The sequence below is a fragment of the Glutamicibacter sp. V16R2B1 genome (assembly GCF_005774635.1).
Taxonomy (GTDB): Bacteria; Actinomycetota; Actinomycetes; order Actinomycetales; family Micrococcaceae; genus Glutamicibacter; species Glutamicibacter creatinolyticus.
In genome coordinates this window covers 452,354-509,554 of sequence record NZ_VATX01000015.1, presented here as the reverse complement: position 1 = coordinate 509,554, position 57,201 = coordinate 452,354, and the positions used below count along the sequence as shown (strand labels likewise).

The following is a 57,201-nucleotide window of genomic DNA, read 5'->3' as shown; positions in this document are numbered from 1 at the left end:
AGAAGACGACGGTGATCAGGATGAACACGGTCGGGAAGATCAGCAAAAAGCGGGTGATCAGATAGCGCAGGAAGCCGCCGCCGGCGCCCTTGGACTTTTTCTTGGTCGGTGTACTGGATGTGGGTTCTTCCACAGGCAGGGTGATGGACATGGTGGTGTTCCTCTTAGGTGTTTGGTCTGCCGGCCCACGCCCCGGTGGGGGGTTGGGCATGCCAAAGGGGCCTGCGGCGGATTCTCCCTGCAACGGGCCCGCAGGCCCCCTTTGGCTCATCTCAGGCCGCCTGGGCCGGGGCCTACTTGCTCAAGACGCCCATGCGGAACTTGAAGGAGGCATCCAGGGTCTTGTCAACGCCCTGCACGTCCTTGCCGGCGACCGCGACCTGGGCGCCCTGCAGCAGCGGCAGGGTGGAGAGGTCATCGGCCACCATGTCCTGCAGCTGGCCGATCATTTCGCTGCGCTTGCCTTCATCGGTTTCACCGCGCTGCTCGGAGATCAGCGAGTCAACTTCCTGGTTGTCGTACCCGTTGGACAGGAAGTTGTCCTTGGCGAAGAACGGCGCGAGGTAGTTATCGGCATCCGAGTAGTCCGGGAACCAGCCCAGCTGGTAGGCCGGGTAGTCGGTGACGCGCTGCTTCTGGTACGTGACCCATTCGGTGGACTTCAGGTCCACTTCGAACAACCCGTCGGCCTCCAGCTGGCTCTTGACCATCGCGTACTCGTCCCCGGAGCTTGGACCGTAGTGGTCGGGATTGTACTGCAGCGCCAGCTTGACCGGGGTCTGCACCCCGGCGTCCTCCAGCACCTTCTTGGCCGCCTCGGCATCCGGGCCGCCGTCCTTGCCGTACTTTTCCTTCAGCGGCTCGGTGGCTCCGGTGAATCCCTGCGGGACGAAGGAGTAGGCCGGGGTGTAGGTGTCCTTGTAGACCTGGGTGGCGATCGCCTGGCGGTCCACCAGGTTGGCGGCGGCCTGGCGCACGGCCAGGGCCTTGGCCGGGTCGGCGTCGGCGGTTTCCTTGCCGTAGGGCATGGAGTCGAAGTTGAACACGATGTAGCGCAGTTCCCCGCCCGGGCCCTTGTGGACGGTCAGGTTATCCTGGCCCTCCAGGTCCTCGATGTCGGTGGGGGTCAGCGAACGCCAGGCCACGTCGATCTTGCCCTGCTGGATTTCCAGCTTCATGTTGTTCGCGTCCGCGTAGTACTTGATGGCCGCCTGGGAGTTGGCAGGTTCACCCAGCACGCCCTGGTATTCATCGTTCTTGCTCAGCGAGACCAGGGTGTTCTTGTTGTAGGAGTCGATCACGTATTGTCCGCCAAAGGCCTTGGCGTCCACGATTTCCTTGTCGTCGATGACCTTGTCGGCCGGGAAGACCTCGTCATCGACGATCGGGCCCACCGGGGAGGAGAGCACCTGGGCGAAGGTCTGGTCGTTGGGGACCTTCAGGGTGAACACCACGGTGGTGGCATCCGGGGCCTCAACCTTGTCCAGGTTGCCCAGCAGCGAGCTTGGGCCGTTCGGGTCGGCGATCTTCAGCTGGCGGTCGAAGCTGTGCTTGACGTCCTTGGAATCCAGGTCATGGCCGTTGGCCCACTTCAGCCCCTCCTTGAGCTTGACCGTGTACTCGGTCGGCGAAGTGAAGTCCGCGCTGGCCGCGATGGCGGGCACCGGGTCCGGGGAGCCGGGCTCGTTGTTCAGCAGGAACGGATAGATCTGGTTCATGACCATGAACGAACCGTTGTCGTAGGACGCGGCCGGGTCCAGTGAGGTGACCTTGTCGGTGGTGCCCAGCGTGATAACCGCGCTGCCGCTGCCCTGCTCCCCGGACTGGCCCTCCTCCTGGGAACCGGAAGGGCCGGTGCAGGCACTCAATGCCAGCGCACTGGCCGAGAGGATGACCGCGGCCCGCGAGAGGCGCGAAAACTTTGATGACATTTCTTATCCTTCGCATAGTGATGCAAGTGACCCCATTGGGTGTTCAGGGTCACACCCAAGTCAACTATACGACACTTCTTTCACGTTTTTGTGTCGCGCATCACGCCGATTGTGTGAAGGATCCGGGCCGAAGCAAGGGACGCCCGGGCGCGGGGACTACATCGCCAGCAGCACCGAAATGATGTTGCTCAGCGCCCAGGCGCCCAGCAGCGACCACCCGATGGCGCCCAGCATCCGGGCGTGGGACACCGGCTCGGTGGTCTGGGGGTGCTGCTCGTGTCCGATGCGGTAGTACACGACGCTGGGCGCGGCGGTGTCGGTGAGCGCGTGCTCGTGCAGGGTGCTGCGCCGGGTGCCGTCGGCGGTGCTCCACACCAGGCAGGGCTGGCCCTCCAGGACCATCAGCTCGCACTCGGCCCGCCGCCATTTGCGCATCGAGCGCCTGGAGACCTGGGCGGCAAAGAGGAAGCCGAAGCAGGCGGCCAGCAGCAGCCAGCCGATCAACTCCAGTGCAGGTTGCAAGCTGCCCGACGCGTCGCCCATCACCCCATGATAAGGGCAGCACCCGCCGGCCGGGGTGCGCCCGGTGATCGCCCAGCCCAGATGCAGCTAGCGGTTCTCCCCGGTGATCTCGAACAGGCCGTGGGCGCCGCGCTCACCGTCGGACATGTAGTGGGTGACAAACGGGTAGTGCCCGGCCTCCGGGAAGACCAGCTCGACAAAGCCGCCCTGGGCCGGGGCCAGGGCCAGCGCCTGGCTTCCGCCCTGCGGGTCCTGCCGGTGATCCAGCCGGTAGCCGCCTTCGAACCAGACGGTGTCGAACTGACCGCCGATGACATGGAAGGAGGAGGGACGGTTGGGACCGGCATCCAGCAACCAGATCCGCACCCGTTCCCCGGCCCGGGCCCTGAGCGGCTGATGCAGGTACTGGTTGGCGTAGCCGTTGAAGGCCACGATGTCCGGGGTGCCGGCCAGCAGCTTGTCCATGTCCACTTCCCCGCCCTGGGCGCCCAGGTAGAAGTCCGACTGGGTGAGCACAAAGCTCTTGTCCACCTGCGGCAGGTCATCGGGTTCGATGATCACCGTGCCAAACATGCCGTTGGCGATGTGGGCGCTCATTGGCGCGGTGCCGCAGTGGTACATCCAGATTCCCGCCTTGGTGGCGGTAAACCGGTAGGTCAGGCTCTGGCCGGGCGCGATGGTGCGCATCGGCTCATCCGGGGCCAGGGCACCGGCATGGAAGTCGATGGAATGGCCCATGCTGCCGTCGTTGTACAGGGTGATTTCAAACTTGTCCCCCACCCTGCCGTGCAGCACCGGGCCGGGCGCGGTGCCGTTGAAGGTCCACAGTTTTTGGGTGACCCCGGGGGCGACGGCGGCCTGCAGCTCACTGACGGTGAACCGGTGTCGGTGGGTGACCGGTTCGCCGGCGTCCTTCGCCAGCGGCTCCAGTTCGGCCTCGCGCGCGGTGAACCCGTCCTGCGGGGCGGCGTTGAAGTCCAGCTCGCTGGCCGCGTCGGGTGCTGCCGGGCCCTGCTCCTGAGGTTCGCGGCCCATCATGTGGTGGGAGCCGTCCTGGGCGGGCGCCTCGCCCTCGCCCGGGTCCTGCTGCTGCCCGGGGCCGGCGGAGGACTGCCCGGTGGCCACAATCTCCAGGACCATTCCCATCTGCTTGTGCCCGACAATTGAGCACCAGCCGTCCACCGAAGCGCCAACGACCCCGGCATCGATTTCCGCGCTTTGGCCCGGGGCCAGCCGCCCGCTGTCCTGCCCGGTGCCCAGCACCAGGTCGTGGGTCTGCTCGGCGTCGGTGTTCGTCAGCTCAATGATCAGGTGGGTGCCGGCCTGCACGTCGATGCGAGTCGGGAAGAAGCGCATGTCCTGGGCGGTGACCTGAACACGCTGCACCGGGGCGTCCACTTCCGCCGCGGACTGCTGCTGCCCGGCGGCCGGGGCCGGTTCGCGCAGCCCGGCCGCGGCCGGATCCAGGGCCACCCCCAGGGCGATGGCCACCACCACGGCCATGAACCCGGCCACCGCCTGGCCGGCGCGTTGCCCGGCCGGGCGTTCGCCTTCCGGGGCCCGCGGCCCGCGCGGACGCCCGGCGACCGGCAGCGTCTTGGCCTGCTGCACCTGGGCCTTCACCTTCCGGTGGGTGCGCAGCGCGGCAAACAGCAGGGGCAGGAAGCTGGCCATGGCCACCAGGTAGAGCACCGAACAAACCACACGCACCAGGGAGGAAACCGGCAGGGCGCACACCAGCAGGGCGGTGTTGGCCATCGACACCCGCCACGCCGCTCCCCGGTCAAACACCGTCGCGGTTTCCCGCACCGGCCGCGGCCCGCCGCCCAACGCCACCGGAATCAGGTAGGACAACGCCCCGAGCAGGACCTGGGCGGCAAAACCGGCCACCAGGTAGGGCGCCAGGGTGTCAAAGGCGCGCCCCATGACCCGCCAGTCCGAGGTGGTCACGAGCCCCACCAGCATCCACACCAGCATGCCCACCCACCAGCAGACCGCGGCGAGCACCGAGAGCGTGGCGAAACTGCGCGGCGGCTTGTTACGGGCCGCGTAGATGAACGGGGAAGCCAGCAGGCCCAGCCCCACCAGGTACCCGGCCACCCCGGCGGCGGCCACCGGAAGCACACCGAACCCGGCCCCGGCCGCCGCGATCAGCACCGCCGCCAGCAGCACCGGCAGGCTGTGCCGCAGCCGGGCGGCGGCCTGCGGGGCGATGCGGGTGCGCAGCATGGTGGGCCACAAGGTGATCAGGGTGCCGGCCACGGTCAGCCCGACCCAGCCGAGCAGGTTCACCAGCGCGTGCGCCAGGGTCAACCGCTCATGCAGCGGGGAGGGCAGGCCGGTGGAGATCCAGGTGCCCAGCGCTGCGCCGATCGGCAAAAGCGCCGCGGCGGCCACATAGTAGCGCACACTGGCCCCATAGGGTGAGGGCAGCGCGCCGCGCAGCCGTCGGTACAGCCACACCCCGTGCCACAGTGCGGCCGCGGCGACCAGGCCCGCCCCACAGGCAGTGACCGGCCACCAGGCGCCAAGCACGCCGGTCATCACCACCACGGCCCCGGCGTTCAGCAGCAGCAGGCGCCGGGACTGCTGCCGCCGGGAGTCCTGGGTGACCGGCAGCTTGAGCAGGGCGGTGGCAAAATACTGGGACCAGACCAGGATGGCGTGGGACAGGGCGCCGAGCAGCAGCAGGTGAATCATCAGCCAGCGTGGGGCCGGCAGCTGGCGGTGGATCAGCGTGCTGAGCACCAGCAGGATCAGCCAGATCGCGGTGGGAAGATCCCGCAACGGCCAGAAACCCCGCCCCGGAACCTTGGCCGATGCCTCACTCATCACGTTTCCCTTCATGTTCTTCTCGGTTCCCGGCCCCGGCCCGGCCGGTCGAAGGGGCCGGAGCCATCCCGGGACGCAAGCCAATGGAATGCCCAGGCCTACCGGTAGGCACCGGCACGCTGCGTTTGGGCGCGTGCGCGGCGCCGCCACCCGGCGACCATGGCAGGGCACGCTCCCCCAGCAGCGCACTGGCCAGCGCCACCAGAACGAACAGCACCACGGCCACCACGTTCAACACCCCGCCAGCCTGCCACAGCAGCTCGTACCCCAGGCCGTCACCCAGCCACAGACGCAGCACCAGTCCGGCGTGCAGCAGCACCGCGGGGACCCACATCAGTGCCCGATACGGCAGCTTGATGGCCAGTACCGCCGGCAGGATCGTGGGGGCGTGGGCCATGATCATGGACATCACGAAGCCCAGGAACACTCCGTGCACCACCGTGTCGTACGCCGCAACACTCACCGGGTACCCGAAACACCAGGTCACTGCGGCAACCAGCAACCAGAAGTATCCCGCCAGCAGGCACGCGGCCATGAAGCGCGGTGCCCCCTGGGCGTGTATGGTGCGCCGGGCAACGTCCTGGCGCACCAGCCACAGCACCAGCAACGCCAGCGCCGCACCGAACAGGACGGTGCCGGCCCAGACCCACAAGACGGAGGCCGCCGCGCAGCCCACCACGGCGCAGCACAACACCAGGGCCACCATCTCCAAGCGTGGGCCCAGATGCAGCCGGGCCAATTCCACGCGCTCGCCGGCGATGGTGATCACCAGAAAGCTGCACAGCCAGGGCAGGATCAGGGAGGTTTGCACGCCCGCCAGCCACAGCAGCGCCGCGGCCACCCCGGCCCCCGCCCCGAGCATTTGGATCAGCACCGCCACCGCCCGTTGGCGTCGCCACAGCGGAACGTAGAGCGCCACGGTGGCCACCATGCCGGCCAGCAGCAGCGTCCCGGCAAGGATCCGGGGCAGGGAAACCAGCAGGCCCAGCCCGCCCAGGGCGAGCAGCAAGGGGGCCAGGTAGCCCCAGGCCCTGCCCAGTGCCACGGCCCGCTCCAGGGCAATGAGGGCGCCGACGAATCCAAAGACCAAGACCATTCCGTGGGCCTGGCCCCAACTGGCGACGGGCAGCGGCGCATGCACATCCAGCAGGATCAACCCCGCATCCAATCCGGCCAGCAGGCACAGGCCCGCAGGGATCATCAGCAGCAGACGCCAGCGCCCGCTGCGGCGGACCGGGCCGGGCTTGCGCAACGGGTGGCTCATGAGTCACGGTCCTGCGCATCATCCAGGCGCAGCAGGCAGTACCCCGGGCCGGCAAACGGCGTGATCGCGGTGCTCTCGGCCGGGCGGGGGTCAGCCTCCTGGCCCAGCACCCCGCGCACGATGCCCAGGTGCACGTTGCACACCACCTCGGGGTGTTCGCGGGCGGCGCCCAGCAGCGGACAGGCCTGCAGCCTGATCTGTCCGTCCGCCACCTGGCTGGGGTCAAATCCCATGCGCCGCAGGACGGGCAGGACCCGCTGGGCCGCGCTGGCCTGAGGGTTCAGGTCCTGGGTCGAGTCTGCGTGTTGTTCCCGGGCCAGTTCCCGGCCCCAGCTGGTGCCGGCCTCCAGACCGGCACTGACCGGGTCGGCGCTGCTGGCAGCGATCTGCCGGGCCAGCACCCTGGCCAGGGTGGCATAGGGGCTCTCGGGAGTCGGGGCGGGCGACCAGATCCAGGGCGGACGGCCGCGGCCGGTGACGGCGGCGGGTGTGCGCCGCACGTAGCCATCGCGCAACAGCGCCTCCAGCTGGGCGCGCACCGTGTTTTCATGCATGCCGGCAGCTTGTGCCAGCTGCGGGATGCTCAGTGCCTCGTTTGCCTCCTGGAGCAGGTGCAGGATGAGTTCGCGGGAGGGGGAATGCATTCGGCCGGCGCCGCTGCGCCGGTTTTCCCGCGGACTGCGTGGCCGAGTCGTCAATGCTTTCCCCTCACCGTGACGGTCTCCGTTGCCGAAACCACTATTTTCCACTGAGTTAATTGTAATAAAATAGTGGCGGGCATGCCATGTGGCATCCCCGCCACCTGGCGGATCAGAGTGAAGGAGTCGGTGATGGCCGAGAACATTGAAATCTCAGCAACCCGGGAAGAGGCGCTGAAGCAGACGACGGCAGGCACCTGCGCCTGCGGTGGGCATGACGAGCAGCTGCCTGTCCTGGATGTGCAGACGATTCCGCATGCGGTGCGCCACGCGGCAATTTTTGGCGCCCTGGGTTCACTGCGCAGCGGGTCGGGGCTGGTGCTCAGCGCAACACACAACCCGTTGCCGCTGCTCAGGCAGCTCGATGAGCGCCATCCGGGCGAATTCGAGGTCAGCTACCTGCAGCAGGGCCCGGAGGTTTTCAAGCTCAAGCTGGTGCGCAACTAGCGCCCCCGGGGCGGTCCCGCCAGCGGCTACGTCAGCTGACCTTGGCCGGGTCCCAGGCCGTGGAGCGGGCCGAGTCGATGGTGGCCTGGCCCAGCACCCGGCTGTCCTGGTAGATGACCATGGTCTGGCCCGGTGCCACCCCGCGCATCGGCTCCACCAGCCGGGTCACCAGCTGGCACACCCCATCGGCCTGCTGCTCGACGTGGGCCACCGCCGCCACCGGATCCCCGTGGGCGCGCACCTGGACCATGCAGTCGAACTCGGTGCCGAGCCCAACCTCGCTGATGGGCCGCCCCGCCCAGGAGACGCGGATGCCGCGCAGCTCATCCACGGCCAGCAGCGCCTCGGGGCCAACGATCACCTTGTTGTCCTTGGGCCGGATTTCCAACACGAAACGGGGCTTGCCGTCCGCTGCCGGGCGGCCCAGGCGCAACCCCTTGCGCTGTCCCACGGTGAAGGCCTGGGAGCCGGTGTGCTCGCCCAGTTCGTTGCCGTCCTGGTCCACGATCTTCCCCGGCGTCATTTCGATCCGTTCGGCCAGCCAGCCGCGGGTGTCCCCGTCCGGGATGAAGCAGATGTCATGGCTGTCGGGCTTGTTCGCCACGGTCAGCCCGCGCTCGGCGGCCTCGGCCCGCACCTGCGCCTTGGACGGGGTCTCCGCCAGCGGGAACATGCAGTGCTCCAGCTGCTGGTGGGTCAGCACGCCCAGCACATAGGACTGGTCCTTGGCCCAGTCCGCCGCGCGGTGCAGTTCTGGGTTGCCGGCCTCATCGCGGATGACCTTGGCATAGTGCCCGGTGCACACCGCGTCGAAGCCCAGCGCCAGCGCCTTTTCCAGCAGTGCGGCAAACTTGATCTTCTCATTGCAGCGCATGCACGGGTTCGGGGTACGTCCGGCCTCGTATTCGCTGATGAAGTCATCGACCACGTCCTCGGCGAAGCGGTCCGAGAAGTCCCAGACGTAGAACGGGATGCCCAACTTGTCGCAGGCGCGCCAGGCGTCCGAGGAGTCCTCGATGGTGCAGCAGCCGCGCGAGCCGGTGCGCAGGGTGCCCGGCATCCGGGACAGGGCCAGGTGCACCCCGACCACGTCGTGCCCGGCCTCGACGGCTCGGGCGGCGGCCACCGCCGAGTCAACGCCGCCGGACATCGCTGCTAAGACCTTCATCGTGTAAATCCTGTTCCCGCAGTATGGATACTGCTCTCGTCGGCCGCCATTCCGGCCTTCTTCGCCCGGGCGTAGGCCTCGGGCAGTGCTTCCAATAGTCTGTCAACGTCGGCCCGGGTGGTGCTATGCCCAAATGTGAAGCGTTGCACACTGCGCGCGCTGCGCGCATCGCGGCCCATGGCCAGCAGCACGTGGGAGGGCTGGGGCACCCCGGCGGTGCAGGCCGAGCCGGTGGAGGAGCAGATGCCCAGCATGTCCAGCACGAACAGCAGCGAATCCCCCTCGCAGCCGGGGAAGGTGTAGTGCAGGTTTCCCGGCAGCCGGGCCTGGGTGTGCCCGGCATCGGCCGGGCCGTTCAGCTGCGCCTCGGGGATGCTGCGCGAAATCTCGGCGACCGCGTAGTCGCGCAGGCCGGCCAGCCGCTCGTATTCGGCCTCGCGCTGCGCGGCCGCTTCCTGGGCGGCGGCGGCGAACCCGGCGGCCAGGGCAGCGTTCAGCGTGCCCGAGCGCAGCTTGCGTTCGTGTCCCCCACCATGCTGCACCGGGGTGAGCACCACGTCGCGGCGCACCAGCAGCGCGCCAATGCCCACCGGCCCGCCGATCTTGTGGGCGCTGATGGCCATGGTGGCCACCTGGCTGGCGGCGAAGTCGGTGGCCACGGCCGTGAAGGCCTGGACCGCGTCGGTGTGTACCGGGATCTGGTAGCCGGCGGCGTGCCGCGCCAGTTCGCTCACCGGCTGCACGGCCCCGACCTCGTTGTTCGCCCACATCAGGGTCGCCAGGGCGATCCGTTCGTGGTGCTCATCCAGCAGGGCGGTGGCGGCGGGCAAATCCAGCACGCCGTCCCGGTCCACCGGCATCCACACCAGCTCGGCGCCCTCGTGTGCGGCCAGCCACTCGGCGGTATCCAGCACCGCGTGGTGTTCAATGCCCGAGAGCAGGATCTTGGTGGCCTGCGGGTTGGCGGCCACCCGGTTCCAGTACAGCCCCTTCAGGGCCAGGTTGTCCGACTCGGTGCCCCCGGAGGTGAAGATCACCTCGGAAGGGTGAGCGCCGGCTGCCCGGGCGATCTGCTGGCGGGCCTCATCCACCACCCGGTTCGCGGCGCGCCCGGCCCCGTGCAGGGAGGAAGGGTTGCCGGTGCGCGCGAACTGGGCGGTGACCGCCTGCAGGGCGGCACCGCTCAGCTGCGTCGTCGCGGCGTGATCCAGGTATACGGCCGAAGTGTTCATCCCTTCAATGGTACGAGTTCGCCGCCCCTAGGCTGAATGGCCGATTCGTGTGAGTTCTCCTACCTCCAGCGCCTCCAGCGCGTCGCTGCCCAGCACCGCATCGATCAGTGCCCGGCTGCCGCCGAGGATGGTGGAGTCATCGTAGGGTTCGGTGGACAGCATCCAGGAATGGTCATGGGGGAAGGCCAGGGAGGGACGCTGGCGCTGCTCTCCGGCGGTGGTGCTCGCCCACAGCGGGTTGGCCAGCTGCTCCCGGTTAAGGGCGAAGAGCAGGTAGTTGCGGTAGCCGCCGCCCAAATCCAGGCGGGGCGCGGTGCGGACCGCTGCGGGCAGTCCCGGGCGCTGGGCCTCGGCGAGCGCCCGCGCATGGGCCTGGCGGTTGTGTTCCGCGTCGGCGTTGGGGTCCGGCTCGAAGTCGATCTGGATGCGTTCGCCTCCCTCGATGAAGGCGTACCCGCCCCACAGCCCGGCCACATAGGGGGCTGCGGCGGGTCCTGGTTCAGTGTGCCCGGACAACAGCTCCACCAGGGCGCCCCACTGGTCGATGGGCAGTTCGTAGGCCGGTACGTCCCCGTCCACCCAGGCATCCTCCTGCTGCGGGTCGCCGTGCTCGTCCAGCCCGGAGACGTCCTCGAACAGGTCGGCGCCCTGCAACCGGTGCCCGCGCAGGGCCGCGATGCCGCCCCAGCTGACCGGGGCCCCGTCCTCGTCCATGGCCGGGTGCAGGATTCGGGCGTAGGCGGCATAGCCTGCGGGGACCTGGGCGGCAATGGTCCCGGGGGCGGCGCTGTCGATGGCCTGGCGGATCCAGGTCCCGGTCTGGGCGGGAAGATGTGGCATGTCCATGTCACCAGCCTACTGTTTGCGCGGCGACGGCTGTGGGGCCGCCGGCTCGGGGCACCGGTTCCGGCTGGGGGTTCAGTGGTATGTATTAAGTGAGAGTTGTCCCCGAAAAATCTGCAGTAAGGGTTTAGATAGCGATGTTCCTGCCGGATCTGAAATACCCCGTACACGATTTTTCGCACCGGAGCATCGATTTTTCGCAGCGCATCGCGGTGATGGCGGTCGTGAACCGCACCCCGGATTCCTTCTTTGACGCCGGCTCAACCTTCGGATTGGATCAGGCCATCGCCGCGGCGATGCAGGCCGTGCAGGACGGGGCGGATTGGGTGGATATTGGCGGGGTGCCCTTCTCCCCCGGCCCGGCACTGTCCTGGCAGGAGGAGGCCGAACGCGTGGTTCCGGTGATCCGGGCCGTGCGTGAGCGCAGCGATGTGCTGATCTCCGCGGATACGTTCCTGCCGCAGGTGGCGCAGGCCGCGATCCAGGCCGGGGCCGATGTCATCAACGACACCACGGGCCTGTCACAACCCGGCATGGCCCAGGTCGTGGCGGACAGCGGCGCCCACCTGGTGCTTACCCATTCACTGGCCAAGCCGCGTACGGTGTACCCGCGCCCGCATTATGCGGACGTGGTCGGTGAGGTGCGTGACTACCTGGCGCGCAAGGTCGAGCTGGCGGTGCAGGCCGGGATCGGTGAGCAGAAGCTGATCATTGACCCGGGGCATGACCTGAACAAGAACACCCGCCATACACTGGAGCTGACCGGCAACTTCTCCCCCATCGCCGAGCTCGGCTACCCGGCGCTGGCCGCGGTGTCGAACAAGGACTTCATCGGCGAAACCCTCAACCTGCCCAAATCGGAGCGGATGGTCGGGTCGATGGTCTCGGCCACCATGTGCATCATGGGAGGGGCGCGGATCATCAGGATGCACAATGTTCCCGAGGCGGTGCAGACCGTGCACCTGATCGAAGCGGCCGCCGGTTGGCGCGCGCCGGCCTACCAGGTCCACAACATGTCGGACATCAATCCCCCGGCCCACCCCGAACACAGCCGCAACTAGGAGCTATCTGCATGCACGGAATCTTCCCGGAACCCACGCCCGAACTGAGCGACACCCAGCTGCTGGAGCGCTACGCCATCGATCGCCGGCCCTATGTCCGGTTCAACTTTGTCTCCAGCCTGGACGGCAGCGCCCAAGTCGGCGGGGTCTCGGCCGCCTTGGGCAGTGCGGCGGACCAGCGCCTGTTCAAGTTGCTGCGCCGGCAGGCCTCGGTGGTGTTGGTGGGGGCCGGAACCGTGCGCGCCGAAGGGTATGACGGACCGCTGGTGGACCCCGAATCCCAGATTTGGCGCGAGGCCAACGGCCTTGGCCGCCACCCGGTGCTGGCGATCCTGAGCAACGGGCTGAACATCTCCCCCACCTCCGCGGTGGTGCGCAACAGCCCGGCCCCGATCCTGCTGTTCACCGCAGTGAGCGTGGACCCGCAGACCGCCCGGCACTACCCGCAGCATGTCCAGCTGATCCAGGTCCCACAGTTCAATGGGCTGATCAGCGCCACGCACGTGGTCCAGGAACTGACCGAACGGGGCCTGGAGTGCATCCACGCCGAGGGCGGTCCCACGATCTTTGGCCAGTTCATCGACCAGCAGATGGTTGATTCACTGTGCCTGAGCATCAGCCCGCAGCTCATTGGCGGGCAGGGGGCGCGCATTGCCTCCGGCACCGGGGAACACCCCCAGGCGCTGCAGCTGCATTCGGTGCTGCACGAGGAAGGGATGCTGCTCACCGAATACCGGCGCTCACGTCCATCAGCGACAGACACCCCGGACGCACCGTAACCCTGAAGTCCCCGGTGCCTAGCTGCTCCCCGTCCCCGTAGCTGGTTCCGGCAAATTCCACCCGGGCGGTACTGAACACCCCGGCACGCCGATAGCGGTGTTCACGCCCGGTCAGGATCTGCACGATCCGGGGCAGCACCCGGTACAGCGGGGCGGCGGTGACCATCATGGCGTCCATGCGCCCGTCATCGTCCCGGGCTGCGGGAAACAGACCGATGCCGCCGCCCAGGGTGCGGATGTTGGCCAGGCTGGCCAGGTACACGCCGCCGCGGAAGGAGAACCCGTCGGCGCTGATGCTCAGCTGCCGGGGTTTGATCCGGGGCAGGCACAGCAGCAGCGCCAACCCGTAGCGGGTGGCCCCCAGCCAGCGCGGCAGGGCGTTGGCCGCCTCGTTGACCAGCGCTTCAAAACCGCAGGAGACCGCCCCGAGCACGAAGCGCGTGCGCTGCGGCTCGTTGGCGAAGCTGACCTCCAACACGTCGCTGGTGCGGATCCTGCCGTGACCGGCCAGGAACCCGAGGATCGCCTCCCGGGTGGAGCGCACCGAGGAGGCCCGGCCCATCCGCCACGCGTCGTTGCCGCTGCCGGCCGGAAGAATCCCCATCGGGATGCCCAGGTCGATCAGGGCGGGCAGGCAGGAGTGCACCAGCCCGTCACCTCCCACAATGACCACGGCGTCACTGCCGCGCAGCCGGATGGGCAAGTCACTGCGCGGCACCTGCGAGGTGTCCACCAGCTGCGGGTTCCGTCCGGCGTCCTGCAGGGTGGCGTGCAGCGCCCGGGCCCGGGACAGGCCGCGGCCGTGACCGGAGGCGGGGTGGAAGACAATGGAAACGCGGTGATACCCGCGCGGGGTGTTCATAGCCTCACAGCCTACCCATGGGCGGGCGGTGGGCGGAAAAGCGCCGGGGGCATTTATGCTTGTTACACCGCAGCTTCACTCGCGCCCTGCCCCACATCGTTGAAAGGACTTGCTCCTGACCATGAGCTCGCCAAGTCCCTATGAAGTCCTTGGCATTGCGCGCACCGCCTCCCAGGCCGAGATCAAGATGGCTTACCGCAAGGCCGCCCGCGAGTCCCACCCGGACCTGGGCGGCTCCGCCGAACGGTTCCGTGCCGTGCAGCGGGCCTACCAGCTGCTCTCGGATGAGGCGGACCGGTCGCGCTATGACCGCTCCTTCCAGGCCCCCGACACCCGCTCCACTGGATCCGCCGCCTCCGCCGGCACCGGCTCGCGTCCCTTTGACGAGCGCGTGCGCACCTCCACCCAGCCCAAGGCGCAGATGCAGGTGCAGTACGTTCCGCCGCTGGAGGATACCGGTTTTACCGACCTTTCCGCCCAGCTCTCGCGCCACCAGGTCCACGGCGAGCCGCGCAAGCGGGGGCTGTTCACCTCCCGCTCGCGGCTTGAACGGGAGGCAGCCACCATTTCGCTGCTTGAGCGCAACGTCCTGTCGGTGCTGCCCGCGGCGCGGCTGATCAATGGAGTGCACTCCCCCGGCGGCGGACACTATGACCACGTGCTGTTGGCCGGGTACCGGATGGCGGTCATTGGCACCATGACCCTGCCCGAAGGGTACTACATGTTTGACGGGCAGGTCCTGCGCCACGGCAATCGGATGACCCAGCCCCCGGTCCTGCAGATCTCCGGCCTGCAGCGCGCCTTCATGAACCTGAACGTGGTGCCCTACACGCTGGTGCTCACCGGACGGGACAATCCCCATGAGCCGGTCATTGAATACGGCCGCAAGGGCGCCCCGGCATTGGCCGCCTCCCCCAACGTGCTGAACGCCGCAGGGCTGGTGCGCGAGCTGAAACTGTTCCTGGGCTCCGGCCCGCAGCCCAACCTGGTGGACCGTCCCACCCTGGCGCGCCTACTGGCCGGCATGTACTGAGCACCAGATCCATGCCCACAAATCACCGTTGCGCAGGGTCTGAAGCACTACAATTGGGTGAGTGTTTCGAATCCTGTTTAACGCCCCCGAAATTCCGGGCAACACCGGTAATGCCATTCGTCTCGCCGCGGTAACCGGCGCCGAGCTGCACCTGGTCAAACCACTGGGTTTTGACTTTGATGACGCGAAACTGCGCCGTGCCGGGTTGGATTACCATGACCTGGCGGTGGTGAGCATCCATGAGGATTTGGATGCCGCATTCCAGGCGTTGGGTGAGGGCCGGGTTTTCGCCTACACCAGTGAGGGAACGACCCTCTACACCGATATCGACTACCTCCCCACCGACATCCTGCTCTTCGGCAAGGAGTCGGTCGGGCTCTCCGCGCAGGACAAGTCCCACCCGCGGGTCAGCGACCTGGTGCGCCTGCCAATGCTGCCGGCGCGCCGGTCCATGAACCTGGCCAACTGCGCCTCCATTGTGTTGTTTGAGGCATGGCGGCAGCACGGTTTCGCCACCGTATAGGACATTCAGCCTCGACACCCTTCAGTCACAGGTTGATAACAACTTTGTGCAGTAGGCTCAGTTAACGCGGTGCAGCGGAATTCCGGCTGGACCAGACACAACCGACGAAACTCTCGGGAGACTCCATCACCATGAACGGTAGCTTCGATCAGCGCCGCAACGAACAGCACGATGACGACCTGGGACTGGGAATCGTTGACGAACTTGCCAGCACCTCCCGGGCCGAGAAGTCCCATAAACCGCGCGGCTGGATCTTTGCCGTGGTGGGTGTCGTGGTGTTGGCGGTCCTGGCGCTGGTGCTGTTCTCCCTGCTGAACTCCGGGGCGACGAACGACACCTCCGCGCTGAAGGCCAAGGACTCCGTGTCCAACACCCTGGAACTGCGCAGCGGCGGCAAGGCGACGGTGACCACCTCCGAATCCGATCGAGCGGTCGCCGTGGAACTCTCGGGTCTGCCGGCCCTGGACGAGTCCGAGCGCTACGTGGTGTGGGGCATCGATGACGAGGGCAACACGATGGTGCTGTTGGAAACCGCCAAGAGCGCGGACCAGGCCGGGGTGAAGGACAAGCCGGCCCTGGCTTCCATCCTGGTCACCGTCGAGACCACGCCCACCCCGGAAACGCCAACCAGCGAATCCGAGGCCTCGGTGGATCTGCCCCTGGATCCCAACGCGCCGCAGGAAGACGGCACCACCAACGGCGACGACGCCTAGCGTCCGTCCACGAGCAGCAACGAAGGTCCGTGAATCCCCGCTGGGGTTCACGGACCTTCGTCATGCTGGGCCGTTTGCGCGGCCGCAGTTCAAGCCGGTGCGGCTAGAACCCGGCAATCGTGTCATCGGCGTTCACTGCCACCGCGTGGAAGCTCTCGGCGTGCCGGGCCTGCTCCAGCCCGCCGCGCACCGCGTTCTCCCGGCACTGTTGTTCGACGAACTTCTCCATGGCCCCCACATCCGGGTGCTGCGTGAAGTGCGAACGCAGCGCCTCCATTTTGCGTCCGAAGTGCTCGGTGATGTCCACGAACGCGTTTTCCCGTTCCTTCGGCGCCCCGTAGAGCCACAGCCAGGGAACCTTGTAGGCTTCCAGGCCCTGCTCGGTGATCAGCTCCGGGAAGCTGAACGGGTTCTCCACCGCCGGGTAGATGGCCCGGGTCACCGCCTCACCGCAGGCCAGGTGGTCCGGGTGTGAACGCTGCAGGCGGTCCCACGCCCGTTCCGGGTGCATGGCCATGACAATGTTCGGGCGCACCTGGCGGATCAGCCGGACTACTTCGCGGATCACCCGCTGGTTCGGCTCCAAGAAGCCGTCGCGTTCGCCCAGGAAGTGCACCGTTTGCACGCCCACCTTGGCCGCGGCCTCGCGCTGTTCCAGGTGGCGCAGCCGGGCGGTTTCCTGTGGGTCCCGGTCATCAAAGCCACCGGCGTCCCCGTCGGTCATGATGCAGTATTCCACCTGCACCCCGGCGGAGGTCAAGGCGGAGACGGTGCCGGCGGCCCCGAAGTCCAAGTCGTCCGGGTGCGCGGCAAAGGCCAGCACGCGGGCGGTGGATGGTTGAATAAATGGCAGGGTATCGATCATGACTTGCGGCGGCGAATCTCCTCGGCGGCCTGCGGCAGCACCTGGCGCAGGTCACCAATGATCCCGAAGTCGGCGATCTCAAAGATTGGCGCGTCTTCGTCCTTGTTCACCGCCACAATGTACTTGCTGGTCTGCATCCCGGCCTTCTGCTGGATGGCCCCGGAGATGCCCACCGAAATGTACAGCTGCGGGGAGACAGTGGTGCCGGTCTGCCCCACCTGGTAGTCGTGGTCGATCCAGCCGGCATCGGTGGCGGCACGCGAGGCACCCACCGCCGCGCCCAACGCGTCGGCCAGTTCCTCGATCGGTGCGAAGTCGCCATCGACGCCGCGCCCGCCGGCCACCACGATGCGTGCCTCGGACAGGGCCGGGCGTCCGGTGGAAACCTTCGCCTGGCGCTCGACAACCTGTACCGCGCTGTTGGCGGCCGCGACCTGCAGGTCCTGCACCTGCGGCTGCTGCCCGGCGCCAGCGGGAGCGTCCTCAATGCTGTTGGGCTTCACGGTGACCAGCAGCACACCGGAGGCGGCATTGGCCTGGGTGGTGTACGAGCCGGCCAGTTCGTCCTTGGTCACGGTGCCGTCACCGGCCACATCCACGGCGTCGGTGATCACCCCGCCGTTGCAGCGGATGGCGGCACGGGCGGCGACCTCGCGGTTGAAGCTGTCGTTGGCCAGCAGCACCAGCTCGGGGTTCACCGAGCTGATTGCGGCTTCAAGGGCGGCCACCTCGTGGTCCTGGAAGGAGTCAGCGGCCGGAGCCTGCAGGACGCTGGTGATCCCGTAGCCAGCAAGGACCTCAAGGGCCGGGGCCGAAACCTCACCCACCACCGCCACGGTAGCAGGGGAGAAACGAGTGGCCAGGGTCAGCAGTTCGCGCTGGGCCTTGGTTGGTTCCTGGCCCAGGGCATCAAAGAATACTAATGCGGAAGTCATGTGGTTCAGTCCTTAGATCAGCTTCTGTTCGGCCAGGTAGTCGACCAGCGCGATTCCGGCCTGGCCGTTGTCCGTGATGACGGTACCGGCCCCGCGCGCCGGGCGGGCGTTGGCCGAGAGCACACGGGTGGGCGAACCGGCTGGGCCAACGCTGGACGCGTCCAGCCCCAGGTCGGCGGCGCTGACCTCTTCCACCTTCTTCTTCTTGGCCGCCATGATGCCGCGGAAGTTCGGGTAGCGCGGCTCATTGGCCTGGTCGGTCACCGACAGCACGGCCGGTAGCGAGCCACGCAGCGTCAGGGAGTCGGCGCCGTGATCGCGGGTGATGCTCAGCGTCCCGGACGCCGAATCGAAGTCCACGTTCGAGGCGTTGGTCAGGGCAGCGAAGCCCAGCAGTTCTGCCAGCTGAGCCGGCACGATGCCGGTTTCGGCGTCGGTGGAGGCCATGCCGGTGACCACCAGGTCGATGTCCCCGGCATACTTGATCAGCGCGGCCAGGGCGTTGGCGGTGGCCACGGCGTCGGAGCCGGCCAGGGCCTCGTCGTTCAGGTGCAGTCCGCTGGTGGCGCCCATCTGCAGGGCCTTCTTCACTGAAGCCACCGCCTTGGGTCCTCCCATGGTGGCCGCAATGACTTGGTTGCCTGCCTTGGGCCCGCCGCGGTCCTCGGCGATCGCCAGGGCCGCCTCCACGGCGTATTCATCCAGCTCGGAAAGGATTGACTCGCTGCGGTCGATGCGCAGGGTGTCCAGGTCGATGTGACGGTCAAACTGAGCGTCCGGTACGTGTTTGACCAGTACCAAGATGTTCAGTGGCGTGCTACTCGCGTCGCTCATTCTCGCCTTTCATGCAAAGTGTCTTCGCTGTCGTAAAGACCGTGGAAGGATCTCTTCCACCCTTATCGTATCGGCGCACCGGCAATACGCCAGAACCTTTTGAAAAATCCAACGGCGGTACGTGACGCATGTCCTTGCATGTCGTAACACGTACCGCCGTGGCCTCATTGCCGGTTCACATTCTGCTTCCACCGCCGCGCATCGCTGCGCGGCCGGCCGGGGTCTTCGTCAACTTCTTCAACACTGCTTCACACTTCGCCCCTATAGGAGGGTGAAGTGTGAAGCAGTGCCTGCTGGGTTCTAGTCTTCCAGGGTGCCGACCGTGACCTCCACGTCCTTGGTCTGCCCGTCCCTGATGTAGGTGATCTTCGCCTGGCCCTTGGCCGGAACCTCACGGATGGCCGCGGTCAAGGTCTGTGAATCCTGGATGGGACGGTCGTTGACACCGGTAATCACATCCCCCGACTTCAGCCCCGCTTCCGCGGCGGCCGAACCGGAGCTGATGTCCACGATCTTCGCCCCGGTGCTGAACCCGGAGCTTTGCTGACCGGTGCGTGCCGCGGCGGCCTGGACGGTGGCACCCAGCAGCCCGTGGGTGGCCGAGCCGTTCTCAATCAGTTCGCTGGAGATGCGCTTGGCGTAGTCGATGGGGATTGCGAAGCCCACGCCAATGGATCCCGAATCTTCGTCCCCCGAGGAGGCGATGGCGACGTTGACCCCGATGATCTCGCCCTTCGCATTAACCAGGGCGCCACCGGAGTTTCCGTGGTTGATCGCCGCATCGGTCTGCATGACATTGATGTAGATGGAGCCTGAGTTGTTCTTCTGCTGCGGTGCGCCGGGGAATTCGAAGTTGAACTCACTATCGCCCCCGCCGTCGCTGGGCTGTTCCGGCACTGCGGAGGAGGCCACGGAGATCGTGCGGTTCAACGTGGAGATAATCCCGTCGGTGACGGTGCCGCTCAGTCCCAGAGGTGCGCCGATGGCCACGGCGGTGTCCCCGACGTTCAGGCTGCTCGACTCGCCCAGGGTCGCTGGAACCAGGCCCTCGGCGTCAATCTTGATGACCGCCAGGTCCGACATCGGGTCGGTGCCCACCAGCTCCGCGGAATACACCTTGCCGTTGTTCAGTCGCACATTCAGCTGCGGATTGCCGGTGGCCCCGCCCAGGGTCACCACGTGGGTATTGGTCAGGATGTGCCCCTGATCATCCAGCACGATGCCCGAACCCGAGCCGGCCGAACCGTTGCCGGAAGCCTCGATCGTCACCACGCTGGGCGCGGCCTTGGCGGCCGCGGCGGTGGCGGTGGTGACCGTTTCCGGGTTGTTGATGACCACGCCGTCCTGCGGGCTTTGCACCTGGGCGGTGCCGCTGGAGTTGGGGTTGATCAGGTAGGTGGTCCCGGCGGCGGTGACCCCGCCGATCAGGGCGGCGGCGACCATGCCGGAGATCAGGGTGGTCCCGGCATAGCGCTTGCGCGGCTTGCGCTCGGGAGCCTGCGGCGACTGGTGCGGGTGGAAGTCCCCCTGCCCATACGGGTTCTGCCCGGCCCCGGAGTGCTGCTGGTCAGCGGCCGAGTAGTAGTGGCTGGCCGTGGGGTATTGGGTGGTGGGCGCGCCGCTGTCGTGCGGGGAGCCGACTGCCGAGCGCGGGTTTGACTGGTTGGCATCCTGCGGGGTCACCGGTTCCCCGGCGTTGTGTGCCGGCTGGCCCACGCGCGGTTCGTGGTCCCCGCCCTGGCCCGGTTCCCTGGGATCACTCGGTGACTGGCTCATGGTTGCCTCTCTAGTTCTCTTCGATCTCTTGGTAATTATTATTCCGATGCGAACTGTGGCCTTAAGCGGGAGAAACTGAGCAGCCGCTGTGAGTTCGGCGCAAGTCAACACGGCCAACCCGGGCTTTACCGGTCTTACCCTATGGAATCACGAAAATTCGTGGCACGGTCCTGAATTCGCCGAACGGGCACGGGTATTGTGTAACTCATATCCGCATGCAGATCTGAGTAAGGACGAAAATGCGACGTACCGCACGGGGACTACTGGCGGCGGTCGTGACCGCCGTGGCCATGTTGTTTGCTCTGGCGCTGCCCACTCATGCCGAATCCCCGGTGGATATTCCTCCGGGCAGCTTCGTGGTGGACAACTCCGGGGTGCTGGGCGGCGGTGAAGCCAACGAGCTGGAGGAAGAGATCTCCAAGCTGCGCTCCGAGACCGGGGTGAGCCTGTTCGTGGTGTTCGTCGATCAATTCAGCAATCCGCAGGATCCGCAGCAATGGGCCGCCGACGTGGCCGAACGCAAGAACATGGGCAGCAATGACACGATTTTGGCGGTGGCCACCGAGCAGCGCCAGGCCCAGTTCCTGACCTCGCAAAGCGGACCGCTGGGCGGCGCCGGTCAGCAAATCTATACCCAGTACATTGCCCCGGAACTGAACAACCTCGATTGGCTGGCCGCGGCCGAAGGTGCCATCAACGGCATTGAGGATGCCGCCAGGGGCACCGGCTCGCGCGGTGGATCCTCTGGCTCGGGCTTCTCCCTGGTGCCGATCCTGCTGGTTTTCGCCGGCGTGGCCGTCATCGGCTACTTCGTCTTGTCCCGCCGCAGCAAGAAGCAGGTCCGCCGCGGTCAGGCCCAGCCCAACCAGCCGGTCCAGCCGGCCATCCCCCTGGACCAGCTGCGCAAGCAGGCCGACCACCTGCTGGTCGCGGCCGATGACTCGATCCGCTCCTCCGAACAGGAACTGGGTTTCGCCGAGGCGCAGTACGGCTCCGCGGCGATTGCCACGTTTACCCAGGACCTGTCCAAGGCCAAGGAGCACCTGCGCGAGTCCTTCAAGCTGCAGCAGCAGCTGGATGACGAGATCCCGGACACCGAAGAAGAGCAGCGTTCGTGGCTCAACGAGATCATCCGCAGGTGCCAGGAGGTCAATTCGAGCCTGGAAGCCCATGCCGCGGACTTCAAGTCCCTGCGTAAGCTGGAAACCAATGCGGAAAGCCACATCTCCGAGCTGGAGGCAGGACTGGAGCCGTTGAATCAGCGGTTGTCCCAGAGCGTTGCCCTGCTTGAGGACCTCTCCCAGCGCTACGCCCCGGAAGCCACCTCCCAGGTCTTGGATAATGCCTCGCAGACCTCCGAGCGCATCAGCTTCATCCGCTCGGCGCTGAACCAGGCCCGGACCGCGATCCAGAACGGCGAACGTTCCCAGGCCGCGGTGCTGGTGCAAAACGCGGAGGAAGCCCACGATCAGGCCACCGGCCTGCTGGATGCGATTGCCAAGTCCAACGAGGCGCTGACCAACGCCGAGGCGGATCTGCGGGCGGCAGTGGCCGAGGCCGAGCAGGAGCTGTCCCAGGCCAAAACGCTCACGGGCGCGCAGGGCGGACAGCGGCTGGCCGCCCCGATAGCAGCCCTGGAAACTGCCCTGGAATCGGTCAAGCACTCCATGCAGCAGGGCAAGCCCAACCCCTTGGCCCTGATCGCAGCCCTGGACGAGGCGGGCCAGCCGTTGAGCAATGAGCTGGGAACCCTGCGTGAGAAGGATGAGCAGGAACGTCACGCCCGCTCCCAGCTGCAGTCGGTGCTGCGCACCGCCGAATCGCGGATCAACGGCACCGATGACTACATCCGGGCCCGCCGCGGCGGGGTGCGTTCCTCGGCCCGCACTCGCCTGGCCGAAGCGCGACGCTGCCATGAGGATGCGGTGCGGCTCTCCGGCTCGGATCCCATCCAGGCCCTGGCCACCGCCCAGCGGGCCATTCGCCTGGCTGAGGAGGCCGCGCGCATGGCCGAGAGCGATGTTGATAGCTTCGGAGGCCCCGGCGGCTATGGCGGTTACAGCCAGGGACGACGCGGTCCGTTCGACGGATTGGGCGGGGCCGTGCTCGGCGGCATCCTGATTGATTCGATCCTGCACGGGGGACGTTCCTCCGGCGGCCATTCCGACGGCGGCTTCTTTGGTGGCGGCGGATTTGGCGGCTTCGGCGGCGGGGGCGGCGGCTTCGGCGGTGGAGGCGGCGGCTTCGGCGGCGGGGGCGGCGGCTTCAGCGGCGGAGGTGGCAGCTTCTAACTTCCCTGGCGTCATTACCGGTTCGACCCTGTTGTTCAGATTCACCATTGTTTTACAACCAATAGGAAGGTTCACATCATGACCAAGCAGTCCATTTTTGGCCGTGTTGCCCAGCTGGCCAAGGCGAACATCAACGCCATGATCGATTCAGCCGAGGATCCGCAGAAGATGATGGATCAGATGATCCGCGACTACACGAACAACATCGCCGAGGCCGAACAGGCCGTGGCCCAGACCATCGGCAACCTGCGGATGCTGGAAGACGACTACCGGGAGGACGAGCAGGCCGCCAGCGAGTGGGGCACCAAGGCCCTGGCCGCCTCGAACAAGGCCGAGGACTTCCGCACCTCCGGGGAGGACGCCAACGCCGCGAAGTTCGACAACCTGGCCAAGGTGGCCATCCAGCGCCAGATGCAGGCCGAAAGCGAAATGAAGAGCGCGCAGCCGACCATCGCTTCACAACGTGAAATTGTTGAGAAGCTGAAGACCGGCCTGGAGCAGATGAAGAGCAAGCGCACCGAACTGGTTTCCAAGCGGGACGAGCTGACGGCCCGCTCGAAGGCCGCTGCCGCCCAGAACCAGATCAACGAAGCGGTCAAGTCCGTGAACATCATGGACGCCACCAGCGAGATCAGCCGCTTCGAGGAAAAGGTTCGCCGCGAGGAGGCACGGGTCCGCGGCGCCTCCGAACTGGCTTCTTCCAGCCTGGACTCCCAGTTCGAGCAGCTGGAGGACCTGGGAGAGCAGACCGAAATTGAGGCTCGTCTCGCGGCGCTGAAGTCCAAGCAGACCGGCGCCCTGGAGAACTAGCACCTGTAGGCAGCAACAGCATCCGTGGCCGTCACCGTTCTGGTGGCGGCCACGGGTTTATCTGGTCCGCTTGAGGCTGCGCGCCAGGCCCGGAAACCGGCCAAGCGATTGCGCCGGATAAAGCAAAAGAGGAGATCCTTTCGGATCTCCTCTTATCTCGTGGCGGGGGAAGGATTTGAACCTTCGACCTCCGGGTTATGAGCCCGGCGAGCTACCGAACTGCTCCACCCCGCGTCGGTAAATACAACATTACCAATCCTTGAACTCCATGGCTAATCCTGGACCGGTGACCTTCGTCACCGGAGGCTTTCCCGCCCTGCCCGGGACGACTTGGTTGGATTATGCCGCCACTGTTGAATGATGCCTGTCAGAGAATCCAGCCCCCGCCAACGCGGGGGCTGCCGGAACCACTGTCCCCGAAGTCGTGCACGCCCCTTGCGATCCCGTAAATGAGCCGGCAGGCCTTGCTGGACACAAAGTCTCATCCGGACCGCGCGGTGAGCCCTGAAGCGGCCATAGCGCCTACCGCCGTCCGGCGTTGGGAAGCTTTAGGGCCACCGGGCCATTCCTGCGCCCCTTGCGACACGGCCCGGGTTGGAGGGCATCAAATCGTCCGGACATGCAAAAAGGTGGAAACGAATTGTTTCCACCTTTTTGTCTTATGTGGCGGGGGAAGGATTTGAACCTTCGACCTCCGGGTTATGAGCCCGGCGAGCTACCGAACTGCTCCACCCCGCGATGACTAGACTATTCTTCATCATCGCGGAGCGGAATGCAAATCGGGCTGCCTGGGGCTGGCCGGGACTAGTTCCCGTCCTGCGGCTGCTCGGTCGGAGCGCCGCTTTCCTCCGGGGCCGGGGCCTCGGTCCCATCGGCCTCCAGCGCCCGGCTCAGGGCGTCCTCCAAGGCCTTCTGGGCTTCGCCATAGGCACCGAAGTCACCATCGGACAGGGCCTGCTGGCCGCGCTTGATGGCTTCGTTCGCGTCCTTCAGCGCCTGGGTCAGCTTCTCCGAGTCGGTCTGCTCCGGGGCCTTGGGCTGCTCATCATCCGGCGAGTCGCCCGGGTCGGCGCCATCATGCTCCTGGGTCACCGCTCCGGAGTCGCCTCCGAAGATCTCATCCAGGGCTTCGCCCAGGGTGTCAGCGAACCCGACCTCGTCACCGAAGGCCACCAGGACCTTGCGCAGGGTTGGGAAGCTGGTCTGGCCCGAAGACTGCACGTAGACCGGCTGCACGTAGAGCACACCGCCGCCCACCGGCAGCGAGAGCAGGTTGCCGCCCTTGACCTCGGAGGCACCCTGACGCAGCAGGTTCAGCTGGGTGGTGACCCGGGTGTTCGTGTCGAAGTTCTGCTGTGCCTGGCCGGGGCCGGGGACCGCGGTGTCGCGCGGCAGCTCCAGCAGCCGCAGCTTGCCGTAGTCCTCGTTCTTCACGCCCGCTTCCCCGCCGGCGTCAGCGTTGGCGGAGAGGAAACCGAACAGCACGTTGCGCTGCTGCCCGTTGCGCGAAGCGGCCGGGATGAACGTGGTGGTCAACGAGAACGTCGCATCGTCCTGGGTCGGCATCTTCAACGACATGTAGTACGGAGGCTGCTTCACGTCCCCGCTACTGGCCGTCGGATCGCTGGGCACGGCCCAGGCGTCGTTGGCCTCGTAGAACGTGTCCGGGTTGGTCACGTGATAGGTGGTCAGCACCTCACGCTGCACCTTGAACATGTCCTCCGGGTAGCGCACGTGCTCGATCAGTTCGCCGGACATCTCCGACATCGGCTTGACCGAGGTCGGGAAAATCTGCTGCCAGGCCTTGAGCATCGGCTCCTGGTCATCCCAGGCGTACAGGTCCACCGAACCGTCATAGGCGTCCACGGTGGCCTTGACCGAGTTGCGGATGTAGTTCACCCGGCCCGAGAGCCGGTCGAATTCCGAGGCGTTGGTCAACGAATCGGTCACCGCCGATTCCAGCTGCTGCTGCTGCGAGTACGGGTAGGCGTTGGAGGTGGTGTAGCCATCCACGATCCACTTCACCCGACCGTCGATGATCGCCGGGTAGGCGTTCGAATCCAGGGTCAGGTACGGGGCGACCTTGCTCACGCGTTCGCGCGGGTTGCGGTCGTAGATGATCTGGGATTCGGCGTTCACCGCATCCGAGAGCAGCAGGTCGGTGGACGCGAACTTCAGCGAGTACACCAGGCGGTTGAAGAAGTTGCCGATGTTCGGCCCGCCGTCGCCCTCGAAGGTGTAGCGCACGTCCTCACCCTCGGAGCCGGTGCTGGGGCGGTCCAGTTCACGCGGCTGCCAGTCCTCCGGGCCACCGACAATCGAGTAGTCCGGGGACCGCTCACCAAAGTAGATCCGCGGTTCGTAGCTTTCATCGCTGGCCAGCTCACCGCTGGTCGGCACGCCCCCGAGCATGAAGTCCGGGCGTCCGCCGGCGGCCACGCGGTTGCCGTAGGCTGCCACCAGGCCGTAGCCGTGGGTGTAGGTGATGTGCTGGTTGATCCACGAATCGTTCGGGTCCACGGTGATCTCACGGGCAGCGATGACCGTGTCCTCGGTCTTGCCGTCGATCTCGTAGCGGTCAACGTTCAGGTTCGTGGGGAACGCGTAGTAGCTGCGGAACTGCTGCAGCTGGGCGAACGCCGCGGACACCAGGTTCGGATCCAGCAGGCGGATGTTGGTGGTGGTCGCCTTCTCGGCAGCAAGCGCACCGGATTCGGCGGTCACCTTCGCCTCATACGGGGTCACCTCCACATCCTGCAGGCCATAGGCCTCCCGCGTCATCTTGATGTTGCGGTCAATGTATTCGCGTTCCAGGGACTTCTGCGAAGGCTGCACCTGGTATTCCTGGACCAGGAACGGGTAGATGCCCCCGGCCACGATCATGGTCACCACCAGCATCGCGGTGCCGATCAGCGGCAGGCGCCAGCGCCCGGTGAAGGCGGCAATGATGAAGGTGATGGCAATCAGCACGGCGATGATCGCCAGGATCATCCGCGCCGGGATGACCGCGTGCACGTCCTTGTACAGGGCACCGGCCACGCGGCCGGACTGGTCGGTGAGCGTCTCGTACTGGCCAATCCAGTAGTTCACGCCCTGCAGCACCAGGAAGACGGCCACGACGACGGCGGTGTGCACCCGGGCGGCCTTGCCGATGGTCACTCCCCCGCGTTCCTCGATGCGGATCCCGCCGTAGAGGTAGTGGGTCAGCAGCCCGGCCACCCCGCCGAGCAGGACCACCGAAATCAGGAACCCGTTGATCAGTCCGATGAACGGCAGGGTGAACACGAAGAAGCTGATGTCCATGTTGAACTGCGGGTCGGTGGTGCCGAACTCCTGCTGGTTCATGAACAGCAGGATGGTCTGCCACTGGCCAGCCACCGCGATTCCGGAGAACACACCGATCACCACGGGGATGCCGATCATCAAGAAGCGGCGGATCGGCTCCAGCTGCGCCTGGTAGCGGGACATCATGTCCGGGCGGTTTGAGCTGGGCGCGTACACCGGGCGGTGCTTGTAGGCGCTGCGCATGGACAGCCACATCGGCACGGCCATGAGGGCGGCGGCAACGATGAAGATGACCACCTTGGCGATCTTCTCGGTCCAATACACCTCCGAGTAGCCCAGCTGGTTGAACCAGAGGATGTCGGCGTAGAAGTTCGAGAAGAAGACGAACAGCGCGACGAGGATACCCACCGCGAAAATCGTCAACGTCAGCGGCGAGGTTTTCCGATTCGGCGGGTTCGGTGGGCGCTTGGGTTCATCGGATCCCCGCGGGGGCCCTCCGAATGGACTGTCAGGTCCGAATGACACTATTTTTTCCTCACACTCAAGGTCCCGGTGAGCAAAGTTCGTGCCGAGACGCGTGTATTTACTTACATTGGTATCTGGTCTGCGGGGGTTTGGCTAGCGGAACCCGCCGCGGGGCTCACTTCAAGGTGCAGGTGGGCAGCTGCTGCGGGTCGGTTCCCGAGGCGATGCGGCTCAGGGCCTGGCGGGCCTCGGCCAGGGTGGACACCTTCACCACGTCCAGGTCCTTGGGGACCCGGTCCTGCACGTCGGGGCAGTTATCGGCCGGGGCCAGGAACACCTCGGCGCCGGCGCGCTGGGCGGCGGCCATCTTCTGCGCGATCCCGCCAATGGGTTCGACCTTGCCGTCATCGGTGATCGCCCCGGTGCCGGCCACGTGGGTGTCCCCGGCCAGGGAGCCTTCGGTGAGCTGGTCGATGATGGCCAGGGCGAACATCATCCCGGCGCTGGGTCCCCCGATGTCCTCCACCCCGAAGTTCACGTCCATGGGGAAGGTATATTCCGGCTTCAGGAACACGCCAATTTGCCGGGTCCCGTCCTCGGCCGCGGCGGTGCTCACCTCTTCGTCCACCGATTGACCCTCACGCTTGACGGTCAGTGTGGACGGCTTCGTCCCCTGGCGGGTCAGGGCCTGCTTCAGCTGGGCCAGGTCCTTGATGGGCTCACCGTTGATCTTCTCCAGCTCGTCCCCCTCACGCAGGGCGCCCTGGTTGAGCGGATCGCCGAAGCCCACCACCTGCAGGGTGGTCGTGAAGGGGATCTGCAGTTCATTCAGGGCCGCGGCCACCGACAGCTCCTGGCTGGAGGCCATCAGCGAATCGTTCTGCTGGCTCAGCTCATCGCTGGTCACCCCGCGCGGCAGCACGGTCTCTTCCTGCACCACGTCCTTGGTGGGATTCACCAACGCCTCCAGGATCACCGGGACGGTCACCCGGTGCTGCCCGCCACCCTGGACGTAGACCGTGGTCATGTCCAACTGGCTTTCGGTCTCAAAGGTCTTGGCGTCCTTGATGCTCAACAGCTGATGTCCGTCCAGCTCGCCCAGCGTGTTGACCACCGGACCCGGTGATTCGACCACAAAGTTGGTGGGCAGGAAGGAAATCACCGCCACCAGCAGCAGCGCAATGGTTCCGGCGATGGCCCCCCGCGGCCGAGGGGAGCTGGTGGTTGCGGATTCCCGCGTTTGGGCTGGGTCAGCTCCTGGCAGTGGTTCCATCTCTTGCACGTAAGTCGCTCCCGCCGCGGACATAAAAGTTGTGGCTCGGCCATTTGGGGACAAACGACCACTCCTAGCCTACTGAATAAGCCCAGGGAACTTCATCCGCACACAGAGGTATATTCGGTGTGCCGAAAGCGAACTGGGGCGTGGATCTATGTCAACGCTCAGCTCGAACGGGTACTTTTATTACATGGCACAGAACCCACCAAATAATCGACCGCACGGGTCGGACGACGAGAATGACCCACAGGATCCTTTTGCTGCGATGTTTGGACAACTCTTCGGTGGTGGATTCGATCCCAACAATCTTCCACCGCAGCTGCGGGCCGCGCTGGGCGACCAGGCGAACAATCCCGCGGCAATGCAGCAGATGATGCAACAGGCCCAGGCCTTCATGTCGGCGATGATGCAGTCCAATCCCGCCGAGGGCTCGGTGAACTGGAAGCTGGCTTCGGACACCGCCCTGCAGGCCTACGCCAGCGAAGACCCGGCCGTGAGCGAATCGCGGCGCAGCGCCATCGCCGACGCCTCCCACCTGGCCGGCATGTGGCTGGATAACGCGACCGTCTTTGAAGGCACCGGCATGCCGCTGGAGGCGTGGACCCGCCGCAAGTGGTTCGACAAGACCCTGGGCACCTGGAAGCAGCTGACCGAGCCGATCGCCGAATCGGTGATCAAGGCGATCACCTCCTCGATGCAGGAGCAGCTGCCCGAACAGATCAAGGGCATGCTGGGCAATTCCGACCAGATCTTCCGCAACCTGGGCGGCAGCATGTTCGGCGCCCAGCTGGGCACCGCGCTGGGCACCCTGGCCAAGGACGTGTTGGGCGGCACGGACATTGGTCTGCCCCTGGCCGGGAATACCCCGGGGCTTGTGGCCACCAACGTGCAGGCCTTTGGCGAGGGGCTGGAGATCCCCGAGCAGGAAATCCTGCTGTACGTGGTGCTGCGTGAGGCCGCCCATGTGCGTCTGTTCCAGCGGGTCCCGTGGCTGTCCTCCAAGCTGATCGGCGCGGTGGAAAGCTACGCGCGGGGCATCCACATCGACATGTCCCGCATCGAAGAGGCGGTGCGCGATGTCGACCCGTCAAACCCGGAGTCCCTGCAGCAGATGCTCGGCGAGGGCCTGTTCACCCCGCAGCGCACCGAGGCGCAGGAACGGGCGCTGAAGAACCTGGAACTGACCCTGGCACTCATCGAGGGCTGGGTGGACCATGTGGTCTCCCTGGCCGCGAAGAACCTACCGTTCTCCGAGCACCTGCGAGAAACCTTCCGTCGCCGCCGTGCCTCGGGCGGGCCGGCGGAGAACACGTTCGCCTCCCTGGTGGGCCTGGAGCTGCGTCCCCGCCGCCTGCGCGAGGCCACTGCCCTGTGGGAGCACCTGGATGCCGAACGCGGTACCGAGGGCCGCGACGCGGTCTGGGATCACCCGGACCTGATGCCCACCGCCGAGGATCTTGATGATCCGGCCAGCTTCACCAGCCGCCGGGAGACCGCGGCGTCGGAGTTCGAGGACTTTGACGCCCAGCTGGGCAAGCTGCTCGACGGCGGTTTTGAGGCCACCGATGATCCGCAGGATCCAGAAGACCCTGACGGCCCGCAGGAGCCGAAGCCGTAGGCAGACCGCCTCATTCGATCACGGGCTGGGCCCCGACGACCGTGGTCGTCGGGGCCCAGCCCGTTTCTCAAGGGATGCAGCCCCGGAAGGACGGCGAGCGCCGGCGGACCGCTTAGCCGTGCTCCACGTCCCCACCCTCATCCAGGTCCTCGAGCTGATCATCCGGGCGCCCCATCTCCCGGGCGTGGGCCCGGTAGCCGGCGCTAAAGGCCTTGAGGTATTCGTCGGCTTCGCGCCGCCGCTCGAAACGGTTCAGCAGCCCGTTGAAGCGCGGCCCGTGCCCGTCCGCCGGTTCCACCAGGTGGCACAGTTCGTGCAACAGCACATAGTCCTGAACCCATTGCGGCATGTACTGCAGGCGTGTGGAGAGCCGGATGCGGCGCTCGTACACGGTCGCCGAACCCCAGCGCTTAGTCTGGTTGCTGACCCAGCGCACCGAGACCGGTGCGGCCAAACCCCCGGTGTAGTGCCGGTCCAGGGCGATGGCCCGCTGCATCAACGCCTCATCACTTAGCGCCCAGTCGGTGGTGCGCTTGCGCTGACGGAACTTCTTGAGCATCTCCTCGACAAAGGTGCGTTCGGCCGATTCGGTCAATGCCGCCGGGACCGAGACGACAAAGCGGTCATCCTTCCACTGGGAGGAGACGGTCTTGCGTCGTTTGGTGGAACGCACGATGCGTACCGGGATGTCATCCTCGGCATAGAAATCCACTGTGGTGGGATGCGCTGGCATGCCAAGCCTCCGATTCTAGAAGTTCGTGCCCGGGCTGCCGGACGTGGGAGCCCCACCCTAGGCCCGCACTCACCGTCCCGGGCGATGCGGGTCACCGGTTGGGGATAGACCGGCTGGCCGCGGCCCCGCAGCGCGTTACCGCATCACGGTACGGGCCGGCGGCTCTCAGCCCTGGTTCACCAGGTCCAGCACGGCCTGCCCGTAGCGTTCAAGTTTGGATTTGCCCACCCCGGAAATCCGGCCCAGCTCCTGCAGCGTACCGGGTTTGTCCTCGGCAATGGCCATCAGCGTTGAATCGGTGAACACCACGAACGCGGGAACCGAGTTCGCCTGGGACACCTCACTGCGCCAGCCGCGCAGTGTCTCAAAGAGCTGCTCGTCGTAGGCGGCCGGACAGTCCGAGCACCGGCGCAGTTTGCGTTCACGGGCGCTGCTGAGGAACGAGCCGCATTCCCGGCACACGGCCGGCGTCAGTTTCTGTTCCTTGCGCCGCCGGCTTGGCTGGCGGGCCGAGGAACGGGGCACGGCGCGGATCCCGTCCAGGAAGCGTGAGGGCTGGCGGTGGGCGCGTCCTCCTGGTGTGCGGGCCAACGACCAGGAGAGGAACAGCTGCAGCCGGGCCCTGGTGATCCCCACGTACAGCAGTCGCCGTTCCTCGTCGTAGCCGGCCTGGTCCTTGGCATAGGTGATCGGCACCAGCCCGTCACTGAGCCCGGCCAAGAAGACCACATCCCATTCCAGGCCCTTGGCCGCATGGAAGGAGGCCAGGGTGACCCCGTTCAGCGTGGGCGCATGCTGGGTGGCGGCGCGTTCCTCAAGTTCGGTGATGATCTCCCGCAGGGTAATCTGCTCGCCTCCCTGGTCGCGGGCGGCGGCCATGTCGTCGGCCAGGCGCACCAGCGCCGAGAGCGATTCCCAGCGTTGGCGTTGGGCCCCGCCGGCCGCCGGCGGCTGGGGGGCGTAGCCGTGGGAGGAAAGCACGTCGCGCACCATCTGGGGTGCCGGGATCTCCGATTCCACGTGCAGGGCCGCGCGCAGCGCGAGCATCCCCTCCTTGACCTCGGTGCGGGAGAAGAAGCGTTCGGCGCCGCGCATCACATACGGGATGGAGTGGGCGGTCAGGGCCTGTTCGAAGGCCTCGGACTGGCCGTTGGTGCGGTACAGGATGGCGATTTCACTGACGTCCTGGCCGTTGCCCAGCAGTGCCTTGATCCGCTGGGCGACTTCCTCCGCCTCGTGCGCGTCATCACTGGCCTCGAAGAACTCCGGTTCCGGGCCGTGCTCGCGCTGGGCGATCAGCTCCAGCGGTTCAGGCCAGGTGACCGTGCGGTCCGGCACGGAGGTTTCAATGCGGCGCGTGGCCAGGATCTTGTTGGCCAGGGCCACCACTTCGGGGGTGGAACGGTAGTCGCGCACCAGCTTGACCACGTCGGCCTCCGGGTAGCGTTGGCGGAACTTCAGCAGGTAGTCGGAGGTCGCCCCGGTGAACGAGTAGATGGTCTGGGAGGCGTCTCCCACCACGCAGATGTCCCGCCGCTCCCCCAGCCACAAATCGAGCAGGCGCTGCTGCAGCGGGGAAACGTCCTGGTACTCATCCACCACGAAGTGCCGGTACTGGGCACGCACGCTGGCCGCGACCTTCTCATCGTCCTCCAGGATGGCGGCGGTGAGCATCAGGACGTCTTCAAAGTCGATGACCTGGCGGTCGTCCTTCAGCTCCTCATAGGTCTGGAAGATGCGCACCATCGTCACCGGCTCCAGCCCGTTGGGCAGCTCCCGGCCCTCGACCACCTTGGCGTAGGTTTCCACCGAATGCATCGAGACCTTCGCCCACTCAATTTCGGAGGCCAGGTCGCGCACCATCGCCCGGTCGCTGGAAATGCGCAACCGGCGCGCGCTTTCGGCCACCAACGGCGCCTTGTGCTCAATCAGGTTCGGCAGGGTGCCGCCAATGGACTGCGGCCAGAAGTACTGCAGCTGGCGCAGCGCCGCAGCATGGAAGGTGCGGGTCTGCACCCCGTTGGCGCCCAGGTGGCGCAGCCGGGTGCGCATCTCCGCTGCGGCACGGGTGGTGAAGGTCAGGGCCAGCACGGTGTTGGGCTGGTACACCCCGGTATAGACCCCGTGGGCGATGCGGTGGGTGATTGCCCGGGTCTTGCCGGTGCCGGCTCCGGCCAGGATGCACAGCGGTCCGGTCAGGCTCTCGGCCGCACGGCGCTGCTCGGCGTCCAGGCCCGCCAGCAGATCCGGGCTCACGCTGGACTGCTCGCTCATCGGGCGCCCGCCTCCGGCAGGGGCTGGCCGTACCAGTCGCGGATCAGGGCGTGGGCAATGGAGACCCCGCGCGGGATCTGGATGCTGCCGACGGCCAGTTCCCGGCCCAGTTCCGCCCGGGAGAACCAGCGCAGGTCCAGGATTTCCAGCCCGTCGGGCACCAGGTCGGTGGTTTGGGCGTGCGCCGTATAGCCAAGCATCAGCGAGCGCGGCAGCGGCCAGGGCTGGGAGCCGCGGTAGTGGCATTCATCAACGCGCACCCCGGATTCCTCGAAAACCTCGCGCCGCACCGCTGATTCGCAGGATTCCCCGGCCTCAACGAAGCCGGCCAGCACCGAGTACACGGCCGTGTTCCAGCGGGCGTTGGCCCCGAGCAGGATCCGGTCCTGGTCATCGATGATGGCCACGATCACCGCCGGGTCGGTGCGGGGAAAGAGCTCATGCCTGTTCTTCACGCATTTAAGCACCCACCCGGCCGTGGTGGGGCGCACGGGGGAACCGCATTCGGGGCAGAAGTTGTAGCTGCGCCGCCAGTTGGTGATCGCCTGGGCGATCAGCATCAGGTGCTGGTGTTCGGGCCGCAGTTGGGTGAACGCGGTGCGCAGGTCCAGCAGCTCGTGGTGGGCCGGGGCCACCTGCTGCGGCAGCAGGGCCACCACGTAGTCGTGCTGCGCCGCGCGCCCCAGGTAGATGTACTCCCCGCCCTCGGGCAGGGTGGAGGATGGGCCGGGCACCAGCGCCAGCCCGCCGGCATCGGCCAGGGCCCTGCCCTCGACCATGCTCATGACCAGGGTGCTCTCACGTTGCAGAACCTGTTGCAGCAGATCCGGTTCATCATATTCGATAATCTGCCGTTCGAACCGGGCCTCCGCGAAGCTCAGGTCCTCCAGGGGCAGGTGGTATTTCTCTGCAAGCGCCATATCTACAACTTTAGGCGTGCTGTCAAAATACGGGTGGCCCCGGGCCCCGGAGTGTGGGCGACCCCACCCTGCTTCCCCCAGGGCCGCACGGCGCCCCACCGATTTGCGGTGACATACCGTGAGTCTTTGGCCATCAGCACTGTGCCGGTAGTTTACGGTGGAACATGTGAAACGCTCTGCCATGGAACTCGCCGCAATTGCCACCGCAGCAGTGCCCGGTCTCTGCCCGGTTGGCTACGCTGCGTTGTCCGATGACCCCGAAGATTTTGATTCGGCGCTGCTCATCGACGACAAGAAAAACCGTTGGCGGGTGCGTTCGCCCAAACACGATGAGGCCAGCATGCGCTTGGAGGCGGAGCTGTCGGCGCTGCGCGCTTTTTCGGCCAAGGTCCGCGCCGCGCTGCCCTTCGCGCTGCCGGCCATAGCCGGCACCGTCCGCCAGGGACCGCTGCGCACCTTCGTCTACAAGGACCTGCCCGGGCACGGGGTGATGCTGGAGGACCTGGTGCAGCTGGGTGAACCGCTGGCCCGGGACCTGGGCAACACGATGGCCGCGATCCACAAGATCCCGGATGAATCGGTGGAGGTCGCCGGGCTGCCCACCTACACGGCCGACGAGGTGCGCCAGCGCAAGCTCAACGAACTGGACACCGCCGCCGCCACCGGCAAGGTGCCCAGCCGGCTGCTGCGCCGTTGGGAGCACGCGATGGAAGACGTGTCGCTGTGGCGGTTTAATGCCGCGGTGGTCCACGGCTCCTTCGATGAGGAGCAGCTGCAGGTGCTGGGCAGCCGCATCACCGCCGTGAAGGGGTGGACCGACCTGCACGTGGGCGACCCGGCCGAGGACTTCGCCTGGCTTTCGGCGGTGGAGGATCACGAGTTCGGAGACAAGGTGTTTGCCGCATACATGCAGGCCCGCGCCGACAAGGCCGACCCGCACATCATGCGCCGCGCGGCGCTGAACGCCGAGTTCGCCCTGGCCCAGTGGCTGGTGAAGTCCCTGGATTCGAAGGACGATGAACGCATCGCCGACGCCGAGCAGATGCTGCACGAGCTGGATGAGAACATTGCCGAGTACGGCGGCCAGCCGCTGTCCGTAGTTGAGGAGCCGCGACCGGTCAGCTCCGTGTTCGGCAAGCCGCAGCAGGAGCAGGACCCGGCCAACGAGCAGGGCAGCACCGCGCACGGCGAGGATTCAAACACCGCCAACGCGCCGGATTCCTCCCAACGGGTCTCCAAGCTGCCCGAGCCTGCGCAGGCGCAGCCGGCCGGGGCCGATGAGGCAGCCAGGGATGAGGCAGCCAAGGATGAGACCGAGCCGGGCCGGGAGGCGGACCAGCAGGAAACTGTGGCCCCCGAAACCGGCGGAACCCACACCGGCTCCACCGCGGCCAAGCAGCCCCCGGCACCGGAGCAGGATTCGACAAAATAGGTCATGGCCCACGGGCCCCGGCCGCGGCGGCACCCTTGGATGCTGCTGCGGCCGGGGCCCGTGGCGTTACCCCTGCCTGGTTGAACGCTGCTTCGTTCAGCCCTGCCGGGTTGGTTCGTCCAGCTGCTCGAACGCGGCGCCGATCATCTGTTCCAGCTCCGCTTCGGATTGCAGCTGCTGGGCGTGGATGGTGATCCCGGCCCCCACATAGTAGAAGGCGGCCTGGATTTCCTCCAGCGGAATCCCGTGCAGGCGCGACCAGCCCAACCGGTACACGGCCAGCTGCACCAGTTTGTCCTTCAATGACTTGCCGCTGGGCACGTGCCCGGTCTTCCAGTCCACCAGCAGCCAATGCCCCTCAGCGGTGCGGAACACCGCATCGATCCGGCCGCGCACCGCAATATCCCCGATGCGGGTTTCCAGGGGCACTTCCACGTGCACCGGTTGGCGTTCGGCCCATTCGCTTTGCCGGAACGCCTGCTTCATCCCCTCCAGGTCCAGGGTGTCGTCGATCAGCGCGTCGGCCGGTTCCAGGATCTCCCCCAGGTCCAGCATCTGGGTCTGTTCGTAGTATTCCTCCAGCCAGGCGTGGAACGCGGTACCGCGTCGTGCCGCCATGCCGGGGCGCCGCGGCACCGGACGGCGCAGGTTCTCCAGCACCTCCTGCGGGTTCTCGGCCAATTCCACAAACAGGGAGGCCCGCACGTGTTCGGGCTTGTGCACACCGTGCTCCTGCTGGGCGGCGAACTGGCGTTGGGCGAGCAGCCGTGCAGCCTCCTCCGCCCAGGCCTGGCCCTGCTCGGTCTGCATCACCGCCTCCTGCGGGGTTTGGGCCGCCCCCAGCACCCCCTCGGCCATGGTCTGCAGGACTTCGCGGCGCGAGTACGGGTAGACGGTGCGTGGGTTGCCCCCGGTGACCTCCGGCCCCTGCAAAGGGTCGTAGGGCCAGCGCGCCTCAACCGGTTGCGAGCGGGTTGGGTTGGCTTCGGGCGCCTGCTCGTCCTGCACCCACACCCCGATCTCGGCCCCAGGGGTAGGGCCCTCGGCCAGCGGCAGCAGCTGCTCTATGAAGATCGATGGGCTTGAGGGTTTGGTGCGGGTCCCGTACCAGACGCTGCAGCTGCAGATCAGCAGCGATTTAGCGCGGGTCAGCGCCACATAGGCCAGACGGCGTTCTTCCTGTTCATTGTGCTCTGCCACGTCGGCGGCGAACTGCTTCTCGGCTTCGAGCAGCTCAAAAAAGGAGGCCTGGTCGGTGTCCCACTGCGGCAGGTCACGGCGGTCACCGCGCAGCGGCCAGGGCAGGGCCGCGTCCCCGCTGGTCCAGCGGTCCGAGGTGCGGTCCGGGAACACGCCCTCATTCATGGACATCACCGCCACGATGTCCCATTCCAGTCCCTTGGAGGCGTGAATGGTCAGCAGCTGCACGCTGTTTGGGTCGGCGTCCTGGGCCGGCAGCGGCAGCCCCTTCTCCTTGTCGGCCGCCTGCTCCAGCCAGTACAGGAACCCGGTCAGGTCCGCCTGCGGCGCGTGGCGGCAGTAGTCCTTGATGACATCGGCAAAAGCGCCCAGGTTGGCCCGCCGCTGCCCTGGCTCCACCCAGGGCCGGGCCGCGACCTCGATGTCCAGGTTCATGGCGCGCTCAATTTCCCTGACAAGGGCCTCGAGGTCGTCGTTTGCCAGCAGCCGCAGCCGGCGCAGTTCATCGCGCAGGCTGCTCAGCCGCAGGTACCCGGTCTCGCTCAGTGTCCGCCCATCGGCGCTGGTCCAGCCAGCCGGCGGCAGGAAGTCCAGCGCCTCAATCAGACTCGCGGCGTCGTTGACCTCCGCCCGGGCCAGGGTTTGCTCATCTTCTTGCGCGTCCTGCACCAGCAGTTGGGCTTCGAGGGTTCCGGTCAGGGCGTGTTCACGGCGCCGGGCCAGGAAACGGGACCAGTCGGCGAAGGCCATCAAGTCCGCCGGGCCGATGCGCCAGCGCGCGCCGGCCAGCAGCCGCATCAGCTTGTCGCTGCGCAGCGGGTCCACCAGCACGTGCAGACAGGAGACCAGGTCGTTGACTTCCGGGGTGCTCAACAGCCCGGAGAGCCCCACCAGCTGGTACGGGATTTCCTTCTCGGAAAGCACCTGGGCCATCAGGCTCAGCTGGGCGCGGTTGCGGCTGAGCACCGCAGCGGTGGTCTCCTGGCCTGCGGAGCGGCGTTGGAGGATTTCTGTCTCGATCGTTTGGGCGATCGCTTCGGCTTCCTGCCGGTCGGTCGCACAGCGGTTGAGCACCACCTGCCCGGGCTGGGCGTGGGCGGAGGCCTCCAGCGGTTTGACGGCCACCGGGCCGGGAGCCTGCTGTTCGCTGCCGGAGACCAGGTTGGCCGCCTGCAGCACGTTGACCGTGTTGCGCCAGGCGATCGTCAGGTGGCGCACGTGGGCGTTGCGCCGCTGCCCGTCCGGCTCGACGATGGGAAATTCGTTGGGAAAGTGGAAGAGCTGTCCGGCGCTGGCTCCGCGGAAACCGTAGATGGACTGGTTCGGGTCCCCCACCGCGGTGACCGGGTGTCCGTCGCCGAAGAGCTGGGAGAAGAGCACCATCTGGGCGTGGGAGGTGTCCTGGAACTCGTCAAGCAGCACCACCTTGTACTTGGAGCGTTCGGCCACCGCTGCGGCCGGGATCTGCTCGGCGATGCGTGCGGCGTGGGCGACCAGGTCTCCGTAGTCCATGACCCCGCGCCGCGCCTTCTCCTCGGCGTAGCGCTGGCTGAGTTCGGCGATGGTGGCCCGCGAGGCGATCTTGTCGATGAGTTTGCCGGCGACCGCGGTCTGCGCCTTGTCCTTGTCCGGGTACATGGGCAGGTGGCGCAGCCGCTGCTCCAGGTCCCGCAGCCAGGCTTCGGCCTGCGCGGTGCCCACCAGGTGTTCGGAGGCCTCGGAGGAGAAGCTGACGATCGCGTTGATCAGGGTGCTGGTGGCGCTGCCCAGGTGTTCGTAGTCCCCGGTGTAGGCCTCAAGGACCTCGCTGGCCAATTCCCAGGATTGGGCGGCCCCCAGCAGGGCGCTGTCCTCTTCAATGCCCAGGCGCAGCCCGTAGTCCTGCACGAGCGTGTTCGCGTAGGAATGGTAGGTGGACACGGACGGGTCCAGGTAGTCCTCGGTGGCCTGCCCATCCAGCAGGCCGGTGTTCACCAGGGCGGCGATCTTCGCGCGGATGCGGGCGGACAGTTCCCCGGCGGCCTTGCGGGTGAAGGTCACCCCGAGCACTTCCTCCGGGCGCACCAGCTCGTTGGCCACCAGCCAGACAACCTTGTCGGCCATGGTCTTGGTTTTCCCGGAACCGGCCCCGGCGATGACCAGCATCGGTTCCAGCGGGGCGCAGATGATCCGGCTTTGCTGTTCGGTGGGCGGGAACTGTTCGCCCAGGGCGGCGGAGAGCTCTTCGGGGGTAAAGCGGATCTCACTCATGGTTCGGTCACCTGTCGTCCTTCGCTGCACAAGGGGCAGATGTCTGGCAGGGCGCACCCGCTGGAGAACCCGGAGCCGCGCGAGGCATCGTGCCGGGTCACGAACTCGGCGTCGCCCATCAGGGCCGCGGCCTCGATGATCAGCTGCTGCGCCCAGTCATCGGTGGGGGCCTGCTGGGTGCGCAGGCTCGGCTTTTTGGTGTTGGATCCCACGAACACCAGGGCCGCCCCGGCCGGTTCGGCCGGCAGGTGGCTGGTTTCGGGGGTGGAGTCCAGGGCCCCGAGCGTGATGGCGGCCTGGTAGACGCCCAGCTGCGGGTGGGTTAGCGCGTCCTTGGCGGAGGGCATCCGGGCCCCGGTCTTCAAATCCACCACATAGGGCCGGCCCTGCCCGTCCACCTCGATGCGGTCAATGACCCCGCGCAGTTCCACCTCCCGCCCCTCATGGGGCACCGGCACGTTGAACGGCAGTTCGCGGGCGACCAGGGCGCGTCCCTCGGAGCGCATCTGCAGCGAGTACAGGGCCAGCTTCTTCAGCATCTCCTCGGCCCGGTCATGGTCGCGCCTGCCTTCCCAGTTGTTCGGCATTTCCAGTTCCGGCCACCGCTCATCGAGCACCTTCAGGTATTCGCTGCCGGCGGCGTCGGGGTGCTCCTCGGCGATGGAGTGGATCAAGGTGCCCAGCGAGGCGGCAAAGTCCACGGCGTTTTGCCCGCCGGCGGCCTGCACGAACCAGTTCAGCGGCGAGGCATGCACCGCCTCCACCTTGGAGGGCGAGACCCGGATGGGCTGGTCCTGGGGGAAGACCGGGGCCTGGGTGCTCAGCGGCGCCAATCCCCACCAGGTGGCCGGGGCCGCCCCGCGCACCGCCGGCTGTGCCGCGGTGAGCTGGCCCAGGACCGCCACCGCATCCTGGGCGACCGCGGAGACCGTCTGGGAGGAGTCCTGCTGCCAGGCGCCCATGGCGGCGGCGATGTGGCTTTCGGCCTCGCAGCGCAGCTCGGCGACCAGGGAGGGCAGGGACCGGATCCGGGGCACCGCGGTGTAGCTGCCCTGCTGGCCCGCGGCGGGGTCGATGATCTGCAGGAAGGAGGAGGGCTGCTGTTCCTCGCTGGCCACGGCGGTGCAGATCAGTGACTGGCTGGCGCGGGAGATCGCGTTGGAGAAGGAGCGCAGCTCGTCGTTGCGGATTTCGCGCACCAGCCGGCTGGGGGTGCGGGTGCCAAGGAAACCGACCCCGTGTTCCACCGCCTCGGCCAGCGCGTTGGAGCCGAGCAGTTCACCGCGCAGCCGCAGGTTGGGCCAGGAGCCCTCCTGCAGCCCCGGGACGAACACGACCGGCCATTGCCGGCCGGCGGCTGCCGCGGTGGTCAGCACCGTGACGGTCTGGTCGCTGGCCGAACGGCTGGCCAGGGAGTCCATGGGCAGCTCCTGTTCCAGGATGTGTTCGACGAACTGTTCGACACTGGCCCCGGGCAGCTGGTCAACGAAGCGTTCAGCCGCCTGGAACACGGAGAGCACCGCGTCCAGGTCGTGGTCGGCGCGGCGGGCCGCCGGTCCGGTGCCCAATGCCTCGGTACGCCAGGCCTCGGCCCGGCCGCTGGCCTCCCACAACGCCCACAGGGCGGTTTCCGGGGTGGCGTTGCCGGTGGCCAGTTCTTCGCGCAGGCGCTGGTACATGCCCAGGAGGCGTTCCAGCCCACGGGCCACCGGGCCTAGGTCCTGGGCCAGCTCCGGTTCATGCAGGGTGGCTTCGAGCAGTTCCTGGCTCGAACGCCGGCCTCCACCGGCACTGTCCTTCTGGCGCAGCAGCTGGCGCAGCCGCCGGATTTCCAGCGCGGTGCTCATCCCGTAGCGGGAGAGCAGCAGCGACTGCATGCGCAGCGGGTCCTCGTTGGCTTCGGGGTTCACCGCCAGCGCCAGCAGGTCCAGCAGCGGGCGCACCGCGTTCTCCTCCTTCAGCGGCACTTCCGCCGGAGGGGTGGTTACCGCGATTCCCTGGCCTTCCAGGAAGCGGCTGAGATTGCGCACCTGGGAGCCGGTGCGCACCACGATCGCCATCTCCGCCAGGGGGCGGTGTTCGTAGAGGTTCAGGTGCACGATGTGCTGGGCGAGGAACCGCTCCTCCTGGGTGGAGTTTTCAAATAGATGTGTTTGCACCGTTGCCGGGTGGGGATCTTCCCCGAACTCCAGGGTTCGGCCGTGCAGCCCGGCGGCCACCGGGACCCGGCGCACCACGCGTTTCCACGCCTGGGCGATGGCGGGGCCCATCCGGTAGCTGGTTTTCAGTTCGTAGATGCGAGCCGGGTTGCGGGGCGTTGAGTAGCGCTGGGTGAACTGTGCCAGCTCAGCGGCGCGGGCGCCGCGGAACCCCTGCACCACATTGTCGGGGGCGGCGAAGGCCACCAGGTTTCGGCCACGCCCCAGCAGGGTCAGCAGCCGGTGTTGGGAAAGGCTGGCCTCCTGCAGGTCATCGACCAGGACCAGCTGCAGCTGATCCTGTTCGGCGGCCAGGAATTCGGGGTTGGATTCCAGCAGTTCCGCGGCCCGGGTGATCAGCCCGGCCGGGTCGAAGGCCTCGGCGCTGCCCAGGTCCAGCAGATCCCGGTACTCCTGGTAGAACATGGCCGCGGCCACCCATTCGCCGCGTTCGGCCTGCTCCCCCAGCTGCGCGATGTCGTCCGGTTCCAGGCCGAGTTCGGAGACCCGGTCAAAGAACTCACGCACCTCCTTGCGAAAACCCCGGGTGCCCACCGCCAGGCGCAGTTCCTCCGGCCACGGCGGGGATGGGGTCAGCCCCTGTTCGTGGCCTTCGAGCAGGTGCCCGAGCAAGGTGTCTTGTTCCGGCCCGGAGAGCAGGCGCGGGGCCCGCTCCACCATGGGCAGCAGCCCCTGCAGCCGGGCGCGGCGAATCAGGTCGAAGGCGTAGGCGGACCAGGTGCGCACCACCGGTTCGGTAAAGGTTTGCTCGGCCCGTGCGCTAAGTTCATTGCGCAACATGGCGGCGGTGTTGCGGGTGGGGGCCAGCACCAGCAGGGAGAGCGGGTCCAGCCCGGCACGCAGGCGCTGCACGGCGACTTCAACCAGCAACGTGGACTTTCCGGTTCCCGGGGCGCCGGCGACCAGTGAGGGTTGGCGCGAGGTGACCAGGTGATCCAGCAGTTCTGTGGTGCCCGTTGCCGTGTCTGCCGATTCGCTCATGGTTCCATCCCATCACGCGGCTCCGACGTTTTGGTTCCACGGCCCGCCCGCTGCCCGAAGGCTGGGTCGGTGCGCGGCCGCTCTTCATCCGCCCTGGAGGTCCGCGGCCCGTCGAGGCTGGCGGTCAGTTCCTGGATTTGGCGCCACTGCCGGTCATTGGGCTGCCAACGGGCCCGGGCGACATCCACTCTGCCCCCGCGCCGGGGCATGCGCTCTTGATCCCAGTGGGCGCGCGCCTGCTCCAGCAGGGATGCGGTGATGTTGCCATCTGCCCGGATGATCCGCCACCAGGGCGTGCCCGGCGCGGTGCCCTGCATCGCCTTGCCGACCTGGCGGGGGCCGGCGCGGCCAAGCAGCTCCGCCACGTCCTTGTAGGTGAGGATCCGCCCGGCGGGAACCAGGCCGGCCAGTTGGTGGACGGCCTCTTCGAAGTCCAGCGGCGGCGGGGACAGGGGCGGCAGGTGCATGCCCCTATTGTGCCAAGGCCCATGCTTCTGTCCCCAACCGGTGGGTCACGCCGCGTCAGCGCACCTTGGGACGGTAGCGTTATTTGCATGAGTGAATGGCATATCGGCCCCTGCCTGGGTTTTGACTTGGAAACCACCGGTGTTGACACGAATACCGCGCGCATCGTGACCGCTTCGGTGGTGTTGCTGGATTCCTCCGGGCAGATCCTGAACCAACGCGAGTGGCTGCTGGATCCCGGAGTGGAGATCCCGGAGGCGGCCACAGCGGTACATGGGGTCACCACCGAGCGGGCGCGCGCCGAGGGCGTCGCGGCCGCGCGGGGGGTTGGCGAAATCCTGAACCTGTTGCAGTTCGCGTCCCAGCAGGCACCGATCATTGCCTTCAATGCCTCCTATGACTTCTCGGTCCTGCACACCGAGGCACTGCGCCACGAGCTGGTGCCCTTCATCCCGGGCAACGTGATCGACCCCTACGTCCTGGACCGGCAAATGGACCGCTATCGCAAGGGCAAGCGCACCCTGGAGGCGGCGTGCCAGCACTATGGGGTGGTCTTGGAGAACGCGCACACCTCCTTCGCGGATGCGGTCGCCTGCGTTGGGGTGGCCCGCGCCCTGGCCTCCCGTTACCCGGACCTGCTGGTGGATCCGGCCGAGCTGCACGGCCAGCAGATCCGCTGGGCCCGGGAGCACGCCGAGAATTTCCAGCAGTACCTGCGCCGCACCAGGCCCGAGGCGGTCGTTGACGGCGCCTGGCCCATCAAGGATTCCTAGGCGCTTCGAGACCTAATTCACAGCCGTGCCCAGCGGCTCGTGATGGCCGCCACGAGCCCGGCGGGCGTCCATCCTTTTTTGTGAATGATGTTCACTCAAAGATTCTTCGACCTCATCCGTGAGATAGCGGAGCTTTACGGAGCATTACCGACTGTGCAGGGCGATTCGGTCGATAATATTCGACGGTGATTCAATTGGGGGTACTCTCTTTACCCTTGAGAATTGAAGGACCACCACCCTGTGATTACGATCAAGGACCTGCGCAAGGTCTACCGCCAAGGCAGCGATACCGTTGTTGCCCTTGACGGGGTTAGCCTCGAAGTCCCCACCGGGAAAATCCACGGCATTGTCGGACACTCCGGTGCCGGCAAATCCACCCTGGTTCGGTGTTTGACCCTGTTGGACCAACCCACCAGCGGAACGGTTGCCGTCAACGGCCAGGAGCTGACCAACATCGGTGACAGCCAGCTGCGCGAAACCCGCCGGCGCATCGGGATGGTGTTCCAGCACGCGAATCTCTTCGATTCACGCACCACCGCCCAGAACGTGGCCTACCCGCTGGAACTGAGCGGGATGTCCAAGAAGGACAGCGCGCACAAGGTCCGCGAACTGCTCGAGCTGGTGGGGCTGGGCAAGTTCAGCAACGCCTACCCCTCCCAGCTCTCGGGCGGGCAGCGCCAGCGCGTGGGCATCGCCCGCGCCCTGGCCACCGACCCGGACGTGCTGTTGTGTGATGAGCCGACCAGCGCCCTGGACCCGAAGACCACCGATGAGATCCTGGACCTGGTCAAGGCCCTGCGTGACCGGCTGAACATCACGGTGCTGATCATCACCCACGAAATGCACGTGGTGAAGCAGGCCTGCGATTCGGTCTCCCTGCTGGAGGCCGGGCGCATCGTGGAGCACGGGGACCTGGAAAGCGTGATCAACACTCCCGGCTCCACCCTGGCGGCCACCTTGCTGCCGTTGCCCGGCGAAGCGCCGCAGGCCGCCGGGCAGGGCCCGGTGCTGGACATCATCTACTCCGGGGCCCAGGCCAACGAGCCGGTGCTGTCCGGGCTGTCCCGGCACTTCGACATGGACGTCAACGTCATGGCCGGCTCGGTGGAACAGATGGGCGAGCACCAGTTCGCCCGGCTGCGCATCCAGCTGCCGGCCAGCGCCAACACCGAAGAAGTGGTGGCCTACCTCGAATCCATTGACGTCGCCGTGGCTCTGAAGGGAAGCGGAAAGTGAACGAATTTTTCAACGACCTGCTGACCAACCCGGGGATCACCAAGGCCATGTGGCCGGCGACCGTCGAAACCCTGCAGATGACCGCGATTTCCGGGATCTTCACGGTGCTGATCGGCCTGCCGCTGGGCATCTTGCTGCACACCACCGACAAGGGCGGGCTGACCCCGGTGCGCTGGCTGAATGTGGTGCTCTCGGGCATCATCGTGAACATCACCCGGTCGATCCCGTTCGCCATCCTGATGGTGGCCCTGATCCCGTTCGCGGCACTGGTCGTCGGCCAGGCGCTGGGGCCGATCGCGGCCTCGGTGTCGCTGACCATCGGCACCGTGCCGTTCTTTGCCCGCCTGGTGGAGACCGCGCTGCGCGATGTCTCCTCCGGCAAGGTGGACGCCGCCCTGGTGATGGGCTCGACCAAGATGCAGATCATCCGCAAGGTGATGGTTCCCGAGGCCCTGCCCGGCCTGGTGGCCGCCACCACGACCACAATCGTCACGCTGATCGGCTACTCGGCGATGGCCGGCCTGGTCGGCGGCGGCGGGCTGGGCCGCCTGGCCTACAACTACGGCTTCCAGCGTTACGAGCCGACCATCATGCTGGTGACCCTGGTGATCATCCTGCTGCTGGTGCAGATCGTGCAGCTGCTGGGCGACTGGCTGGCCCGCAGGGTCGACCACCGCTAATCGGCCGCAGCCCCTCCACAACCCGCAAACCCCGCCCGCCGCCGAAAACCCGGCGGGCATCAACCGAACAAAGGACAACACCATGCTGCGCAAGAAACTCGCACTTGCCGCCACCGGCGTCGCCACCGTGCTGGCCCTGACCGCCTGCGGCGGCGGAAGCTCCCCGGAACCGGCCGCCGACGCGAGCCTGGACCCGGCGAACCCGACCGTTGTGAAGGTCGGCGCCAGTGCGGTGCCGCACGCCCAGATCCTGGAGTACATCGATGCCAACCTGGCCAAGGATGCCGGCATCGACCTGGACATCACGGAAATCGATGACTACCAGACCCCGAACATCGCCCTGGAAGACGGCACCATTGACGCCAACTACTTCCAGACCGAGGCCTACCTGGCCGACCAGGTCAAGGCGAAGGGCTACAAGTTTGAGCATGGCGAGGGCGTGCATGTCGAACCGCTGACCGCGTTCTCGCAGAAGTTCGACAAGCCCGAGGATGTCACCGACGGGGCGCGCGTGGTGCTGAACAACGACCCGGTGAACCAGCTGCGCGGCCTGCGCGTGCTGGAGTCGGCGGGTCTGCTGAAGAACCTGGCCGACGGGGATTCGGCGTTGACCGTTGAGGGCGATGCCGAGAAGAACCCCAAGGGCCTGACGTTCGAGGAGGTCAACTCCGAGCAGGTGCCGCAGTTCTACAAGGACGGCAAGTCGGCGGACCTTGCCCTGGTCAACGGCAACTACATTGTCCAGGCCAAGCTGAACCCGGAGGAGATCCTGTACCAGGAATCGGCCGAGAACAACCCGAACGCCAACTTCCTGACTTGGCGCGAGGGTGAGGAAACCGCGGCGATCGCGAAGCTCGAAGAGCTGCTGCACTCCGATGAGGTGCACAAGTACATCGAGGACACCTGGAGCGACGGCAGCGTGCTGCCGGCCACCAACAAGTAAACCGGTTCCGCGGCCCGGCGCCAGCACCCGCACACCGGCAAGGCAACGGCCCGCCTCCCCTCGTGGGGAGGCGGGCCGTTGCCTTGCCCGCTTCCGGCGGGTTCGGGCTCAGCGTGGGCGGATCAGGCGCTGGCGTTGGCGGCGGCGCGGGCCGCGGCCGGCAGCGCGTTGATGATCCGTTCCATGGCCGCATCATCGTGTGCCGCAGAGACGAACCAGGCCTCGAAGACGCTCGGGGGCAGGTAGACCCCGGAGTCCAGCATGGAGTGGAAGAACGGGGCGTAGCGGAACGCCTCCTGCTTCTGCGCCTCCGCGTAGTTCTGCACCCCGGTGTCCGCGGTGCCGAAGGCCACCGAGAACAGCGTGCCGGCACGCTGGATCGAGTGGTTCACCCCGGCCTCGTTCAGCGCGTTGACCAGGGCGGTCTCCAGGGCCTGGGACTGCTTGGCGAGGTGGGCGTAGACCTCGTCGGTGGCGTGGGTCAGCTGGGCGATCCCCGCGGCCATGGCCACCGGGTTCCCGGAAAGGGTTCCGGCCTGGTAGACCGGCCCCAGCGGGGCCAGGTAATCCATCACCTCGGCGCGTCCGCCCAGGGCGGCGGTGGGCAACCCGCCGCCGATGACCTTGCCGAAGGTGTACAGGTCCGCGTTCCAGCCCTCTTGCCGGCCGGTCAGCCCCCAGTACCCGGCGTCCGAGGCCCGGAAGCCGGTGAGCACCTCATCCAGGATCAGCAGGGCGCCGTGCTGGGCGGTGGTGTCCTTCAGGAACTTGTTGAACCCCTCCTGCGGGGTCACCACGCCCATGTTGCAGGGCGCCGATTCGGTGATGACCGCGGCGATGTTCTGCCCGTGCTCGGCGAAGGCCTCCTCCACGGCGGTGCGGTCGTTGTAGGGCAGCACCAGGGTCTCGGCGGCGGTCGCGGCGGTCACCCCGGCCGAGCCGGGCAGCGCCAGGGTGGCGACCCCGGAACCGGCCGAGGCCAGCAGCCCGTCCAGGTGCCCGTGGTAGCAGCCGGCGAACTTGATGATCAGCTCGCGCCCGGTGTAGCCGCGGGCCAGGCGGACCGCGGTCATCGTGGCCTCGGTGCCGGTGGAGACCATCCGCACCCGTTCCACCCCGCCCATGCGCTGCTTGATCAGCTCACCGAGCTTCACCTCATCCGGGGTGGAGGCCCCGAAGGACAGCCCCTGGTCCACCGCGCGGTGCACGGCGGCCTGGATCTCGGGGTGCTGGTGCCCCAGCAGGGCCGGGCCCCAGGAGCAGACCAGGTCCACATACTCGTTGCCGTCCACATCGGTGAGGTAGGCGCCCTTGGCGCTGGCCATGAACGGGGGCACCCCGCCCACGGAGCCGAAGGCCCGCACCGGGGAGTTCACTCCCCCGGGCATGACCTCTTGGGCCCGGGCGAAGAGTTCATCTGATTTCGACATCTACTTCTTTCCTTCGTTTAACCAGCCAGCCACTTCGGCGGCCCAATAGGTCAGGATCTGCTGCGCCCCGGCACGCCGGATGGACAGCAGGGATTCAAGGATCGAGGCCTTGCGGTCAATCCAGCCGTTCGCGGCGGCGGCCTCGATCATCGAGTACTCCCCGGAGATCTGGTAGGCGGAGACCGGCACGCTGCAGGCCGCGGCGATGTCCGCGACGATGTCCAGGTAGCTCATGGCCGGCTTGACCATCACCATGTCCGCGCCTTCGGCCAGGTCCAGTTCGACCTCCACCAGCGCCTCGCGGCGGTTGGCCGCGTCCATCTGGTAGGTGCGCCGGTCCCCGACCAGCTGGGAATCCACGGCCTCGCGGAACGGGCCGTAGAAGGCGCTGGCGTATTTGGCGGCGTAGGCCAGGATCGCGGTGTTGGTGTGCCCGGCCGCTTCCAGGGCCTGGCGGATCGCGGCGATCTGCCCGTCCATCATCCCGGAGGGGCCCAGCACGTGGGCGCCGGCCTCGGCGTGCATCACCGCCATCTGCGCGTAGATGGCGTTGGTGGCGTCGTTGTCGACCTGACCGTGGGCGTCCAGCACGCCGCAGTGGCCGTGGGAGGTGAATTCGTCCAGGCACACGTCGGACATGACCACCAGTTCGTCCCCGACCTCGGCGCGCACCGCGGCGATCGCCCGGTTCAGGATCCCGTCCTCGGCGATGGCCCCGGAGCCGGTCGCATCGCGCACCGCGGGCACGCCGAAGAGCATGATGCCGCCCAGGCCCCGCTCGGCGGCCTCGGTGGCGGCGGACTTCAGGGTGTCCATGGTGTGCTGCACGACCCCGGGCATGGAAGCGATCGGGTTGGGTTCGCTGATCCCCTCGCGCACGAAGGCCGGCAGGATCAGCTGGCGGGCACTGAGTTCATGTTCGGCGACCAGCCGGCGCATGGCCGGGTTCTGGCGCAGCCGGCGTGGCCGGTGTTGCGGGAATGACATGGCAACTTCCTCCATCGGTTCGGGACCTGAAACGGTCCGGGCTAAGTGTGTGGGCGGTGCTGGCCAGGCTCCGGTTCGCGTTGCAGCAGCCGGCGGGCGCAGTCGGCCAGGCCCGCGGGGGTGGGGTCCGCGGCGGTAGCGTCCACCCGGATCCCGGCCTGTTCCATGGCCCGGGCGGTGGGGGCACCGATGGCGATGGTGCCCAGCCCGGCGGCCAGGCTGGTTCCGGCCAGTTCGGCGAAGCGGCGCACGATGCTGGGGGCGGCGAACACCACCAGCTGGCTGTGCGGCAGCGCGCCGAGCATCTGCTGCGGGTCCAGGACCCGCACCCCGTCCGGTGCCGGCAGCGCGTGCACCGGATGCTGGTCGCCGCCGGCCGGGACGGTGGCGTAGGCGGTGACTTCATCCAGCGCCACCTGCCAGCCGCGCAGCCCCTGGCTTAGGGTGGGGCTGGCCAGGTCCCCGTGCGCGTAGAGCACCCGGGTGCCCGGCGGTAAAAAGAACTCGCGCACCATCCCGGCGGCGGACTGTTCGGCGGGCAGGAAGTCCGCCTCGCGCCCCAGCAGCCGACCGGCGGCCGCCGCGGTGCTGGCACCCACCGCCGCGAACCGGGTGTGCGGGGGCAGGGGGCGGCCGGCCAGGCGCTGGGCGAGCACGTGCACGGTGCTCACCGAGGTGAGCATGACCCACTGGTACTCCCCGGCGGCTAGCCGTCCCACGCGTTCATCCAGCGCCGTCAAATCCTGCGGCCACACCGTTTCGATCAGCTGGGTGCAACTGGAGTCGATGCCCAGCCGGGCGAACTCGGCGACGGTGGCCGCCGCCCGGTGGGCGGCGCGCAGGATGATCGCGTGCGGGGCCATGGGCGCCTAGGCCAGCCCGGCGATGACCGCCGCGCCGTTCTCCAGCATCCGGTGGGCCAGCGCCCGGCCCACGTCCAACGCCCCGGCCTCATCGCGAACCGGTGCCGCGTGGGACTGGCGCATGATCTGGGTGCCGTCGGGCCGGCAGGCCACGGCCTCCAGCACCAGCTGTTCGCCCTCGAAGTGGGCCAGGGCCCCGATCGGGGCGGCGCAGCCGGCCTCCAGGGTGTTCAGCAGCGCCCGTTCGGCGGCAACCTGCCAGCGGGTGGCGGTGTCATCGAAGCGTTCCAGTGCGGCATCAAGTTCGGGGGCGCCGCTGCCGGTGGAGCGCACCTCCACGGCCAGGGCCCCCTGGCCGGGGGCCGGCAGCATGATCGCCGGGTCCAGGTATTCGGTGATGTGCCGTTCCATCCCCAGCCGGTGCAGCCCGGCCGCGGCCAGGATCACCGCGTCCAGATCCCCCTGCACGGTGCGTCCCACGCTGCCGTCATCCAGGGTTTCGCCCACGCCCTTGACCCGGCCGAGCCGGGTGGGCACGTTGCCGCGGATGTCCACGATCTGCAGGTCCTTGCGGTGGGCCAGCAGCTGGGCGGCGCGGCGCGGGGAGCCGGTGCCGATCTTGGCACCGTCGGGCAGCTGGGCCAGGCTCAGCCCGTCACGGGCGCACAGCGCGTCCCGCACGTCCTCGCGGACCGGGATCGCGGCCAGCACCAGGCCCTGGGGCTGCACGGTGGGCAGGTCCTTGAGCGAGTGCACGGCCAGATCGCACCCGGCATCCAGCAGGTGCTGGCGCAGTGCGGCGGCGAACACGCCGGTGCCGCCCAGGGTGGCCAGGGATCCGGTGACCACATCCCCCTCGGTGCGCACCAGCACGGTGTCGGCGCGCAGCCCGCTCAGCTCGGCCAGCTGGTTTGCGGCCCACGCGGTCTGGGTGGTGGCCAGGGCGCTGCCCCGGGTTCCCACGGTGAAGGATTCGCTCATGGCTGGGGCACCCCCACCTCGGAGTCCATCCCGGCGATGGTCGGGCGCAGGGAGCCGTCCTGGGCCGGCTTCACGCAGCACGCGGCCGGGCACACGTCGAACCACGGCCCGCCGGCCACGGCGCTGACCCGCCCGGTGCGCCGCGGGGCCCCGTCGGGGCCGGTCAGGCGTTCCTCGATGACGTCGATCAGTCCGGAGACGAACTTGGTGTGGGTGCCGGGGGTGGGCACCCGGCAGAAGGCCAGGCCCAGTTCGGCGCAGGTGTCCTTCGCCTCGGTGTCCAGGTCCCAGAGCACCTCCATGTGGTCGGAGATGAAGCCGATGGGCACCACCACCACGCCGGCCACGCCGTTGGCGGCGTCCTGTTCCAGCGCGTCGTTGATGTCCGGTTCCAGCCACGGAATGTGCGGGGCCCCGGAGCGCGACTGGTAGACCAGCGAATCCTCCAGGCCCTCGGCCTCGGGCACGTGGGCCAGGATGTGGGCGGCGACCGCCCGGTGCTGGGCGGTGTACAGGTTCTCCGGGTAGTTTTCGTGCTCGGCGGCCGGCCCGGCGGCGTTCGCGTCGCTCATCGGGATCGAGTGGGTGACGAACACGATCTTGATCCGTCCCTCCGGGTTCCCGCGATCGGCCAGCTGCTCACGCACGTCGGCCAGGGACTGCCTCACCCCGTCGATGAACGGCTCCACGAAGGCCGGGGTGTCAAAGAACTGGCGGACCTTGTCCACCTCCACCACGCCCTCCAGCCCGGTTTCGCGCAGCCCCATGCCCAGATCCTCACGGTACTGGCGGCAGGCCGAGTACCCGGCGTAGGCGCCGGTGCCCAGCAGCAGCACCTTGCGGTGCCCGTCCGCGGCGATCTGCTTGAGCGTGTCGTTGATCATCGGGTACCAGTTGCGGTTGCCCCAGTAGACCGGCAGCTGGATGCCGCGGGCCTCCAGCTCGGCCTCCAGGGCCGCCTTCAGCGCCCGGTTCTGGGCGTTGATCGGGGACACGCCCCCGTTGGTGCGGTAGTGGACGGCCACCTCCTCCAGGCGCTCATCGGGGATGCCGCGCCCGGCGGTGACGTTGCGCAGGAACGGGATCACGTCCTCCTGGCCCTCCGGTCCGCCAAAGCTGGCCAGCAGCAGGGCGTCGTAGGGCTTGGGGGTCATGGTGCCGTTGGCGTCATACCCGGTGCGCGGGTCGAAGTCCTGGTTCACTGCAGGACCTCGGCAACCTCGGCGGCGCTGATGCGCCGGCCGGTGTAGAACGGGGTTTCCTCGCGCACATGGTGGCGGGCCTCGGTGTAGCGCAGGTGGCGCATCATGTCGACCAGGTCGATCATGTCATCGGCTTCCAGGCAGACCTGCCATTCGTAGTCGCTGAAGGAGAACGCGGCCACGGTGTTGGCCAGCACGTTGGGGAAGTCGCGGCCCAGGATGCCGTGGTCGCGCAGCATCTTGCCGCGGGAGGCCGGGTCCAGGGTGTACCAGTCGTGGGAGCGCACGAACGGGTAGACGGTCATCCATTCCTTGGCGTCCAGGCCGCGGGCGAACGCCGGGGAGTGGTCCTTGGCGAATTCGGCCTCGCGGTGCACGGCCATGGTGGAGTAGGCGATCTCGGTGCCGGCAAACAGGGCGCTGCGCCGGATCCGGCGCATGCCCGCCTGCAGCAGCTCGGCGGCCGGGCCGTGGATCCACACCATGACATCGGCGTCCTGGCGCATCGCGGAGACGTCGTAGAGCCCGCGCACGCTCACGCCCTGGTCGGCCAGCTCCTGAACGAGGGTTTCGAACTCGGCCGCACCCTGCCCGCGCTCGGCCGGGACCGAACGCTTGAAGACGGTCCACAGGGTGTAATACATGGTGGCGTTGCCGGCGGCCTCGCGGTCACGCAGCACCGGTGAGTTGTTCTCTGGACGTTCAGTCATGGTTCTCTCCTCGGTTGGATTCTCGGTCAATGGTCTTGGTGGCCGGCGCATGGGTCCCGGGCCGGCGGGTCGGGGTGGGGCTAGCTGGCGCTGATGGCGACCTGGGCCCTGGTGTGGGCGATGACCCGGGCCAGGCCGGTGCCCGAACGCCAGGCCCCGACCACGCTGAGCCCCTGCAGGTCCTGCAGCGCCTCATCCAGCCGGGCGTTGGCCTGGCGCTGGGCGCTGCCGGTGAGCGGCACCATGTCGCTGAAGCGGGAGATCGCGCTGCCCAGCACGTCGTCCTCGCCCACGTCCACGCCCAGGATGGTGGCGGCGTCGGCTATCGCCTGGCTGGTCAGCGCCGCGTCGTTGCCGGCCTCCACCAGCGGTTCGCGGTGCCCGATGCGCCCATAGGACAGCCGCACCACGTGGGTGCCCGGTCCGGTGGCGTCCCCCAGCCACGGCCATTTGGCGGTGGAGTGGGTCAGGGCCTTGGCCTTGATCGTCGAGCCCTCGGTGACCAGCACCCCGCTGCCGCGCGGGGCCTCGTCCAGTTCGGGCTTGTCCACCACCAGGATCACCAAGGCAATGGAGTTCGACTCGCGTCCGGCGCCGGCCAGGGTGCCGGCCGGCAGCAGCGGCTGCAGCAGCGGGGCCGCGGCGGCGGCTTGGGTGGCCACCACCACCTTGTCGGCGTGCAGCACCTCGGTATGGCTGGTGACGGTGAAGGGTTCGGCGGCCTGCGGATCATGGGCCAGGGCGGTGACCGGGGCGTTGCGCACCAGGTTCACCCCGGCCTCGCGCAACTGGGCCGTCAGTTCGGTGATCAGCGTGTACATGCCGTCCTGCAGCCCGGCCACCCGGGAACCGGCCGGGGCCTGGCCCTGCAGCTGGGCGACGGCGCGGGCCAGCGAGCCGGTGTCCTGCATCGCCTGGCGCAGCCCGGGCGCGGCGGCGTCGATGTCCACCTGGTTCGGGTCGGTGGAGTACACCCCGGCCACCACCGGGGCGACCAGCTGCTCCAGAACGGCCGAGCCCATCCGCTGGCGCACCACCTCGCCCACGCTCAGCTTCTCGGTGGCCCACTTCTTGGGCATCGGGGTGACCAGGTCGGCGGCGGCGCGCACCACGGCCGGACGGCCAATCAGGGCCCGGACCTCGTCGCTGCGCACCTGGGCGGGGATGCCCATCAGGGAGCTGGCGGGCATCGGGTGGGATTCAACGTGCTCGTCGCGCTGCTGGGTGAGCCAGGCGCTCATCCCGCTGGTGGGCACGATCTTCTGCCCCATGTCCAGCTCCTGCAGGAACTCGGCCACCGTGTTCGAGCGCACGGCGAAGGATTCGGCGCCGGCATCCAGCTGCAGCCCGGCCACTTCCATGCGGCGCAGGCACCCACCGAAGTCGGCGGCGGCCTCCAGCACGGTCACCCGGTGCCCGGTCTGCTGCAGTTCGTGGGCGGCCACCAGCCCGGAGATCCCGCCGCCGATCACGATCGCATGCGGTTTGCCCGCCTGCTCGCCGGCCGTGTCCGGGCCGGGACGCTGGGTGGAGGTGCGGATCTTCTCCAGTAGGCGCAACGCATGGGCGGCGGCGTCGGTGGCGATGTCACGGCGCACCCGTGTCGTCGATGGATTGTGCCGGGCCTGCTGGCCACGCTCGTCAATCATGTTCCTACGCTAACCCCTTGCCTGTTTCGGCGTGTTGTTACCACTTGATCTTGGGCGCCGCGTTCGGTGCGGCGCTGCCGGCGGCCGGTGCCGGTGGCGGGAACCGCACGGCGCCCGCCACCAGCTTAGTCCCCCTCGGCTACAGCGAATGAATGAGTTCGACCACTTTGCTCAGCACCTCCGGGTCGGTGTTCGGCGGCACCCCATGACCCAGGTTCATCACGTGCCCACGGGCGGCCTCACCGCGCCGGGCCACCTCACGCACGTGCGCCTCAAGCACCGGCCAGGGGGCGAAGAGCAGCGCCGGGTCGATGTTGCCCTGCAGGGAAACCGTGTCCCCCAGGCGCTGGGCGGCCACATCCAGCGGAATGCGGTAGTCGATGCCCACCGCGTCCACCCCCACATCGCGCATGGCGGTGAGCAGTTCCCCGGTGCCGGTGCCAAAGTGCACCAGCGGCACGCCCAGGTCCCGCACATGATCCAGGGTGCGCACCGAGGCCGGGGCCACGTGCTGCTGGTAGTCGGCCAGCGGGAGGGAGCCGGCCCAGGAGTCAAACAGCTGCGCGGCCGAGGCGCCGGCCTCCACCTGGGCGCGCAGGAACTTGCCAGAGGCGTCCGCGGCCCAGTCCATCAGCGCCTTCCACACCTCCGGTTCGGCGTGCATCATGGTGCGCGGGCCCAGGTGGTCGCGGCTGGGCTTGCCCTCGACCATGTAGGCGGCCACCGTGTAGGGGGCGCCGGCGAAGCCGATCAGCGGGGTGGAGTCCAGCTCGGCGACGGTCAGCGCGACCGCCTCGCGGATCGGTTCCAGGGATTCGTCGGTCAGTTCGGGCAGGGCCGCGACCTGTTCGGCGGTGCGCACCGGCTCGCTGAGCACCGGACCGACCCCGGGGACAATGTCCACCCCGATTCCGGCCAGGCGCAGCGGAATGACGATGTCGGAGAAGAAGATTGCCGCGTCCACCTTGTGCCGGCGCACCGGCTGCAGGGTGATCTCACTTGCCATCGCCGGGTTCAGGCACGAATCGAGCATCGTGGTGCCCTCACGCAGTTCGCGGTATTCGGGCAGCGAGCGCCCGGCTTGGCGCATGAACCACACCGGGGTGCGGCGCGGGGTGCCGCCGCGCAGGGCGGTAATCAGGTCGGAATTACTCGTACGTCCATCAACCATCGGATGGTGTGCAGGCAGGGTCATGTGCCCAATTCTGCCAAGTCTTGGCAACAAATGCCCACCCCGCCGGGTGAGCAGGCTCACGAGGTGAGCAAGATAACCTCTACGACGTGTCGAAAAACCTCTACAACTCGTCGAAAACTTTTCTACAAAATGTCGAAAACGGCCTCGAGGATAGGTTCACCTTCGTTGTCGAAACAGGTACCCAGGCCTAATCTAGGTATCACTGTGGTTTACCTATCTCTCGTTGCATCTCACTCGCAGCTCGATCTGGAAACCGTGGCACAGCTCAGCGCCGCGGCCACCGAGCTGGCTCCCGCGACCCTTCAGGCCTGCGACAACATCAACGGCACCGTGGTGTTATCCACCTGCAACCGGTTCGAAATCTACGCCGATGTCGCCTCCCCGCTCTCCGCGGCCACCGAACTGGTTCACCAGCTCTCCTCCCACAGCGGCGTACCCGCCCACCTGCTGGACAGCAAGCTGCTGCGCTTCGAGGGACGAGCCGTCATCGACCACCTCTTCTCCGTGGGCGCGGGACTGGACAGCGCCGTGGTCGGTGAACGCGAAATCGCCGGACAGGTGCGCCGCGCCCTGACCCAGGCCCAGCAGCAGAAGACCACCACCGGCAACCTCACCCGCCTCTTTGAATCGGCCACCCGCGCCGCCAAGGACGTCGGTTCCCAAACCGCACTGGGCGCCCAGGGCAAGTCCGTGGTCTCCGTGGCCCTGGACCTGGCCGATGACCTGATGCAGGCCAACCGCTCCTGGCAGGACCAGGAAGTGGTGCTCTTTGGCACCGGAGCCTACGCCGGGGTGACCCTGGCGCTGCTGCGTGAACGCGGCGTGAAGCACATCAAGGTCTACTCCACTTCCGGGCGGGCGGCGGACTTCGCGCAGAAGCGCGGCGTGCAGGCCATCAGCACCGAGGAACTGGAGCAGGCCCTGCGCCAGGCCGACGTGCTCGTGGGCTGCAGCGGCAGCGGCACCCAGCTGGCCGCCGAGCGGCTGGCCGCACTGCGCGTGCCGCGCCACCCGCTGATCGCCATCGACATGGCCCTGACCCACGACTTTGACCCGGCCCTGGCCGAGCTGTCCGATGTTGAGCTGATCACCCTGGAATCGGTGCGGATGGCCGCGCCGGACGAACAGTCCCTGGCCGTATACGAGGCCCGCAAGATCGTGGCCCGCTCCGCCGAGGAATTCGACGCCTCCCAGCGTGAACGCGACGCCGACCAGGCGATCGTGGCACTGCGCCGGCACACCCAGCAGGTGCTGGAAGCCGAGGTCGCCAAGGTCCGCTCCCAGCACGGGTGCACCGCCGCAGCGAACGAGGTGGAACTGGCCATGCGCCGGATGATGCGCCAGCTGCTGCATGTGCCAACCGTGCGGGCCCGCGAACTGGCCGCCGAAGGACGCACCGAGGAGTACGTCCAGGCGCTGAACACCCTCTACGGCCTGGAACTGCCGCAGGCCGGCGCCCCGGCCCCGGCGGCCCAGCCCACCCCCTCCCCGGCGGTGCAGCCGGCCAGCTGCCCACTGCAGCAGGACACCCGAAGCGCCTAGCCCACCGCGTTGCCGCGCCTCGCCGGCCCCTCCCGTTCAGGGCTCTGGCCACCGCGAAGAGCGCCACTTTTGCAACGCAACGTGGAATACTACACACAAGGAGGCTTCCCGGCCTGCCCCTGACCAGGGGAGCCGCGAGCCCGGGCCACCACGCTGAAAGGCACGAGATGTCGGGTACCGATGAACGCAAGGGGACACGCACCCAACGCCTGCCCCGCGAGGCCCGCCGCCGCCAGCTGCTGGCCGCCGCCCACCAGGTCTTCGTGGCCCACGGCTACCACGGGGCGTCCATGGATGAGATCGCCGAGGTCGCCGAGGTCTCCAAGCCGGTGCTCTACCAGCATTTCCCGGGCAAGCGGGAACTGTACCTCGCGCTGCTGGACGTGCACCTGGCCGAATTCTCCGAACTGCTGGACACCGCCATCTCCTCCACCGATGACAACCGCCAGCGCGTCTACAACACGATCGACACG

At 67.5% G+C, this 57,201-nt stretch carries 46 protein-coding genes and 2 tRNA genes (2 of these 48 only partly in view); 16 read left to right on the top strand and 32 right to left on the bottom strand.

All coding sequences use genetic code 11. The features are described from left to right. From FDN03_RS12485 to FDN03_RS12460, 6 genes are all read right to left on the bottom strand, one after another. A protein-coding gene (locus FDN03_RS12485; protein WP_054821394.1) for an ABC transporter permease crosses the window boundary here: on the bottom strand, positions 1–151 show its start. The gene continues 941 nt to the left of window position 1, outside the view; only the first 151 of its 1,092 coding nucleotides appear in the window; it begins with the start codon at positions 149–151; its stop codon lies beyond the left edge, outside the window. A 142-nt stretch (positions 152–293) separates the two neighbouring features. Then, complete coding sequence (locus FDN03_RS12480) at positions 294–1,931, bottom strand: ABC transporter substrate-binding protein (protein WP_138177511.1); 1,638 nt, start codon at positions 1,929–1,931, stop codon at positions 294–296. A gap of 156 nt (positions 1,932–2,087) precedes the next feature. Then, the gene (locus FDN03_RS12475) at positions 2,088–2,474 is read right to left on the bottom strand and encodes a hypothetical protein (protein ID WP_138177509.1); all 387 of its coding nucleotides are present in this window, start codon (positions 2,472–2,474) and stop codon (positions 2,088–2,090) included. A 66-nt stretch (positions 2,475–2,540) separates the two neighbouring features. Further along, positions 2,541–5,285, bottom strand: coding sequence for a multicopper oxidase domain-containing protein (locus tag FDN03_RS12470; RefSeq protein WP_249354540.1), 2,745 nt, complete (start codon positions 5,283–5,285; stop codon positions 2,541–2,543). After that, positions 5,278–6,549 (bottom strand): hypothetical protein, encoded by a 1,272-nt coding sequence (locus tag FDN03_RS12465; RefSeq protein ID WP_212743905.1) that lies wholly within the window; start codon positions 6,547–6,549, stop codon positions 5,278–5,280. Before FDN03_RS12465 ends, FDN03_RS12470 begins: the two co-directional genes overlap by 8 nt. Then, positions 6,546–7,193 (bottom strand): helix-turn-helix domain-containing protein, encoded by a 648-nt coding sequence (locus tag FDN03_RS12460; RefSeq protein WP_138177505.1) that lies wholly within the window; start codon positions 7,191–7,193, stop codon positions 6,546–6,548. Before FDN03_RS12460 ends, FDN03_RS12465 begins: the two co-directional genes overlap by 4 nt. A 186-nt stretch (positions 7,194–7,379) precedes the next feature. On the opposite strand from FDN03_RS12460, the gene FDN03_RS12455 reads away from it, so the two are divergent. Further along, complete coding sequence (locus FDN03_RS12455) at positions 7,380–7,694, top strand: DUF2249 domain-containing protein (protein ID WP_138177503.1); 315 nt, start codon at positions 7,380–7,382, stop codon at positions 7,692–7,694. Positions 7,695–7,725: 31 nt separating this feature from the next. On the opposite strand, the gene mnmA is transcribed toward FDN03_RS12455, so the two are convergent. The 3 genes from mnmA to FDN03_RS12440 are packed head-to-tail and all read right to left on the bottom strand — an operon-like array spanning position 7,726 to position 10,940. Then, the gene (gene mnmA / locus FDN03_RS12450) at positions 7,726–8,862 is read right to left on the bottom strand and encodes a tRNA 2-thiouridine(34) synthase MnmA (RefSeq protein WP_138177501.1); all 1,137 of its coding nucleotides are present in this window, start codon (positions 8,860–8,862) and stop codon (positions 7,726–7,728) included. Further along, on the bottom strand, positions 8,859–10,094 hold the full coding sequence (locus FDN03_RS12445; protein WP_138177499.1) for a cysteine desulfurase family protein: 1,236 nt from the start codon (positions 10,092–10,094) through the stop codon (positions 8,859–8,861). Before FDN03_RS12445 ends, mnmA begins: the two co-directional genes overlap by 4 nt. A 27-nt stretch (positions 10,095–10,121) precedes the next feature. Next, positions 10,122–10,940: a hypothetical protein gene (locus FDN03_RS12440; protein WP_138177497.1), complete on the bottom strand. Its 819-nt coding sequence runs from the start codon at positions 10,938–10,940 to the stop codon at positions 10,122–10,124. A 134-nt stretch (positions 10,941–11,074) separates the two neighbouring features. Here FDN03_RS12440 and folP point away from each other — a divergent pair, with 134 nt between their 5' ends. After that, positions 11,075–11,998: a dihydropteroate synthase gene (gene folP / locus FDN03_RS12435; RefSeq protein WP_138177495.1), complete on the top strand. Its 924-nt coding sequence runs from the start codon at positions 11,075–11,077 to the stop codon at positions 11,996–11,998. 11 nt (positions 11,999–12,009) lie between these two features. Further along, a complete protein-coding gene (locus tag FDN03_RS12430) occupies positions 12,010–12,777 on the top strand; it encodes a dihydrofolate reductase family protein (protein ID WP_138177494.1) in 768 nt (255 codons plus the stop codon). Here FDN03_RS12430 and FDN03_RS12425 read toward each other — a convergent pair. After that, on the bottom strand, positions 12,722–13,639 hold the full coding sequence (locus tag FDN03_RS12425; protein WP_138177492.1) for a diacylglycerol kinase family protein: 918 nt from the start codon (positions 13,637–13,639) through the stop codon (positions 12,722–12,724). The two genes, FDN03_RS12430 and FDN03_RS12425, sit on opposite strands and share 56 nt — an antisense overlap. 121 nt (positions 13,640–13,760) lie before the next feature. Here FDN03_RS12425 and FDN03_RS12420 point away from each other — a divergent pair, with 121 nt between their 5' ends. The 3 genes from FDN03_RS12420 (at position 13,761) to FDN03_RS12410 (ending at position 15,908) form a co-directional block, all read left to right on the top strand. Then, positions 13,761–14,672, top strand: a complete 912-nt coding sequence (locus FDN03_RS12420) for a J domain-containing protein (protein ID WP_249354538.1) — start codon at positions 13,761–13,763, stop codon at positions 14,670–14,672. 61 nt (positions 14,673–14,733) lie between these two features. Continuing rightward, positions 14,734–15,195 (top strand): tRNA (cytidine(34)-2'-O)-methyltransferase, encoded by a 462-nt coding sequence (locus FDN03_RS12415; protein ID WP_054821488.1) that lies wholly within the window; start codon positions 14,734–14,736, stop codon positions 15,193–15,195. 131 nt (positions 15,196–15,326) lie between these two features. Next, entirely contained in the window at positions 15,327–15,908 is a 582-nt protein-coding gene (locus FDN03_RS12410; RefSeq protein WP_138177490.1) for an anti-sigma factor, read from the top strand. Between the two features lie 103 nt (positions 15,909–16,011). On the opposite strand, the gene FDN03_RS12405 is transcribed toward FDN03_RS12410, so the two are convergent. The 4 genes from FDN03_RS12405 to FDN03_RS12390 form a co-directional block, all read right to left on the bottom strand. Beyond that, positions 16,012–16,773 carry a PIG-L deacetylase family protein gene (locus FDN03_RS12405; protein ID WP_138177489.1) on the bottom strand — a complete coding sequence of 254 codons (762 nt, stop codon included), beginning with the start codon at positions 16,771–16,773 and terminating at the stop codon, positions 16,012–16,014. Then, positions 16,770–17,708, bottom strand: a complete 939-nt coding sequence (locus FDN03_RS12400; RefSeq protein WP_138177487.1) for an electron transfer flavoprotein subunit alpha/FixB family protein — start codon at positions 17,706–17,708, stop codon at positions 16,770–16,772. The genes FDN03_RS12405 and FDN03_RS12400 overlap by 4 nt, the downstream gene beginning before the upstream one ends. 12 nt (positions 17,709–17,720) lie before the next feature. Further along, positions 17,721–18,542, bottom strand: a complete 822-nt coding sequence (locus tag FDN03_RS12395; RefSeq protein ID WP_171021236.1) for an electron transfer flavoprotein subunit beta/FixA family protein — start codon at positions 18,540–18,542, stop codon at positions 17,721–17,723. A 300-nt stretch (positions 18,543–18,842) separates the two neighbouring features. Continuing rightward, a complete protein-coding gene (locus FDN03_RS12390; RefSeq protein WP_138177485.1) occupies positions 18,843–20,318 on the bottom strand; it encodes a trypsin-like peptidase domain-containing protein in 1,476 nt (491 codons plus the stop codon). 239 nt (positions 20,319–20,557) lie between these two features. On the opposite strand from FDN03_RS12390, the gene FDN03_RS16965 reads away from it, so the two are divergent. Beyond that, positions 20,558–22,609, top strand: a complete 2,052-nt coding sequence (locus FDN03_RS16965) for a TPM domain-containing protein (RefSeq protein WP_138177483.1) — start codon at positions 20,558–20,560, stop codon at positions 22,607–22,609. Positions 22,610–22,687: 78 nt separating this feature from the next. Then, entirely contained in the window at positions 22,688–23,419 is a 732-nt protein-coding gene (locus tag FDN03_RS12380; protein ID WP_138177481.1) for a PspA/IM30 family protein, read from the top strand. A gap of 160 nt (positions 23,420–23,579) precedes the next feature. Here FDN03_RS12380 and FDN03_RS12375 read toward each other — a convergent pair. From FDN03_RS12375 to FDN03_RS12360, 4 genes are all read right to left on the bottom strand, one after another. Next, positions 23,580–23,653, bottom strand: a tRNA-Met gene (locus tag FDN03_RS12375). Between the two features lie 430 nt (positions 23,654–24,083). After that, positions 24,084–24,157 (bottom strand) — tRNA-Met (locus FDN03_RS12370). A 66-nt stretch (positions 24,158–24,223) separates the two neighbouring features. After that, complete coding sequence (locus FDN03_RS12365) at positions 24,224–27,133, bottom strand: UPF0182 family protein (RefSeq protein ID WP_246049876.1); 2,910 nt, start codon at positions 27,131–27,133, stop codon at positions 24,224–24,226. Positions 27,134–27,344: 211 nt separating this feature from the next. Then, positions 27,345–28,442 carry a S16 family serine protease gene (locus FDN03_RS12360; protein WP_171021235.1) on the bottom strand — a complete coding sequence of 366 codons (1,098 nt, stop codon included), beginning with the start codon at positions 28,440–28,442 and terminating at the stop codon, positions 27,345–27,347. A gap of 268 nt (positions 28,443–28,710) precedes the next feature. Between FDN03_RS12360 and FDN03_RS12355 the strand changes: the two genes are divergently transcribed. After that, on the top strand, positions 28,711–30,063 hold the full coding sequence (locus FDN03_RS12355) for a zinc-dependent metalloprotease (RefSeq protein WP_246049515.1): 1,353 nt from the start codon (positions 28,711–28,713) through the stop codon (positions 30,061–30,063). Positions 30,064–30,175: 112 nt separating this feature from the next. Here the strand turns inward: FDN03_RS12355 and FDN03_RS12350 are convergent, their stop codons facing one another. The 3 genes from FDN03_RS12350 to nudC all read right to left on the bottom strand — a co-directional run bounded on the left by FDN03_RS12350 (position 30,176) and on the right by nudC (position 33,990). Then, positions 30,176–30,796, bottom strand: a complete 621-nt coding sequence (locus tag FDN03_RS12350; protein WP_138177473.1) for a M48 family metallopeptidase — start codon at positions 30,794–30,796, stop codon at positions 30,176–30,178. 165 nt (positions 30,797–30,961) lie between these two features. After that, entirely contained in the window at positions 30,962–33,070 is a 2,109-nt protein-coding gene (locus FDN03_RS12345; protein ID WP_138177471.1) for an ATP-dependent DNA helicase UvrD2, read from the bottom strand. After that, positions 33,067–33,990: an NAD(+) diphosphatase gene (gene nudC, locus FDN03_RS12340; RefSeq protein WP_138177469.1), complete on the bottom strand. Its 924-nt coding sequence runs from the start codon at positions 33,988–33,990 to the stop codon at positions 33,067–33,069. The genes FDN03_RS12345 and nudC overlap by 4 nt, the downstream gene beginning before the upstream one ends. Before the next feature lie 181 nt (positions 33,991–34,171). Here nudC and FDN03_RS12335 point away from each other — a divergent pair, with 181 nt between their 5' ends. After that, a complete protein-coding gene (locus tag FDN03_RS12335) occupies positions 34,172–35,422 on the top strand; it encodes a phosphotransferase (RefSeq protein ID WP_249354536.1) in 1,251 nt (416 codons plus the stop codon). 96 nt (positions 35,423–35,518) lie between these two features. Here FDN03_RS12335 and FDN03_RS12330 read toward each other — a convergent pair whose 3' ends face one another. Genes FDN03_RS12330 through FDN03_RS12320 form a run of 3 tightly spaced genes read right to left on the bottom strand, consistent with a single transcriptional unit; the run spans position 35,519 to position 42,539 of the window. Continuing rightward, positions 35,519–38,872, bottom strand: coding sequence for an ATP-dependent DNA helicase (locus tag FDN03_RS12330; RefSeq protein ID WP_138177465.1), 3,354 nt, complete (start codon positions 38,870–38,872; stop codon positions 35,519–35,521). Then, complete coding sequence (locus FDN03_RS12325; protein ID WP_138177463.1) at positions 38,869–42,072, bottom strand: ATP-dependent DNA helicase; 3,204 nt, start codon at positions 42,070–42,072, stop codon at positions 38,869–38,871. Before FDN03_RS12325 ends, FDN03_RS12330 begins: the two co-directional genes overlap by 4 nt. Continuing rightward, positions 42,069–42,539 (bottom strand): MGMT family protein, encoded by a 471-nt coding sequence (locus FDN03_RS12320; RefSeq protein WP_138177461.1) that lies wholly within the window; start codon positions 42,537–42,539, stop codon positions 42,069–42,071. Before FDN03_RS12320 ends, FDN03_RS12325 begins: the two co-directional genes overlap by 4 nt. 87 nt (positions 42,540–42,626) lie before the next feature. Here FDN03_RS12320 and FDN03_RS12315 point away from each other — a divergent pair, with 87 nt between their 5' ends. The 4 genes from FDN03_RS12315 (at position 42,627) to FDN03_RS12300 (ending at position 46,169) form a co-directional block, all read left to right on the top strand. Next, a complete protein-coding gene (locus FDN03_RS12315) occupies positions 42,627–43,310 on the top strand; it encodes a 3'-5' exonuclease (protein ID WP_138177459.1) in 684 nt (227 codons plus the stop codon). A gap of 240 nt (positions 43,311–43,550) precedes the next feature. Beyond that, entirely contained in the window at positions 43,551–44,546 is a 996-nt protein-coding gene (locus FDN03_RS12310) for an ATP-binding cassette domain-containing protein (RefSeq protein WP_138177457.1), read from the top strand. A gap of 47 nt (positions 44,547–44,593) precedes the next feature. Beyond that, positions 44,594–45,226: a methionine ABC transporter permease gene (locus FDN03_RS12305; protein WP_138177622.1), complete on the top strand. Its 633-nt coding sequence runs from the start codon at positions 44,594–44,596 to the stop codon at positions 45,224–45,226. Positions 45,227–45,308: 82 nt separating this feature from the next. Continuing rightward, positions 45,309–46,169, top strand: coding sequence for a MetQ/NlpA family ABC transporter substrate-binding protein (locus FDN03_RS12300; protein WP_138177455.1), 861 nt, complete (start codon positions 45,309–45,311; stop codon positions 46,167–46,169). 122 nt (positions 46,170–46,291) lie between these two features. Here FDN03_RS12300 and hemL read toward each other — a convergent pair whose 3' ends face one another. From hemL to hemE, 8 genes are all read right to left on the bottom strand, one after another. After that, positions 46,292–47,599, bottom strand: a complete 1,308-nt coding sequence (hemL, locus tag FDN03_RS12295; protein ID WP_138177453.1) for a glutamate-1-semialdehyde 2,1-aminomutase — start codon at positions 47,597–47,599, stop codon at positions 46,292–46,294. After that, positions 47,600–48,586: a porphobilinogen synthase gene (gene hemB / locus FDN03_RS12290; RefSeq protein ID WP_138177452.1), complete on the bottom strand. Its 987-nt coding sequence runs from the start codon at positions 48,584–48,586 to the stop codon at positions 47,600–47,602. It abuts the gene before it with no gap. Positions 48,587–48,627: 41 nt separating this feature from the next. After that, positions 48,628–49,449, bottom strand: coding sequence for a uroporphyrinogen-III synthase (locus FDN03_RS12285; protein WP_138177450.1), 822 nt, complete (start codon positions 49,447–49,449; stop codon positions 48,628–48,630). 6 nt (positions 49,450–49,455) lie between these two features. Beyond that, positions 49,456–50,430 carry a hydroxymethylbilane synthase gene (gene hemC / locus FDN03_RS12280; RefSeq protein ID WP_138177448.1) on the bottom strand — a complete coding sequence of 325 codons (975 nt, stop codon included), beginning with the start codon at positions 50,428–50,430 and terminating at the stop codon, positions 49,456–49,458. Next, positions 50,427–51,584: a ferrochelatase gene (locus FDN03_RS12275; protein ID WP_138177620.1), complete on the bottom strand. Its 1,158-nt coding sequence runs from the start codon at positions 51,582–51,584 to the stop codon at positions 50,427–50,429. Before FDN03_RS12275 ends, hemC begins: the two co-directional genes overlap by 4 nt. A 44-nt stretch (positions 51,585–51,628) precedes the next feature. Further along, entirely contained in the window at positions 51,629–52,342 is a 714-nt protein-coding gene (gene hemQ, locus FDN03_RS12270; RefSeq protein ID WP_138177446.1) for a hydrogen peroxide-dependent heme synthase, read from the bottom strand. An 80-nt stretch (positions 52,343–52,422) separates the two neighbouring features. Continuing rightward, complete coding sequence (gene hemG, locus FDN03_RS12265) at positions 52,423–53,991, bottom strand: protoporphyrinogen oxidase (protein ID WP_138177444.1); 1,569 nt, start codon at positions 53,989–53,991, stop codon at positions 52,423–52,425. A gap of 139 nt (positions 53,992–54,130) precedes the next feature. Beyond that, complete coding sequence (gene hemE / locus FDN03_RS12260; protein WP_138177442.1) at positions 54,131–55,186, bottom strand: uroporphyrinogen decarboxylase; 1,056 nt, start codon at positions 55,184–55,186, stop codon at positions 54,131–54,133. A gap of 204 nt (positions 55,187–55,390) precedes the next feature. Between hemE and FDN03_RS12255 the strand changes: the two genes are divergently transcribed. Together FDN03_RS12255 and FDN03_RS12250 are read left to right on the top strand one after the other, a co-directional pair. Then, complete coding sequence (locus FDN03_RS12255; protein ID WP_138177440.1) at positions 55,391–56,728, top strand: glutamyl-tRNA reductase; 1,338 nt, start codon at positions 55,391–55,393, stop codon at positions 56,726–56,728. A 167-nt stretch (positions 56,729–56,895) separates the two neighbouring features. Continuing rightward, positions 56,896–57,201, top strand: the start of a protein-coding gene (locus FDN03_RS12250) for a TetR/AcrR family transcriptional regulator (RefSeq protein WP_138177438.1). Its footprint extends 318 nt past the window's final position; 306 of the gene's 624 nt are visible here — the first part of the coding sequence; its start codon is at positions 56,896–56,898; its stop codon lies off the right edge, out of view.

Coding starts and splice junctions, on each gene's coding strand:
- FDN03_RS12480 (WP_138177511.1), bottom strand. CDS start 1,931: ATGTCATCAAAGTTTTCGCGCCTCTCGCGGGCCGCGGTCATCCTCTCG.
- FDN03_RS12475 (WP_138177509.1), bottom strand. CDS start 2,474: ATGGGCGACGCGTCGGGCAGCTTGCAACCTGCACTGGAGTTGATCGGC.
- FDN03_RS12470 (WP_249354540.1), bottom strand. CDS start 5,285: ATGAGTGAGGCATCGGCCAAGGTTCCGGGGCGGGGTTTCTGGCCGTTG.
- FDN03_RS12465 (WP_212743905.1), bottom strand. CDS start 6,549: ATGAGCCACCCGTTGCGCAAGCCCGGCCCGGTCCGCCGCAGCGGGCGC.
- FDN03_RS12460 (WP_138177505.1), bottom strand. CDS start 7,193: ATGCATTCCCCCTCCCGCGAACTCATCCTGCACCTGCTCCAGGAGGCA.
- FDN03_RS12455 (WP_138177503.1), top strand. CDS start 7,380: ATGGCCGAGAACATTGAAATCTCAGCAACCCGGGAAGAGGCGCTGAAG.
- mnmA (WP_138177501.1), bottom strand. CDS start 8,862: ATGAAGGTCTTAGCAGCGATGTCCGGCGGCGTTGACTCGGCGGTGGCC.
- FDN03_RS12445 (WP_138177499.1), bottom strand. CDS start 10,094: ATGAACACTTCGGCCGTATACCTGGATCACGCCGCGACGACGCAGCTG.
- FDN03_RS12440 (WP_138177497.1), bottom strand. CDS start 10,940: ATGGACATGCCACATCTTCCCGCCCAGACCGGGACCTGGATCCGCCAG.
- folP (WP_138177495.1), top strand. CDS start 11,075: ATGTTCCTGCCGGATCTGAAATACCCCGTACACGATTTTTCGCACCGG.
- FDN03_RS12430 (WP_138177494.1), top strand. CDS start 12,010: ATGCACGGAATCTTCCCGGAACCCACGCCCGAACTGAGCGACACCCAG.
- FDN03_RS12425 (WP_138177492.1), bottom strand. CDS start 13,639: ATGAACACCCCGCGCGGGTATCACCGCGTTTCCATTGTCTTCCACCCC.
- FDN03_RS12420 (WP_249354538.1), top strand. CDS start 13,761: ATGAGCTCGCCAAGTCCCTATGAAGTCCTTGGCATTGCGCGCACCGCC.
- FDN03_RS12410 (WP_138177490.1), top strand. CDS start 15,327: ATGAACGGTAGCTTCGATCAGCGCCGCAACGAACAGCACGATGACGAC.
- FDN03_RS12405 (WP_138177489.1), bottom strand. CDS start 16,773: ATGATCGATACCCTGCCATTTATTCAACCATCCACCGCCCGCGTGCTG.
- FDN03_RS12400 (WP_138177487.1), bottom strand. CDS start 17,708: ATGACTTCCGCATTAGTATTCTTTGATGCCCTGGGCCAGGAACCAACC.
- FDN03_RS12395 (WP_171021236.1), bottom strand. CDS start 18,542: ATGAGCGACGCGAGTAGCACGCCACTGAACATCTTGGTACTGGTCAAA.
- FDN03_RS12390 (WP_138177485.1), bottom strand. CDS start 20,318: ATGAGCCAGTCACCGAGTGATCCCAGGGAACCGGGCCAGGGCGGGGAC.
- FDN03_RS16965 (WP_138177483.1), top strand. CDS start 20,558: ATGCGACGTACCGCACGGGGACTACTGGCGGCGGTCGTGACCGCCGTG.
- FDN03_RS12380 (WP_138177481.1), top strand. CDS start 22,688: ATGACCAAGCAGTCCATTTTTGGCCGTGTTGCCCAGCTGGCCAAGGCG.
- FDN03_RS12360 (WP_171021235.1), bottom strand. CDS start 28,442: ATGGAACCACTGCCAGGAGCTGACCCAGCCCAAACGCGGGAATCCGCA.
- FDN03_RS12355 (WP_246049515.1), top strand. CDS start 28,711: ATGTTTGGACAACTCTTCGGTGGTGGATTCGATCCCAACAATCTTCCA.
- FDN03_RS12350 (WP_138177473.1), bottom strand. CDS start 30,796: ATGCCAGCGCATCCCACCACAGTGGATTTCTATGCCGAGGATGACATC.
- FDN03_RS12345 (WP_138177471.1), bottom strand. CDS start 33,070: ATGAGCGAGCAGTCCAGCGTGAGCCCGGATCTGCTGGCGGGCCTGGAC.
- nudC (WP_138177469.1), bottom strand. CDS start 33,990: ATGGCGCTTGCAGAGAAATACCACCTGCCCCTGGAGGACCTGAGCTTC.
- FDN03_RS12335 (WP_249354536.1), top strand. CDS start 34,172: ATGGAACTCGCCGCAATTGCCACCGCAGCAGTGCCCGGTCTCTGCCCG.
- FDN03_RS12330 (WP_138177465.1), bottom strand. CDS start 38,872: ATGAGTGAGATCCGCTTTACCCCCGAAGAGCTCTCCGCCGCCCTGGGC.
- FDN03_RS12325 (WP_138177463.1), bottom strand. CDS start 42,072: ATGAGCGAATCGGCAGACACGGCAACGGGCACCACAGAACTGCTGGAT.
- FDN03_RS12320 (WP_138177461.1), bottom strand. CDS start 42,539: ATGCACCTGCCGCCCCTGTCCCCGCCGCCGCTGGACTTCGAAGAGGCC.
- FDN03_RS12315 (WP_138177459.1), top strand. CDS start 42,627: ATGAGTGAATGGCATATCGGCCCCTGCCTGGGTTTTGACTTGGAAACC.
- FDN03_RS12305 (WP_138177622.1), top strand. CDS start 44,594: ATGTGGCCGGCGACCGTCGAAACCCTGCAGATGACCGCGATTTCCGGG.
- FDN03_RS12300 (WP_138177455.1), top strand. CDS start 45,309: ATGCTGCGCAAGAAACTCGCACTTGCCGCCACCGGCGTCGCCACCGTG.
- hemL (WP_138177453.1), bottom strand. CDS start 47,599: ATGTCGAAATCAGATGAACTCTTCGCCCGGGCCCAAGAGGTCATGCCC.
- hemB (WP_138177452.1), bottom strand. CDS start 48,586: ATGTCATTCCCGCAACACCGGCCACGCCGGCTGCGCCAGAACCCGGCC.
- FDN03_RS12285 (WP_138177450.1), bottom strand. CDS start 49,449: ATGGCCCCGCACGCGATCATCCTGCGCGCCGCCCACCGGGCGGCGGCC.
- hemC (WP_138177448.1), bottom strand. CDS start 50,430: ATGAGCGAATCCTTCACCGTGGGAACCCGGGGCAGCGCCCTGGCCACC.
- FDN03_RS12275 (WP_138177620.1), bottom strand. CDS start 51,584: ATGACCCCCAAGCCCTACGACGCCCTGCTGCTGGCCAGCTTTGGCGGA.
- hemQ (WP_138177446.1), bottom strand. CDS start 52,342: ATGACTGAACGTCCAGAGAACAACTCACCGGTGCTGCGTGACCGCGAG.
- hemG (WP_138177444.1), bottom strand. CDS start 53,991: ATGATTGACGAGCGTGGCCAGCAGGCCCGGCACAATCCATCGACGACA.
- hemE (WP_138177442.1), bottom strand. CDS start 55,186: ATGACCCTGCCTGCACACCATCCGATGGTTGATGGACGTACGAGTAAT.